The organism is Sandaracinobacter sp. T42, from assembly GCF_059115405.1.
Map to the genome: position 1 here is coordinate 1,970,119 of NZ_CM181101.1, position 55,081 is coordinate 2,025,199.

57 protein-coding genes and 1 tRNA gene (2 of these 58 running past the window's edge) are annotated in these 55,081 nt (G+C 64.4%); 31 read left to right on the top strand and 27 right to left on the bottom strand.

Annotated features, from left to right (window positions below; all coding sequences use genetic code 11):
• Positions 1-466 carry the 3' portion of a uracil-DNA glycosylase gene (gene ung, locus ACW9TV_RS09545; RefSeq protein ID WP_494303247.1) on the top strand. 224 nt of this gene lie to the left of the window's left edge, so the window shows 466 of its 690 coding nt (coding positions 225-690); the start codon falls outside the window, past its left edge; it ends in the stop codon at positions 464-466.
• A gap of 192 nt (positions 467-658) precedes the next feature.
• Here the strand turns inward: ung and ACW9TV_RS09550 are convergent.
• From ACW9TV_RS09550 to ACW9TV_RS09560, 3 genes are all read right to left on the bottom strand, one after another.
• Positions 659-732 (bottom strand) — tRNA-Cys (locus ACW9TV_RS09550).
• A 73-nt stretch (positions 733-805) separates the two neighbouring features.
• Complete coding sequence (locus ACW9TV_RS09555; protein ID WP_494303248.1) at positions 806-1,117, bottom strand: hypothetical protein; 312 nt, start codon at positions 1,115-1,117, stop codon at positions 806-808.
• A gap of 11 nt (positions 1,118-1,128) precedes the next feature.
• On the bottom strand, positions 1,129-1,515 hold the full coding sequence (locus tag ACW9TV_RS09560; protein WP_494303249.1) for a YkvA family protein: 387 nt from the start codon (positions 1,513-1,515) through the stop codon (positions 1,129-1,131).
• 46 nt (positions 1,516-1,561) lie between these two features.
• Between ACW9TV_RS09560 and dgcA the strand changes: the two genes are divergently transcribed.
• Together dgcA and eno are read left to right on the top strand one after the other, a co-directional pair.
• The gene (gene dgcA, locus ACW9TV_RS09565) at positions 1,562-2,542 is read left to right on the top strand and encodes an N-acetyl-D-Glu racemase DgcA (RefSeq protein WP_494303250.1); all 981 of its coding nucleotides are present in this window, start codon (positions 1,562-1,564) and stop codon (positions 2,540-2,542) included.
• 61 nt (positions 2,543-2,603) lie between these two features.
• Entirely contained in the window at positions 2,604-3,878 is a 1,275-nt protein-coding gene (gene eno, locus ACW9TV_RS09570; RefSeq protein ID WP_494303251.1) for a phosphopyruvate hydratase, read from the top strand.
• A gap of 129 nt (positions 3,879-4,007) precedes the next feature.
• On the opposite strand, the gene ACW9TV_RS09575 is transcribed toward eno, so the two are convergent.
• Positions 4,008-4,307, bottom strand: a complete 300-nt coding sequence (locus tag ACW9TV_RS09575; RefSeq protein ID WP_494303252.1) for a hypothetical protein — start codon at positions 4,305-4,307, stop codon at positions 4,008-4,010.
• A 558-nt stretch (positions 4,308-4,865) separates the two neighbouring features.
• Between ACW9TV_RS09575 and ACW9TV_RS09580 the strand changes: the two genes are divergently transcribed.
• From ACW9TV_RS09580 to ACW9TV_RS09605, 6 genes are all read left to right on the top strand, one after another.
• Entirely contained in the window at positions 4,866-5,177 is a 312-nt protein-coding gene (locus tag ACW9TV_RS09580) for an FtsB family cell division protein (RefSeq protein ID WP_494303253.1), read from the top strand.
• Between the two features lie 220 nt (positions 5,178-5,397).
• Positions 5,398-6,414, top strand: coding sequence for a pyruvate dehydrogenase (acetyl-transferring) E1 component subunit alpha (pdhA, locus tag ACW9TV_RS09585; RefSeq protein ID WP_494305075.1), 1,017 nt, complete (start codon positions 5,398-5,400; stop codon positions 6,412-6,414).
• Positions 6,414-7,760 carry a pyruvate dehydrogenase complex E1 component subunit beta gene (locus ACW9TV_RS09590; RefSeq protein WP_494303254.1) on the top strand — a complete coding sequence of 449 codons (1,347 nt, stop codon included), beginning with the start codon at positions 6,414-6,416 and terminating at the stop codon, positions 7,758-7,760. Before pdhA ends, ACW9TV_RS09590 begins: the two co-directional genes overlap by 1 nt.
• 12 nt (positions 7,761-7,772) lie before the next feature.
• Positions 7,773-9,053, top strand: coding sequence for a pyruvate dehydrogenase complex dihydrolipoamide acetyltransferase (locus tag ACW9TV_RS09595; protein ID WP_494303255.1), 1,281 nt, complete (start codon positions 7,773-7,775; stop codon positions 9,051-9,053).
• Positions 9,050-10,423 carry a dihydrolipoyl dehydrogenase gene (gene lpdA / locus ACW9TV_RS09600; RefSeq protein ID WP_494303256.1) on the top strand — a complete coding sequence of 458 codons (1,374 nt, stop codon included), beginning with the start codon at positions 9,050-9,052 and terminating at the stop codon, positions 10,421-10,423. The genes ACW9TV_RS09595 and lpdA overlap by 4 nt, the downstream gene beginning before the upstream one ends.
• A 13-nt stretch (positions 10,424-10,436) precedes the next feature.
• Positions 10,437-10,943: a GNAT family N-acetyltransferase gene (locus ACW9TV_RS09605; RefSeq protein WP_494303257.1), complete on the top strand. Its 507-nt coding sequence runs from the start codon at positions 10,437-10,439 to the stop codon at positions 10,941-10,943.
• On the opposite strand, the gene ACW9TV_RS09610 is transcribed toward ACW9TV_RS09605, so the two are convergent.
• The 4 genes from ACW9TV_RS09610 to ACW9TV_RS09625 form a co-directional block, all read right to left on the bottom strand.
• Positions 10,919-11,563, bottom strand: coding sequence for a carbonic anhydrase (locus tag ACW9TV_RS09610; protein ID WP_494303258.1), 645 nt, complete (start codon positions 11,561-11,563; stop codon positions 10,919-10,921). The two genes, ACW9TV_RS09605 and ACW9TV_RS09610, sit on opposite strands and share 25 nt — an antisense overlap.
• Positions 11,564-11,739: 176 nt before the next feature.
• Positions 11,740-12,294, bottom strand: a complete 555-nt coding sequence (locus ACW9TV_RS09615) for a J domain-containing protein (protein ID WP_494303259.1) — start codon at positions 12,292-12,294, stop codon at positions 11,740-11,742.
• Positions 12,269-12,760 (bottom strand): hypothetical protein, encoded by a 492-nt coding sequence (locus tag ACW9TV_RS09620; RefSeq protein WP_494303260.1) that lies wholly within the window; start codon positions 12,758-12,760, stop codon positions 12,269-12,271. The genes ACW9TV_RS09615 and ACW9TV_RS09620 overlap by 26 nt, the downstream gene beginning before the upstream one ends.
• 1 nt (position 12,761) lies before the next feature.
• Positions 12,762-14,366: a phosphoenolpyruvate carboxykinase gene (locus tag ACW9TV_RS09625; RefSeq protein ID WP_494303261.1), complete on the bottom strand. Its 1,605-nt coding sequence runs from the start codon at positions 14,364-14,366 to the stop codon at positions 12,762-12,764.
• Between the two features lie 270 nt (positions 14,367-14,636).
• On the opposite strand from ACW9TV_RS09625, the gene ACW9TV_RS09630 reads away from it, so the two are divergent.
• From ACW9TV_RS09630 to ACW9TV_RS09655, 6 genes are read left to right on the top strand one after another with little or no spacing between them, the layout of a single operon-like run.
• Complete coding sequence (locus ACW9TV_RS09630) at positions 14,637-15,344, top strand: response regulator transcription factor (protein ID WP_494305076.1); 708 nt, start codon at positions 14,637-14,639, stop codon at positions 15,342-15,344.
• A 3-nt stretch (positions 15,345-15,347) separates the two neighbouring features.
• Positions 15,348-16,949: a sensor histidine kinase gene (locus tag ACW9TV_RS09635; protein WP_494303262.1), complete on the top strand. Its 1,602-nt coding sequence runs from the start codon at positions 15,348-15,350 to the stop codon at positions 16,947-16,949.
• Positions 16,946-17,362 (top strand): HPr kinase/phosphorylase, encoded by a 417-nt coding sequence (locus ACW9TV_RS09640; RefSeq protein WP_494303263.1) that lies wholly within the window; start codon positions 16,946-16,948, stop codon positions 17,360-17,362. Before ACW9TV_RS09635 ends, ACW9TV_RS09640 begins: the two co-directional genes overlap by 4 nt.
• Positions 17,363-17,371: 9 nt before the next feature.
• Positions 17,372-18,307 carry an RNase adapter RapZ gene (rapZ, locus tag ACW9TV_RS09645; RefSeq protein ID WP_494303264.1) on the top strand — a complete coding sequence of 312 codons (936 nt, stop codon included), beginning with the start codon at positions 17,372-17,374 and terminating at the stop codon, positions 18,305-18,307.
• Positions 18,304-18,708 carry a PTS sugar transporter subunit IIA gene (locus tag ACW9TV_RS09650; protein ID WP_494303265.1) on the top strand — a complete coding sequence of 135 codons (405 nt, stop codon included), beginning with the start codon at positions 18,304-18,306 and terminating at the stop codon, positions 18,706-18,708. Before rapZ ends, ACW9TV_RS09650 begins: the two co-directional genes overlap by 4 nt.
• A 12-nt stretch (positions 18,709-18,720) precedes the next feature.
• A complete protein-coding gene (locus ACW9TV_RS09655) occupies positions 18,721-18,993 on the top strand; it encodes an HPr family phosphocarrier protein (protein ID WP_494303266.1) in 273 nt (90 codons plus the stop codon).
• Between the two features lie 96 nt (positions 18,994-19,089).
• Here ACW9TV_RS09655 and bfr read toward each other — a convergent pair whose 3' ends face one another.
• The gene (bfr, locus tag ACW9TV_RS09660) at positions 19,090-19,569 is read right to left on the bottom strand and encodes a bacterioferritin (RefSeq protein ID WP_494303267.1); all 480 of its coding nucleotides are present in this window, start codon (positions 19,567-19,569) and stop codon (positions 19,090-19,092) included.
• 158 nt (positions 19,570-19,727) lie between these two features.
• Between bfr and ileS the strand changes: the two genes are divergently transcribed.
• The 3 genes from ileS to ACW9TV_RS09675 are packed head-to-tail and all read left to right on the top strand — an operon-like array spanning position 19,728 to position 23,483.
• Complete coding sequence (gene ileS, locus ACW9TV_RS09665) at positions 19,728-22,565, top strand: isoleucine--tRNA ligase (RefSeq protein WP_494303268.1); 2,838 nt, start codon at positions 19,728-19,730, stop codon at positions 22,563-22,565.
• Complete coding sequence (lspA, locus tag ACW9TV_RS09670) at positions 22,562-23,053, top strand: signal peptidase II (RefSeq protein WP_494303269.1); 492 nt, start codon at positions 22,562-22,564, stop codon at positions 23,051-23,053. Before ileS ends, lspA begins: the two co-directional genes overlap by 4 nt.
• Entirely contained in the window at positions 23,046-23,483 is a 438-nt protein-coding gene (locus tag ACW9TV_RS09675; RefSeq protein WP_494303270.1) for a DUF3035 domain-containing protein, read from the top strand. The genes lspA and ACW9TV_RS09675 overlap by 8 nt, the downstream gene beginning before the upstream one ends.
• 32 nt (positions 23,484-23,515) lie before the next feature.
• Here ACW9TV_RS09675 and ACW9TV_RS09680 read toward each other — a convergent pair whose 3' ends face one another.
• The 5 genes from ACW9TV_RS09680 to hflK form a co-directional block, all read right to left on the bottom strand.
• Positions 23,516-25,027: a helicase HerA-like domain-containing protein gene (locus ACW9TV_RS09680; protein WP_494303271.1), complete on the bottom strand. Its 1,512-nt coding sequence runs from the start codon at positions 25,025-25,027 to the stop codon at positions 23,516-23,518.
• A 90-nt stretch (positions 25,028-25,117) separates the two neighbouring features.
• Entirely contained in the window at positions 25,118-25,897 is a 780-nt protein-coding gene (locus ACW9TV_RS09685; protein ID WP_494303272.1) for a PEPxxWA-CTERM sorting domain-containing protein, read from the bottom strand.
• Positions 25,898-26,041: 144 nt separating this feature from the next.
• Entirely contained in the window at positions 26,042-27,625 is a 1,584-nt protein-coding gene (locus ACW9TV_RS09690; protein WP_494303273.1) for a Do family serine endopeptidase, read from the bottom strand.
• Between the two features lie 93 nt (positions 27,626-27,718).
• On the bottom strand, positions 27,719-28,561 hold the full coding sequence (gene hflC / locus ACW9TV_RS09695) for a protease modulator HflC (protein WP_494303274.1): 843 nt from the start codon (positions 28,559-28,561) through the stop codon (positions 27,719-27,721).
• Positions 28,558-29,679, bottom strand: a complete 1,122-nt coding sequence (hflK, locus tag ACW9TV_RS09700; RefSeq protein WP_494303275.1) for an FtsH protease activity modulator HflK — start codon at positions 29,677-29,679, stop codon at positions 28,558-28,560. Before hflK ends, hflC begins: the two co-directional genes overlap by 4 nt.
• Positions 29,680-29,792: 113 nt before the next feature.
• Between hflK and ACW9TV_RS09705 the strand changes: the two genes are divergently transcribed.
• Complete coding sequence (locus ACW9TV_RS09705; RefSeq protein WP_494303276.1) at positions 29,793-30,800, top strand: P-loop NTPase; 1,008 nt, start codon at positions 29,793-29,795, stop codon at positions 30,798-30,800.
• Positions 30,801-30,810: 10 nt separating this feature from the next.
• Here the strand turns inward: ACW9TV_RS09705 and ACW9TV_RS09710 are convergent, their stop codons facing one another.
• From ACW9TV_RS09710 to ACW9TV_RS09720, 3 genes are all read right to left on the bottom strand, one after another.
• Positions 30,811-32,163, bottom strand: coding sequence for a TldD/PmbA family protein (locus tag ACW9TV_RS09710; protein WP_494303277.1), 1,353 nt, complete (start codon positions 32,161-32,163; stop codon positions 30,811-30,813).
• A gap of 9 nt (positions 32,164-32,172) precedes the next feature.
• The gene (gene ubiA / locus ACW9TV_RS09715; protein ID WP_494303278.1) at positions 32,173-33,078 is read right to left on the bottom strand and encodes a 4-hydroxybenzoate octaprenyltransferase; all 906 of its coding nucleotides are present in this window, start codon (positions 33,076-33,078) and stop codon (positions 32,173-32,175) included.
• 86 nt (positions 33,079-33,164) lie between these two features.
• Positions 33,165-34,940 carry a fatty acyl-AMP ligase gene (locus tag ACW9TV_RS09720; RefSeq protein ID WP_494303279.1) on the bottom strand — a complete coding sequence of 592 codons (1,776 nt, stop codon included), beginning with the start codon at positions 34,938-34,940 and terminating at the stop codon, positions 33,165-33,167.
• Between the two features lie 140 nt (positions 34,941-35,080).
• Between ACW9TV_RS09720 and ACW9TV_RS09725 the strand changes: the two genes are divergently transcribed.
• The gene (locus ACW9TV_RS09725; RefSeq protein WP_494303280.1) at positions 35,081-35,617 is read left to right on the top strand and encodes a regulatory protein RecX; all 537 of its coding nucleotides are present in this window, start codon (positions 35,081-35,083) and stop codon (positions 35,615-35,617) included.
• 82 nt (positions 35,618-35,699) lie between these two features.
• Here ACW9TV_RS09725 and ACW9TV_RS09730 read toward each other — a convergent pair whose 3' ends face one another.
• Positions 35,700-36,608: a prephenate/arogenate dehydrogenase family protein gene (locus ACW9TV_RS09730; RefSeq protein WP_494303281.1), complete on the bottom strand. Its 909-nt coding sequence runs from the start codon at positions 36,606-36,608 to the stop codon at positions 35,700-35,702.
• Positions 36,608-37,711 carry a histidinol-phosphate transaminase gene (gene hisC, locus ACW9TV_RS09735; RefSeq protein ID WP_494303282.1) on the bottom strand — a complete coding sequence of 368 codons (1,104 nt, stop codon included), beginning with the start codon at positions 37,709-37,711 and terminating at the stop codon, positions 36,608-36,610. Before hisC ends, ACW9TV_RS09730 begins: the two co-directional genes overlap by 1 nt.
• 87 nt (positions 37,712-37,798) lie before the next feature.
• Here hisC and metX point away from each other — a divergent pair, with 87 nt between their 5' ends.
• Both metX and metW read left to right on the top strand, forming a co-directional pair.
• Positions 37,799-38,914 carry a homoserine O-acetyltransferase MetX gene (metX, locus tag ACW9TV_RS09740; protein ID WP_494303283.1) on the top strand — a complete coding sequence of 372 codons (1,116 nt, stop codon included), beginning with the start codon at positions 37,799-37,801 and terminating at the stop codon, positions 38,912-38,914.
• The gene (gene metW, locus ACW9TV_RS09745; RefSeq protein WP_494303284.1) at positions 38,911-39,498 is read left to right on the top strand and encodes a methionine biosynthesis protein MetW; all 588 of its coding nucleotides are present in this window, start codon (positions 38,911-38,913) and stop codon (positions 39,496-39,498) included. The genes metX and metW overlap by 4 nt, the downstream gene beginning before the upstream one ends.
• A gap of 4 nt (positions 39,499-39,502) precedes the next feature.
• Here the strand turns inward: metW and ACW9TV_RS09750 are convergent, their stop codons facing one another.
• The 3 genes from ACW9TV_RS09750 to ACW9TV_RS09760 form a co-directional block, all read right to left on the bottom strand.
• On the bottom strand, positions 39,503-39,856 hold the full coding sequence (locus ACW9TV_RS09750; RefSeq protein ID WP_494303285.1) for a DUF3597 domain-containing protein: 354 nt from the start codon (positions 39,854-39,856) through the stop codon (positions 39,503-39,505).
• 198 nt (positions 39,857-40,054) lie between these two features.
• Positions 40,055-41,236: a vWA domain-containing protein gene (locus ACW9TV_RS09755; protein ID WP_494303286.1), complete on the bottom strand. Its 1,182-nt coding sequence runs from the start codon at positions 41,234-41,236 to the stop codon at positions 40,055-40,057.
• Between the two features lie 65 nt (positions 41,237-41,301).
• Positions 41,302-41,871: a hypothetical protein gene (locus tag ACW9TV_RS09760; RefSeq protein WP_494303287.1), complete on the bottom strand. Its 570-nt coding sequence runs from the start codon at positions 41,869-41,871 to the stop codon at positions 41,302-41,304.
• A 184-nt stretch (positions 41,872-42,055) separates the two neighbouring features.
• Between ACW9TV_RS09760 and ACW9TV_RS09765 the strand changes: the two genes are divergently transcribed.
• Complete coding sequence (locus ACW9TV_RS09765; RefSeq protein ID WP_494303288.1) at positions 42,056-42,781, top strand: SDR family NAD(P)-dependent oxidoreductase; 726 nt, start codon at positions 42,056-42,058, stop codon at positions 42,779-42,781.
• Here the strand turns inward: ACW9TV_RS09765 and ACW9TV_RS09770 are convergent.
• The gene (locus ACW9TV_RS09770) at positions 42,778-43,092 is read right to left on the bottom strand and encodes a hypothetical protein (RefSeq protein ID WP_494303289.1); all 315 of its coding nucleotides are present in this window, start codon (positions 43,090-43,092) and stop codon (positions 42,778-42,780) included. The genes ACW9TV_RS09765 and ACW9TV_RS09770 overlap by 4 nt on opposite strands.
• A 44-nt stretch (positions 43,093-43,136) precedes the next feature.
• Here ACW9TV_RS09770 and ACW9TV_RS09775 point away from each other — a divergent pair, with 44 nt between their 5' ends.
• Positions 43,137-44,411: an NADH:flavin oxidoreductase/NADH oxidase family protein gene (locus ACW9TV_RS09775; RefSeq protein WP_494303290.1), complete on the top strand. Its 1,275-nt coding sequence runs from the start codon at positions 43,137-43,139 to the stop codon at positions 44,409-44,411.
• Here ACW9TV_RS09775 and ACW9TV_RS09780 read toward each other — a convergent pair.
• Complete coding sequence (locus tag ACW9TV_RS09780; RefSeq protein WP_494303291.1) at positions 44,305-45,201, bottom strand: MlaA family lipoprotein; 897 nt, start codon at positions 45,199-45,201, stop codon at positions 44,305-44,307. The genes ACW9TV_RS09775 and ACW9TV_RS09780 overlap by 107 nt on opposite strands.
• A gap of 95 nt (positions 45,202-45,296) precedes the next feature.
• On the opposite strand from ACW9TV_RS09780, the gene ACW9TV_RS09785 reads away from it, so the two are divergent.
• Genes ACW9TV_RS09785 through metH form a run of 4 tightly spaced genes read left to right on the top strand, consistent with a single transcriptional unit; the run spans position 45,297 to position 50,795 of the window.
• A complete protein-coding gene (locus ACW9TV_RS09785; protein ID WP_494303292.1) occupies positions 45,297-46,244 on the top strand; it encodes an ArsR/SmtB family transcription factor in 948 nt (315 codons plus the stop codon).
• The gene (gene metF, locus ACW9TV_RS09790; protein ID WP_494303293.1) at positions 46,241-47,140 is read left to right on the top strand and encodes a methylenetetrahydrofolate reductase [NAD(P)H]; all 900 of its coding nucleotides are present in this window, start codon (positions 46,241-46,243) and stop codon (positions 47,138-47,140) included. Before ACW9TV_RS09785 ends, metF begins: the two co-directional genes overlap by 4 nt.
• On the top strand, positions 47,137-48,195 hold the full coding sequence (locus ACW9TV_RS09795) for a homocysteine S-methyltransferase family protein (protein WP_494303294.1): 1,059 nt from the start codon (positions 47,137-47,139) through the stop codon (positions 48,193-48,195). The genes metF and ACW9TV_RS09795 overlap by 4 nt, the downstream gene beginning before the upstream one ends.
• On the top strand, positions 48,192-50,795 hold the full coding sequence (gene metH / locus ACW9TV_RS09800; RefSeq protein ID WP_494303295.1) for a methionine synthase: 2,604 nt from the start codon (positions 48,192-48,194) through the stop codon (positions 50,793-50,795). Before ACW9TV_RS09795 ends, metH begins: the two co-directional genes overlap by 4 nt.
• A gap of 409 nt (positions 50,796-51,204) precedes the next feature.
• Here the strand turns inward: metH and ACW9TV_RS09805 are convergent, their stop codons facing one another.
• Positions 51,205-51,828: an NUDIX hydrolase gene (locus ACW9TV_RS09805; RefSeq protein WP_494303296.1), complete on the bottom strand. Its 624-nt coding sequence runs from the start codon at positions 51,826-51,828 to the stop codon at positions 51,205-51,207.
• 425 nt (positions 51,829-52,253) lie between these two features.
• Between ACW9TV_RS09805 and ACW9TV_RS09810 the strand changes: the two genes are divergently transcribed.
• Genes ACW9TV_RS09810 through ACW9TV_RS09820 form a run of 3 tightly spaced genes read left to right on the top strand, consistent with a single transcriptional unit; the run spans position 52,254 to position 54,029 of the window.
• A complete protein-coding gene (locus ACW9TV_RS09810) occupies positions 52,254-52,865 on the top strand; it encodes a ribonuclease D (RefSeq protein WP_494303297.1) in 612 nt (203 codons plus the stop codon).
• Positions 52,858-53,499, top strand: a complete 642-nt coding sequence (lptC, locus tag ACW9TV_RS09815; protein WP_494303298.1) for an LPS export ABC transporter periplasmic protein LptC — start codon at positions 52,858-52,860, stop codon at positions 53,497-53,499. The genes ACW9TV_RS09810 and lptC overlap by 8 nt, the downstream gene beginning before the upstream one ends.
• Positions 53,496-54,029, top strand: coding sequence for an LptA/OstA family protein (locus ACW9TV_RS09820; protein ID WP_494303299.1), 534 nt, complete (start codon positions 53,496-53,498; stop codon positions 54,027-54,029). The genes lptC and ACW9TV_RS09820 overlap by 4 nt, the downstream gene beginning before the upstream one ends.
• Before the next feature lie 7 nt (positions 54,030-54,036).
• Here the strand turns inward: ACW9TV_RS09820 and ACW9TV_RS09825 are convergent, their stop codons facing one another.
• Together ACW9TV_RS09825 and ubiG are read right to left on the bottom strand one after the other, a co-directional pair.
• Positions 54,037-54,561 carry a VOC family protein gene (locus ACW9TV_RS09825; protein ID WP_494303300.1) on the bottom strand — a complete coding sequence of 175 codons (525 nt, stop codon included), beginning with the start codon at positions 54,559-54,561 and terminating at the stop codon, positions 54,037-54,039.
• A 75-nt stretch (positions 54,562-54,636) separates the two neighbouring features.
• Positions 54,637-55,081 carry the 3' portion of a bifunctional 2-polyprenyl-6-hydroxyphenol methylase/3-demethylubiquinol 3-O-methyltransferase UbiG gene (gene ubiG / locus ACW9TV_RS09830; protein ID WP_494303301.1) on the bottom strand. It continues 290 nt past the right edge of the window, so only the last 445 of its 735 coding nucleotides appear in the window; its start codon lies off the right edge, out of view; the stop codon is at positions 54,637-54,639.

The window sequence follows — 55,081 nt, forward strand, 5'->3', positions numbered from 1 at the left end:
GGCGCACGGGCTTTGCTTTTCGGTGCAGCCGGGCGTGAAGATCCCGCCTTCGCTGTTGAACATCTACAAGGAACTGGCCGGCGATCTGCAGATTCCGCCGGCCCGCCATGGCTATCTGGAAAGCTGGGCCGGGCAGGGGGTGCTGTTGCTGAACAGCGTGCTGACGGTGGAGGAAGGACGGGCGGCCTCCCATGCGGGGCGTGGGTGGGAACGGTTCACGGACGCCATCATCCGCCTAGTAGCCGCACGGCCCGAGCCAACCGTTTTCATGCTGTGGGGCGCCCATGCCCAGCGAAAGGCCGGATTTGTCGAAGGCGGGCGGCATCTCGTGCTGAAATCCGTTCACCCCTCTCCGCTGTCGGCGCATGGCGGATTTTTCGGCTGCCGTCACTTCTCACGCGCGAACAGTTTTCTGGAAGCGGCAGGCCGCGGGGCGGTTGACTGGCGACTGCCTGAACTCGGCTGAACAACCCCTTGGCCAAAAATTCGGGAGGCTTGTAAAAATTCCGATAAAATAAAATAATAAATGAAAAACAATATGTTATTTCAATTTACTTGTTGAAGTAAAAAATCAACACAACGTCCTGGTGGACGTGAATCGGCCTTCAGGTGATGCCTGTTTCGCAGCGGTCAATGAAGGTGGGGGTGTGCGCGAGAATGGAGGCCCGAGCCGGAATCGAACCGGCGTGCAAGGATTTGCAGTCCTCTGCGTAACCACTCCGCCATCGGGCCCCGAAGCGCGGAGGCGCCGTCTAGCAGGGGCTTTGCCGGAAGGAAACCCTTTTGGACCCCCTTGCGGGATCGATCACGGGTTTGCCTTCAGATGGGCGCCGATTTCGTCGAAAAAGCGTTCCAGCTGATGCAGCACATTCAGCTTGAAGGCGTAGTTCACATCGGCCGAATTGCTTTCGATGATCGTCGATTCGTCCACCTTTTCCGCATAGGCGTTGGCCAGATTCTGGATGTAGGCGGGGGTCAGTTCGATATGACCACCTTCGGCCAGCAGCCGCAGCTGAACGACCATCATCTGGCGGACGAGCATTTCCAGCGTGGTGATGCGCGCGACGACGACGACCGGATCCAGTTCGATCTGCTCCTGCGGCGGTTCGTCGGACATCGGCCTTCCTCCTACCAGTATCTGAGCGCCCAGAGCTGGAGCGCCAGAAAGACGGCGATCGTGACCCACAGGCCCAGGATCAGGATGGCCCCGAGCCGGCTGACCGGGCGTTCGACGGCACGATCCGCCTGTTCGCGGAATTCCGCCAGAAGATCCGCCGGAACCAGCCGGATCGCGACCGCAAGCCCCAGGGGAACGATCACCAGTTCATCCAGCATGCCGAAAATGGGCACGAAATCAGGAATCAGATCAATCGGGGAAAGCGCATAGGCCGCGACAAGGCCGGCAATCGCCTTTGCAACGAATGGCGTGCGCGAATCCCGGGCTGCGATCCACAGCATGTGCGCATCACGCCGCAGCCGGTGGGAGGCTTCCCTGGCCTTGTTCATCAATCCCATGCCGGCCAGCCTAGCCGTGCCACGCCTGCGGCGCTAGGCGGCTGATATGCGAAACCTGACTGCACGCATTGAACGCTGGGAAACCGCCCGCCCATTCGTGATCGCCCGCGGCGAAAAACATCATGTGGACGTCGTGGCTGTGGAAATCGGAGACGCCGGCCTGACGGGTCGCGGGGAGGGGACGCCCATCTACTACAAGGGTGACAGTCCGGAACTGGCGCTGGCCGCGATCGAATCGCTGGTCCCGGCGATTGCCGGCGGCGCAACGCGGGCTGATCTGCTGGATCTGATGCCGCCCGGCGCCGCGCGCAACGCGATCGATTCGGCTCTGTGGGATCTTGAGGCGAAGATGTCGGGCCGGCGAGTATGGACGATGGCGGGCCTTTCCCCGCCAAAGCCGATGCTCACGGCGTTCACCATCAGCCTGGGCGATCCGGATGCGATGGCGGCACAGGCCGCCCAAGCCGCGGGGCGCGAGCTGTTGAAGTTGAAGCTGGGCGGGGAGGGGGACCTGGAGAGAGTTGCGGCCGTGCGGAGGGCCGCCCCCCATGCGCGCCTGATTGCCGATGCCAATGAAAGCTGGCAAAATATTGATATTGAAAAATTATGTTTTGAACTTCACGCCCTCAGGGTGGAACTTGTCGAACAACCCCTTCCGGCTGGGAAGGATGCCGATCTTGTTCATGTGAAGTCTCCGCTTCCCTTGTGTGCGGACGAAAGCCTGCAAAGCCGAGCTGAACTGGGCGATCTGATCGGTCGATACCGCTTCCTGAATGTGAAGCTGGACAAGTGCGGGGGCCTCACGGAGGCGCTGGCCCTGATCCATGCCGCCCGTCAGCGGGGGCTGGGGGTGATGACCGGGTGCATGCTGTGCACGTCGTTGGGAATCGCGCCGACGTTCGTGGCCGCGATGCAGGCGGGTTATGCGGATCTGGACGGGCCACTGCTGCTGGCGAAGGATCGCCCGCATGGCATGATGTTTAACGCCAGTGACGTGTGGCCGCCGGAGGTTGAACTTTGGGGCTGAGCCCCTGTAAGCGACGCCCGACCGAATGAGCATGACAAGCTGAGCAGAGCAGGGAGCCCCCATGACAGCGATCGCCGACCTCATCGCCCGCGAGATCCTCGACAGCCGCGGCAATCCCACGGTGGAAGTGGACTGCATCCTTGAAGATGGCAGTTTTGGCCGCGCGGCCGTGCCGTCGGGCGCGTCGACCGGCGCCCATGAGGCGGTTGAGAAGCGTGACGGCGACAAGTCGCGCTATCTGGGCAAGGGCGTGCGCGAAGCGGTGGCGGCCGTGCAGGGCGAGATTTCCGATGCGCTGATCGGTCTGGATGCCGAGGAGCAGGAACATATCGATTCGGTGATGCAGCAGCTGGATGGCACGCCGAACAAGGCACGCCTGGGCGCGAACGCGATCCTTGGCGTGAGCCTGGCGGTTGCGAAGGCGGCAGCGGATGCGCGCGGGTTACCGCTGTACCGCTATGTCGGCGGCACCGCCGCGCGGGTGCTGCCGGTGCCGATGATGAACATCATCAACGGCGGGGCCCATGCGGACAACCCGATCGACTTCCAGGAATTCATGATCATGCCGACAGGGGCCGCCAGCTTTTCCGAAGGGCTGCGCTGGGGGGCGGAAATCTTCCATACGCTGAAGAAGATCCTGCATGATCGCGGGCTTTCGACGGCAGTTGGCGACGAGGGCGGCTTCGCGCCGAATCTTTCCAGTGCAACCGAGGCGCTGGAAGTGATCCTGCAATCGATCGAGAAGGCCGGCTACAAGCCGGGAACGGATGTGAAGCTTGCGCTGGATTGCGCATCCACAGAATTCTTCAAGAACGGTAGTTATCTTATGGAAGGAGAAGGGAAAACCCTTTCTTCAGACGAAATGTCAGCATTCCTTTCCGACCTTGTGGCCCGTTATCCGATCGTGTCGATCGAGGACGGCATGGCGGAAGATGACTGGGCGGGCTGGAAGGCGCTGACCGAGCGGGTGGGCGCGAAGGTACAGCTGGTGGGCGACGATCTGTTCGTGACCAACGCCGTGCGTCTGCGGGAAGGTATTGCCAGAGGGGTCGCGAATTCGATCCTGGTGAAGGTGAACCAGATCGGATCCCTTTCGGAGACGCTGGAGGCTGTGAATACGGCGCATCGCGCGCGCTATACGGCGGTCATGAGCCATCGCTCTGGCGAGACGGAGGATTCGACGATTGCGGATCTGGCCGTCGCCACCAACTGCGGGCAGATCAAGACGGGTTCGCTGAGCCGATCGGACCGGCTGGCGAAATACAACCAGCTTCTTCGCATCGAAGGCGAACTGGGCGATTGCGCGATTTACGCGGGCAGCACTCTAACCCTCTGATTTCAGGGCACAGGGGGCGGCGAAGCGCCCTCTTTCACGACAGTCAGTTGATGGAATGAGAAAGGGGCCCGGCTTCGTTAGAAGCCGGGCCCTCAGGGTTGCTTGTTTCTCTAGGGTTGGAAGTTGCGATCAGGCTGCGACCTTACGCCTGCTCGCTGCAACACCGGCCAGGCAGATGCCTGTGATCAGCATTGCAAGATTGCCGGTATCCGGCAGTGGCGGCATTTGTTTGCCGCTCGGTTGTTTGAAAGCGACTCGATCTGGTTGAACAAAAGCGACTTTTTCTGGTGTCGTCTTGACGGTGACGATCGTTGTTGCGGCCGTTGCATTCGCTCCCGGGACTTCTGCCTGGGTTTGCGCAAATGCCGGATTTCCTCCGGCCGAGAGGAAAACGAGCGCGGCGCCTGCCTTTATATGATGGCTTATCATGGCGTTACTCCGACTTTTTATCTGGGCGACCCTTGTTATCGTTTTCACCCGTTAACGCTGCGATATCCGGTTACGACGGAACGTTAAAGATATGAAATTCGCTGTTTACATTCGTTCACGTTGGATGCGATTGCGGTGCGGCATATTTGCAACAGTCGTGTCAGCATCCGGATATCTTCATATTGTGTGTTAAGATGTGGCTCGCACAACGTGTGAACAAAAATGGCCACAACATATTGGGTTCTGATAAAAATTCCGTGATTGCCCTAGCTTCACACATGGTTTCAGTTGCGCGGCGATTTTCTGAGCGTGTCGGGGCCGGATTGCGTCCGCGTTGGTGTCAATTTGTGATTCGGATCCTGGCTTCCCGTGCGTTGTTTGCTGGCCCGGTGCGCCAGTGTGTGCGATTCGCTGGCAGGTGGGAGCTGCGCAATCCATGCATCTTCAAGCTTGTCGTGTTTCCGCTGCGGCGCGGCATGTATGGGCATCCCCCGGCCTTGACTGACTCACGCGCGCGTGATTCTGTGAATCATGCATCCTGCCTCTCTCGTCGATCTCATGAAGCGTGCCGCGCTCCCGGCGCTATGCCTCCTTGTGATGCTCTATTTCGGGATTCACGCGCTGTTTGGGTCGTCCGGGCTGTTCGCGCTGGATGACATCCGCCGGTCGAAGCAGGCGCTTTCCGCCGAGCAGGCCACCTTGGCTGCGCGGAAGGAGATGCTGGGCCGCAAGATCCAATTGCTGGATCCCAAGGGCGCCGACCCCGATTTCGCGGACGAGCTGGTGCGTCGGCACCTGGGCGTGATTCGGCCTGACGAAGTGATCGTGCCGCTCGATCAGGGGCGTTCGGATCGCGCCGGGACGCGCTGAAGGCCGAGCCTCGGCGCTGAAATTCCTGTTCGGATCATGGGTATCTGCCCGGTGCGATGGTTGAAACTTGGGACGCCCCCGGTAAGAACGGCCGCATGAGGGCTTGAGGCCCAAGAGGCGGTCCGCGAGGGGCCGCGCGAATGAATTGAGGGGATGGCCAGTGGCAAAGGCAAAGGGTGCAGCGGCCGGCGGGGCTCGCACGCCGGCTGCGAAAGGGCGGTTGGAGCAACTGCCCAACGTGAGCAGGCATGCGCCGACCGCGGAGGAATATCGCGACTTCTATCGCATGATGCTGCTGATCCGCCGGTTCGAGGAAAAGGCCGGCCAGCTGTATGGCATGGGCCTGATCGGCGGTTTCTGCCACCTGTATATCGGGCAGGAGGCGGTGGTGACCGGCCTGCAGGCCGCGATCACCCCCGGGCATGACAGCGTGGTGACCGGCTATCGGGATCATGGCCACATGCTGGCCTGCCATATCGACCCGAAGGCGATCATGGCCGAACTGACAGGCCGCGCCGCCGGAATCAGCCGGGGGAAGGGCGGTTCCATGCACATGTTCTCTGTCGAGCAGGGATTCTTCGGCGGGCATGGCATCGTCGGTGCGCAGGTGCCGATCGGGGCAGGGCTGGCCTTTGCCCACAAATATCGTTCTGACGTGCTGGGCGGGGAGGGCGGTGTTGCACTGGCCTATTTCGGCGATGGCGCGGCCAATCAGGGCCAGGTCTATGAAGCCTTCAACATGGCCGAACTTTGGAAGCTGCCGGTGATCTTCGTGATCGAGAACAACCAATATGCCATGGGCACATCGGTTAACCGGGCTTCTGCCGAGGATCAGCTGTATCGCCGGGGCGAGAGCTTCCGGATCGAGGGGATCCAGGTGGATGGCATGGATGTGCTGGCCGTGCGTGGTGCCGCGACCGTGGCGCTGGACTGGGTGCGAAGCGGGCGCGGGCCGATCCTGATGGAAATGAAGACCTACCGCTATCGCGGCCATTCCATGTCGGACCCCGCCAAGTACCGCAGCCGGGAAGAGGTGCAGAGCGTACGGGAGAATCGCGATCCGCTGGATCATGCGAAGCGTGAGATGCTGGAACGTGGGGATGCCGACGAAGCCTGGTTCAAGTCGGTGGAACAGGAGATCAAGAAGATCGTCGCGGAATCGGCCGACTTCGCGGAACAGGCGCCGGAGCCTGAACTTTCCGAGCTTTATACGGACGTTCTGGTGGGGACTTACTGATGGAACTGAAGCTGCCTGCGATGTCCCCCACGATGGAGGAAGGGACGCTTGCGGCCTGGCATGTGAAGCCGGGCGACGTGGTGAAGCCTGGACAGGTGATCGCCGAGATCGAGACCGACAAGGCCACCATGGAACTGGAAGCCGATGAAGGCGGCACGGTGGTGTCGCTGGACGTGCCGGCCGGAACCGACGGCGTGAAGGTGGGCACGATCATCGCGGTGATTGCGCTGGAGGGGGAGGATGCCGCCCCGAAGGCGCCTGCGCCTGCGCCTGTTGCAGCGCCTGCTGCCCCTGTTCCGGTTCCCGAGGCCCCAAAGCCCGCGTCGGCTGCACCTGCGCCCGTGCCGGCGGCGCTGGCGGCTTTCGACGGGCCGACCCGCAAACAGACCGTGCGCGAGGCGCTGCGCGACGCAATGGCCGAGGAAATGCGCGCGGACCAGACGGTGTTCGTGATGGGCGAGGAAGTCGCCCAGTATCAGGGCGCCTACAAGGTGACGCAGGGGTTGCTGGACGAGTTCGGCGAGAAGCGCGTGGTGGATACGCCGATCACCGAATATGGCTTTGCTGGCCTTGGCGTGGGCGCGGCGATGGGCGGGCTGAAGCCGATCGTGGAGTTCATGACTTTTAACTTCGCGATGCAGGCTATTGATCATATTATCAATTCTGCCGCGAAGACCAATTACATGTCGGGCGGGCAGATGCGTTGCCCCATCGTGTTCCGCGGCCCGAACGGCGCGGCTTCCCGCGTGGCGGCGCAGCACAGCCAGAATTTCGGGCCCTGGTATGCCAGCGTTCCCGGGCTTGTGGTTCTGTCGCCCTATGATGCGGCGGATGCAAAGGGGCTGCTGAAATCGGCCATTCGTTCGCCGGACCCGGTCGTGTTCCTGGAGAATGAGCTTCTTTACGGGCAGAGCTTCGAGGTGCCGGAAGGCGAACATCTGGTGCCCATCGGCAAGGCGCGGCTGTATCGTGAGGGCAGCCATGTGACACTGGTATCCTATTCCATCGGCGTGGGAATCGCGCTGGAGGCAGCGGACATGCTGGCCGCGGACGGGATCGAGGCCGAGGTTCTGGATCTGAGGTCGCTGCGGCCGCTGGACGAGGCGGCGGTGCTGGCCAGCCTGAAGAAGACGAACCGGATGGTGGTTGTGGAGGAAGGCTGGCCGGTGTGCAGTATTTCCTCTGAGATCATCGCCATCGCGATGGAAAAGGGCTTCGATGATCTGGATGCGCCAGTTCTGCGGGTGACGAACCGGGATGTGCCGCTGCCCTATGCGAACAATCTGGAAAAGGCGGCACTTGTGAAGGCGGCGGATGTGGTCTCCGCTGTGAAATCCATCCTGTAAGGGGCTTAAAACATGGCAATCGATATCACCATGCCGGCCCTTTCGCCCACGATGGAATCGGGCACGCTGGCGAAATGGCATGTGAAGCCGGGCGACAGAGTTAAGCCCGGCGACGTGATCGCGGAAATCGAGACGGACAAGGCGACCATGGAAGTGGAAGCCGTGGACGAAGGCACCGTGACGGAGATCCTGGTGCCCGAAGGCGCTGAGGAGGTGAAGGTTAACGCGGTGATCGCGCGGCTTGCGGGGGAGGGTGAAACCGCCGCCCCCCCGGCTGCACCGAAACCCGCACCCGCGCCAGTGGCCGCGCCGAAGGTGGCCGAGCCTCTGGCCGCGCAACCGGTTGCCGCCCATATTGCCGCACCGATCGCCGCCAGTGGGGCGCGACATATCGCAAGTCCGCTCGCGCGGCGGATCGCCCATTTGCTTGCCGTGGATCTTGCCGGGGTGAAGGGCAGTGGGCCGCATGGCCGGATCGTGAAGGCGGATGTGGAAGCGGCGGCTGCAAAGGCGCCGGTTCTTGCCGCCACGGCTGCTGCGGCACCGGCGCCGGCCCCTGCATCCCCGCCGCTGGCCGTCACGGCCGCGCTGCCGCCGACGGACGTGCCGTTCGAGACAGTTAAGCTGAGCAACATGCGCAAGACGATCGCGCGGCGGCTGACCGAATCGAAGACGCAGGTGCCCCACTTCTATCTGACGGTGGATGTGCAGCTGGATGCCTTGCTGAAGATGCGAGCGGATCTGAACAAGTCTTTGGAATCGCGTGGTATCAAGCTGTCCGTTAACGATCTTCTGGTGAAGGCGCAGGGGCTGGCGCTGATGGAAGTGCCGGATGCGAACGTCAGCTTCGCGGGTGACAGCCTGCGGAAGTTCAGCCGGGCGGACATTTCCGTGGCGGTCGCCATTCCGGGCGGACTGATCACGCCGGTGATTCGCGATGCCGGAAACAAGCGCCTGAGCGTGATCGCCGCCGAGATGAAGGATCTGGCGGCCCGCGCGCGCGAAGGTAAGTTGCAGCCCACCGAATATACCGGCGGCACGGCCAGCATTTCCAACCTGGGCATGTATGGAATCAAGCAGTTCGATGCGGTTATCAATCCGCCCGAGGGCCTGATCCTGGCGGTGGGGGCGGGCGAAAAGCGGCCCTATGTGGTGAACGATGCACTGGCCATCGCAACGGTGATGAGCGCGACCGGCAGCTTCGATCATCGGGCCATCGATGGCGCGGTGGCGGCCGAGTTCATGGCGGCGTTCAAGCGCCTGGTCGAAAGCCCGATGGGGATGCTGGCATGAGCGTGGAGCAGTTTGATCTGGTGATCATCGGATCCGGCCCCGGCGGCTATGTCGCGGCGATCCGGGCCACGCAGCTGGGCCTGAAGACCGCCATCGTGGAGCGGGAGCGGCTGGGCGGCATCTGCCTGAACTGGGGCTGCATCCCGACGAAGGCGCTGCTGCGTTCAGCAGAAATCAAGCATTATCTGGACCATGCGAGTGATTATGGACTGATCGCCGGAACGACGGGCTTCGATCTGGCGAAGGTGACGGAGCGCAGCCGCAAGGTTGCGAACCAGCTGAACGCGGGCGTGAAGGGCCTGATGAAGAAGAACAGGGTGACGGTGGTGGAAGGCACCGCCACTCTGGCCACCGCCACCAGCGTGAAGGTGGGCGAACGGACGTTGCAGGCGAAGAATGTGATTGTCGCCACAGGTGCGCGGGCGCGGGAGCTGCCGCATCTGAAGGCCGATGGCAACCGGGTTTGGACCTATCGCCACGCCATGGTGCCGCCCGCGATGCCGACGGACCTGCTGGTGATCGGTTCGGGGGCCATCGGTGTGGAATTCGCCAGCTTCTACAAGGATATGGGATCGAACGTGACCATCGTGGAGATGGTGGACCGGATTCTGCCCGTGGAAGATGCCGACATTTCCGCCTTCGTGCACAAGGCGTTGACGAAGCAGGGCATGACGATCCGCACCAAGGCTTCCGTCGACAAACTGGAGGTGAAGCCAGACGGCGTGGTGGCGACCATCAGCGGCACGGCACAGACGTTCAGCCATGTGATCGTGGCCATCGGCATTTCGCCCAACACGGAAAATCTGGGGCTGGAAGCACTGGGCGTGGCGCTGGATCGCGGCCACATCGTCACCGACGAATGGGGACAGACGAACGTGCCCGGTCTGTGGGCGATCGGCGATGTGGCGGGCGCGCCCTGGCTGGCGCACAAGGCGAGCCACGAGGGCGTCGTGGCGGTGGAGAAGATCGCGGGCATCGCGCATGCGCACCCGATGGACAAGTCCAACATCCCCGGCTGCACATATGCGCGGCCGCAGGTGGCGAGCGTGGGGCTGACGGAGGCGAAGGCGAAGGAAGCCGGATATGAGGTGAAGGTGGGCAAATTCCCCTTTATCGGCAACGGCAAGGCCATCGCGCTGGGCGAAGCGGAAGGCCTGGTGAAGACCGTGTTCGACGCGAAGACGGGCGCCCTGCTGGGCGCGCACATGGTGGGCGCGGAAGTGACCGAGCTGATCCAGGGCTATGTGATCGCGCGCCAGTGCGAGGCGACGGAAGCCGAACTGATGCAGACGATCTTCCCGCATCCCACGCTGAGCGAAACCATGCACGAGAGCGTGCTGGACGCCTATGGGCGCGTCCTCCACATCTGAGGCGATCCGCGCCGTGACGCGGGCGGACGCAGCCGCCGTCGCCGCGATCTACGGGCCGGAGGTGGCGCATGGCACTGCGAGCTTCGAGACGGAGCCGCCGGACGCGGACGAGATGGCGCGCCGCATCGGACGCTGCATCGAAAGGGGCTGGCCCTGGCTGGTGCTGGAAGGCGGGGACGGGCAGATTCTGGGCTATGCCTATCTGAACCAGTTCCGCGACCGCGCAGCCTATGCCCACACGGCGGAAACCAGTGTCTATGTCCGTTCCGGTATGCGGGGGATGGGTGTTGGCCGCCGGTTGATGGAGGCCCTGATTGCCGCCGGGCGGGCCGCCGGCTTCCGGCAGTTCGTGGCGGTGATCGGCGACAGCGGCAACCGTGCCTCCATCGCGCTGCATGCGGCCGTTGGGTTCCGCCATGTCGGCACGCTGACGGAGGTGGGCGAGAAGTTCGGGCGGCTGCTGGACGTGGTTTACATGCAGCGTGGCGAGGACGACTACAGGTCGATCGGGACAGCCTGATACTGGCCTGACTTGGAATCGAGCACCCGCAGCGATCCTTCGGCGATATCGAAGATGACGCCGTGCAATTGCAGCGTACCGGCCTTCAACGCCTCTGCCACAAAGGGGTAACCGGCGAGATTTTCGATACTGAGGCGGACGCTGGCCTGTTCCAGCGCGCGCTGGGCATCGATATCGGGCGAGAGGGCGGCGGCTGCCTTCACCGAATCCCGCGCCGGGGCGATGAATTCCATCCAGGCATGGACATGCTTGCCCGCCACCGGATTGTCGAAATCGCCGGCCAGCGCGGCCTGGATGCCGCCGCAGCGGGCATGGCCGAACACCACGATGTGCCGCACCTTCAGCCCGGTGACGGCATATTCCACGGCCGCAGCGACCGAGGACTGACCCGAGATGGCAGAAACGGGCGGCACCAGATTGGCGATATTCCTGAGAACGAACAGCTCGCCTGGGCCGGAATCGAAGACGCGCGTGGGATCCACCCGGCTGTCGGAGCAGGCAATCACCATCACGGCAGGGGCCTGGCCCTGAGCAAGATGATCATAACGTTCGCGCTGTTCGCGATAGGCACCCAGCCGGAATCGGCGGTAGCCATCAATAAGGGCTTTGAAATCAGACATCAGGAGCGCATCTGCACGGCCCGGCTACATAATGGAATACCCAGAATCAGGCGGAATGGAATGCGATGGCCGGTCGCCATGCCGAGGCCGGGCATCCTGCTCTGCCAGATGCGTGGATCACCTGGCCCGCCACTGCTAGCCTCCTCAAGCCGATCGTGGGCAGGCAGGAGGGGCGTTCAAGCGGCCGATTGTCCTCTGGCCTTGTTATCGGCCCGGCGTTCGGCTGCTGCTTTCAGCACTTCGTACGCGGCCTGGGCGGCCTGGAAGCGTTTTGCGGCTTCGCTGTCCCCGCCGGTCACGTCCGGGTGGTTTTCCTTGGCCCAGCGGCGATGCGCGGCCTTGATCGCGGCCTCGTCCGCGTCGGGCGGCAGATCGAACAGGCGCAGCGCGTCCAGCTCTGCGCGGGATCTGGAGCCGTCGCCTTCGCCCCAATCCCAGTGGCGCGAGCGCTGGTAGCTGCGCTGGCCCTGCTGTTCCCGCGCTTCCTGTTCGGCGGCTTCCTCGTCCGTCAGGGCTTCGAAATAGTTCCAGCCCTTGTTGTATTCGGCGGCATGGGCTTCACAGAAATACCAGCGGTCCGGCCGGTTCGGGGCCTTGGGGGCAGGGCAGTTGCCGGGATTGGTGCAGCCGGCCCTGTCGCACAGGCGCTGCGCTTCGGGCGCCTTGCCGGCACCTTCATAGGCCCGCCACCGGGGAAAGCCCCAGTCAGAGTTTCGACGCTGGCGCGGCATCGGCAGTGGCCCATTCGAATCGCATCAGGTCCGGTTCCACCAGATGGCGGCGGGCTTCAACCGAAAACAGCCTCTCAGGGCTGTAATGACGCAGCGGGGCATCGCGCCGGCCATCCGGCGACGCGATGAACCGGTTCACCCGATCGAGTAGCCTGCCATCCGGGTTGGCGGCCAGATGGGCCCGCGCATTGGCGATCCAGTATTGCGTGATGGTTTCATGATAGCCCTGCGTATCGTCGTTCACGCCGCCTACACTTTCATTGAAGCGTGAAATAATCCCCGGAAGCTCTTCTTCCAGATGGATTTCCGGATATTCCAGAATCAACGTAACAACGGCCGCAACATGCGCCTCGTGCGTCCAGGCAGCACGCGGAAGGGTGCAGGTAATCAGGCCGGCGGCAATCCGCCGGATCCGTTCCTCCGCCTCGAAAAGCCGGGGCGGAAATGAATCCGCCCCGTCTTTCACGTCAGGCGGCCTTTGGGGCGGCTTCGCGCACGCCCTGTTCGACATGATCTTCGAACTGAGCGAAATTCTCGACGAACATCTTCACGAGCGCGCGGGCCTTCTCATCGTAATCCGCCGGGTTCGGCCAGGTGCTGCGCGGATCGAGAATCCTGGAATCCACACCCGGTACGCTGACGGGCACATCGAAGCCGAAGAAGGGATCCTTGCGGAATTCAACCGTCTTCAGGCTGCCATCCAGCGCGGCGTTCAGCAGCGCGCGGGTGACCTTGATGGGCATCCGGCTGCCGGTGCCGCCAGTACCGGCGCCGCCACCCGTCCAGCCGGTGTTGACCAGCCAGCAATCGACGCCGCCCTTTGCAATCCGCTCCTTCAGCAGATTGCCATAGACCGACGGGTGACGCGGCATGAAAGGCGCACCAAAGCAGGTGGAGAAGGTGGCATCCGGTTCGGTCACGCCGATTTCCGTGCCGGCGACCCGCGCAGTGTAGCCGGACAGGAAGTGATACATCGCCTGATCCGGCGTCAGCCGGGCGATCGGGGGAAGGATCCCGAAGGCATCGGCCGTCAGCATGATGATGTTGCGCGGAACCGGGCCGAGATTGTCCTTCGAGGCGTTCGGAATGAAATCGATCGGGTAGGAGCCGCGGCTGTTTTCGGCCAGGCTGTTGTCGTCCAGATCGATTTCCCGCGTGTTGGGATCGATCACCACATTCTCAAGCACTGTGCCGAAGCGCTTGGTCGTGGCGTAGATCTCCGGCTCGGCCGCTTCGGAAAGCCGGATCATCTTCGCATAGCAGCCGCCTTCGAAGTTGAAGACGGCCGTATCCGACCAGCCATGCTCGTCATCCCCGATCAGGGTGCGGCTTGCATCGGCCGAAAGGGTTGTCTTGCCGGTGCCGGACAGGCCGAAGAACACGGCCGTGTCGCCGTTCGCGCCGATGTTGGCGGAACAGTGCATCGGCATGACGCCCTTCGTGGGCAGCAGATAGTTCAGGATGCCGAACACGGACTTCTTCATTTCGCCGGCATATTTGGTGCCGCCGATCAGGATCAGCTTTTCCGTGAAGTTGACGGCAACGACAGTTTCCGACCGGCAGCCATGACGGGCGGGATCGGCGCGGAAGCTGGGCAGATCGATGATCGTGTATTCCGCCGCGAAGCTTTCGAGTTCGGCGGCCGTCGGCCGAACGAGCAGGGTGCGGATGAACAGCGAGTGCCAGGCGAGTTCGGTAACGACGCGGACGTTGACGCGATATTCCGGCTGGGAGCCGCCGAAGAGGTCCTGCACGAACAGCGTGTCCTTTTCGCCCACGGCCTTCAGGAAATCGGCCTTGAGCGCAGCGAAGTGGGCCGGATCCATCGGCTTGTTGGACTTGCCCCACCAGACGCTGTTTTCGGTTTCCGAATCCTTGACCGTGAACTTGTCGTTCGCGGAACGGCCGGTGTGCTGGCCGGTTTCGACCACGAACGCCCCATCCTTCGACAGGAGGCCCTCGGCGCGGTTGACGGCGAGTTCAATCAGCGGCGCGGTTCCGAGGTTCCTGTGGACGGTTGCACCGGCCTTGATGCCAAGCGTTTCCAGTCCATTACCGGTCGATGTGCCCACCAGATTAGTCCCTTCATCCCGATACCGGTCTTGGCCGGTGTTTTCCTGGGCCGGCTGATATGTGCCGGCTTGGCGCCGCTTCCTCTTCAGCACCGAATTTCGCGCAGGGCAGCCATGCGACGCCCGCATACGTATGCAACTCCCTACACGAAGCGCGCATTGGATGTGAAGCTATTGAAGCATCAAGCTCTGGCGGAAGCAGCGTTAGCAGCTATACACCATCCGCATGACGAAGCGTGCAGCAGACCGGACAGGCGCATGGTCGCCGAGGTGAGCCCGACGATCGCGCTGGTCGACGACGACCGGAACATCCTGACATCGGTGAGTCTTGCCCTTCAGGCGGAGGGATTCGCCACCCGTATCTATGTCGATGGCGCGGCCGGCCTGAAAGGCGTGCTGGAAAACCCGCCCGACCTTGCCGTGGTGGACATCAAGATGCCGCGGATGGACGGCATGGAAATGCTTCGGCGTCTGCGCGAGAAATCCGATGTGCCGGTGATCTTCCTGACATCCAAGGACACCGAGATCGATGAGGCGCTGGGCCTGGCGATGGGGGCGGACGACTATATCGGCAAGCCCTTCAGCCAGAGGTTGCTGATCGAACGGATCCGCGCCGTGCTGCGCCGGACCGCGAACCGGCGCGCGTCTGCCGAAGCCGACGAACCGCCATCCGATCCGATCGTGCGGGGCAAGCTGGAGATGGATCCGGCAAGGCACCGGGTCCGCTGGGGCGGGCGGGACGTTCCGCTGACCGTGACGGAGTTCCTGATCCTGGATGCGCTGGCGCAGCGGCCCGGGTTCGTGAAATCCCGCGACCAGCTGATGGACGTTGCCTATGCCCATGACAGCTATGTCGATGATCGAACAATTGACAGTCATATCAAAAGGCTGCGGAAGAAGTTTCGGACAGTGGATCCGGAATTCAAGGCGATCGAGACCCTTTACGGCGTTGGTTACCGTTTCGACGAGGAAGACTGACAGGTGAGCGAGCAGGCGAGCTTTCGCGACGCCCAGCTGGCCGCTCGGCGGGCAGGCACCGCCCCGCGCTTCGCGGGATGGTCTTCGCTCGTCACGCGGATCCTTGTGGTGAACCTGGTGGCGCTGCTCGCGCTTGCCGGTGCGCTTCTCTATATCGAAAGCTTCCGGACCCGCCTTCTGGAAACGCGCGAACAGGAACTGCTTCGGCAGGGCGAGATCATGGCTCAGTTCCTGGAAGCGCAGGGCGTGGAAAAGGGCGGCGGTGCGATACTGGACATCTCCAGCCCGCGCGGCACCCGCGTTCGTCTGTTCAACCGTGACGGGCAGCTGATCGCCGACAACTGGCGCAATCCGGCCGTCACCCGGTTCCAGCTGGTCGATCCCACGACGGAGGGCTTCCGCCGGGAAAGCGCCATCCTGATCGACCGGATGATCGACTTCCTGACGGGGCAGGCGGAACTGCCGTCGATGCATCAGCCCTCGAACGACACAAGGGCGGCCTGGCAAGAGGCTGAGTCCGCCGCTCGAACCGGAAGCCCGGTGACGCAGGCGCGGCAGACGGATGACAGGCTGGTGGTGCTGCAGGCGGCGGTGCCGGTGCGCCCCCCCGGGGCCAGTGCCCCATGGCCGGTGGTGCTGCTGACCGTGGATACGCCGGATGTGATCGATCTCGTCCGCCGGGAGCGGATGACGTCCTTCCTTGTTTTCCTCGTCGTGCTGGCGTTCAGCCTTGCTTTGAGCCTGTATCTGGGCCGCACCATCGTGGTGCCGCTGCGGCAACTGGCGCTGGCCGCGCACAGGGTGCGGCTGGGGCGGCAGCGCGATGTGGTCGTGCCGCGCCTGCCGCATCGGCGCGACGAGGTGGGCGGGCTGGCGCGCGCACTGGCCGACATGACGGCAGCGCTGCGGCAGCGGATGGATGCGACCGAGGCGTTCGCGGCCGATGTCGCGCATGAGCTGAAGAATCCGCTCGCCAGCCTGCGAAGTGCCGTGGAAACACTGGGCAATGTGCGCGACGAGACGGCCCGCGCACGGCTGTTCGCCGTGATCGAGGAGGATGTGCGGCGGATCGACCGGCTGATCACCGACATTTCCGCGGCATCGCGGCTGGATGCCGAACTTTCGCGGACGCGGCTTCAGCCGCTCGATGTGGCCCAGCTGGCTGAGGCAATCGTTTCCACCCAGACGGCCGGGGGCCCGACGCGACGGGGCGTGCGGTTCCGCCTGGATCTGCCGGGGCCGGGAAAGGCCATGGTCATGGCCAGCGCCGATCGCCTGGCCCAAGTGCTGAACAACCTTGTCGACAATGCCATCAGCTTCTCTCCGAAAGGGGGGGAGATCATAATCTCCGCCTGGCGACAGGGGCCGGTCGTGAACATCGCCGTGACGGACGAAGGGCCCGGCGTCCCGCCCGAGGCGCGGCAGTCCATCTTCGAGCGCTTTTATTCGGAACGAACCGATGGAGAGGAATATGGCAAGCACAGCGGGCTTGGCCTTTCCATTGCAAAGGCTATCGTGGAGGCGATGGAGGGCCAGATCCGGGTGGAGGACAGGGCCGACGGAAAGCCCGGCGCGCTGTTCCGCGTGAGCCTGCCAGCCCTGTGAGCGGAACCATCCATGCAACGGCGGTCGCGATCCATGGGCAGGGTGTGCTGCTGCTGGGGCCGCCCGGGATCGGAAAATCGGATCTTGCGCTGCGCCTGATCGACCGCGGCGCCGTGCTGATCGCGGACGACAGGGTCGTCATCGGCCCTGGGGATCCTGCCATTCTGTCGGCGCCGGCCACCATTGCCGGGCGGATCGAGGTGCGCGGGGTGGGAATCGTGACGATGCCGCATGTCGATGCCGTGCCGGCCCGGCTGGTGGTGGATCTTTCGGCAGCGCCGGATCGGCTTCCGCTGGCGGCGGCGTGGCCTGTGGGCCAGGCCATGGTGCCCGCGATCGCGCTGAGGCCGTTCGAGGCCTCTGCGCCGATCAAGATCGAACTGGCGGTGGCGCATGGGCTGCCGAGCGACTAGATGGGACAGATGCCGAATGATCTGCAGGTGAAGGATGAGCCACCGGCGCCGGTTCTGTTGGTGACCGGCCTTTCGGGGGCAGGCAAATCCACGGCGCTGAAGGTGCTGGAGGATCTAGGCTATGAGGCGGTCGACAACCTGCCGCTTTCGCTGCTGGGGCCATTGCTGGCAGTGCCGGATGGCCACCGGCTTGCCATCGGGATCGACGCGCGGACGCGGGCGTTCAGCCCGCAGCTGGTGCTTCAGGCAATCGCCCAGCATTCGACGCCTGGTCGGCCCATCCGCATGCTCTACCTGGACTGCGCGGGGCACGAACTGGTGCGCCGCTTTTCCGAAACACGGCGTCGGCACCCGATGGCGCAGGATCGGCCGGCCGGGGATGGAATCTCGATGGAACGGGAACTCCTCTCCGATCTGCGGCGTGTGGCCGATGTGGTGATCGACACGACGGACATTTCGACGAATGACCTGCGACGTGCCGTTTCCACGCGGTTCGGGGCGCCCGGGCACAAATCGCTGACGCTGACGCTGATGAGCTTCGGCTATTCGCGCGGTGTTCCGCGCGATGCAGATCTGGTGTTCGACATGCGCTTCCTGAAGAATCCGCACTGGGTGCCGGAACTTCGTCCACTGACCGGGCTGGACAAGGCTGTCAGCGATCATGTGAAATCGGATCCGGCCTTTGCCTCAGCCTTCGAGACAATCGTGGGGCTTCTAACCCTGCTGCTGCCCGGCTATGCGAAGGAGGGTCGGGCCTATCTGACGGTGGCGTTCGGCTGCACCGGCGGGCGGCACAGATCCGTTGCGGTTGCAGAAGCGGCTGCTGCGGCACTGGCTGACGCCGGATGGCCGAATGCGGTTGTCCACCGCGACAGGGCCATAGGCGCGGACGAGGATTTGCCCGAGGCGGAACTGGCCGACGGCGAAGGGAAAGGTCTGGAATGATCGGGTTGGTTCTGGTGACGCATGGCCGGCTGGCTGCCGAATTCGTGGCCGCCATGGAACATGTCGTCGGTCCGCAGGCACAGTGCCTGTCGGTCTGCATCGAGGCCAATGACGACATGGAAGAGCGGCGGGCCGACATCGCAAGGGCCGCGGCCGAGGTGGACAAGGGCGACGGCGTGATCCTGCTGACAGACATGTTCGGCGGCACGCCATCCAACCTGGCCATTTCCCTGCTGGGGCGGCCCAATCTGGAGGTGATCGCCGGCGTGAACCTGCCCATGCTGATCAAGCTTGCCAGCGTGCGCAAGGCCAGGACCGTGGGTGAGGCGGTGGATCTGGCGCAAGAGGCCGGGCGAAAATATATCAGCGTTGCCAGTCGGTTGCTTGGCGAAGCTGCCTGAAGGATTTAACGGGTGAGCGCAGGGCCGGTTCTGCTTCAGATCACCAACAGGCGCGGCCTGCACGCGCGGGCCAGCGCGAAATTCGTGACGCTGGCGAGCCAGTATGATGCGACCGTCACGGTTTCCAAGGATGGGTCCGACGTGCTTGGAACGTCCATCATGGGATTGATGATGCTGGCCGCCGGCATGGGCGAAAGCATCGAGGTGCGCGCCGAAGGCCCTCAGGCGGACGAGGCGCTGTCGGCGCTCGTCGAACTGGTGAGGGGCAAGTTCGGCGAGGATTGAGGCATCAGCCCGGCCAGGCTGGCGATCAGGATCGCCGGTTCGGCCGGGCGGTTTCGGCTTGTCCGTTCGCCAAAGCTGCGCCCGGATTGCGGCTGCCTATGACCCGGCCGCTTCCGACTGGAGCTGGATGTAGTTCTGCAGCCCCTGATCGCGGATCATCTGCTGCTGCTTCTCGATGAAGTCGACATGCTCTTCCTCGGCCTCCAGGATCTCGACCAGCAGTTCGCGCGTGCCGAAATCGCGGACGCTTTCACAATAGGGGATGGCTTCCTTCAAAAGGGCCAGCGCTTCATATTCGAGGTCAAGATCGGCCTGCAGGATTTCAGTCACGTTTTCGCCGATGCGCAGTCGGTTCAGCGTCTGCAGATTGGGCAGGCCATCCAGGAACAGGATGCGTTCCACCAGCTTGTCGGCATGCTTCATCTCGTCGATCGACTCGTGATATTCATAATCGGCGAGTTTCTTCACGCCCCAGTTATCCAGCATGCGATAGTGCAGGAAATACTGGTTGATGGCCGTCAGTTCGCCCTTCAGCACCTGGTTCAGATAGTCGATGACCTTCTTGTCGCCCTTCATGGCCGCCTCATCCTGTTTGGGAAATGTGGTCGCTTTAGATGGATCAATGATAAAAGTCAAATAAATCCAGATATTTAGTTGCAAACGAATTTGCCCAGCATTCGCAATGCCGTGAAGGGTTGCGCGGGCCGCGCGATGCTCTAAAGCCTTCGCCCGCCATGACAGAGCAATTGAGGGCGGCAGATTACCGCCAGACCGTGTTCCTGCCCGAAACGGGCTTCCCCATGAAGGCGGGCCTTGCCCAGACCGAGCCGCGCCTGCTGGCGCGCTGGGCAGAGGAGGGCACGCACGACAAGTTGCGCGCGCTTCGCACCGGCGCCGTGCGCTGGATCCTGCATGATGGGCCCCCTTACGCCAACGGGGACATGCACCTGGGTCATGCACTGAACCACATCCTGAAGGATTTCGTGGTCCGCAGCCGCACGCAGATGGGCTTCGACAGCCCCTATATCCCCGGCTGGGATTGCCACGGCCTGCCCATCGAATGGCGGGTGGAGGAACTGAACCGCGAAAAGGGTATCAAGAAGGGCGAGATGGATTTCATCGCCTTCCGCCAGCAGTGCCGGGATTATGCCGCGCATTGGGTGGGGGTGCAGCGCGAGCAGCTGAAGCGACTGGGGATCTGGGGGGATTGGGAAAATCCTTATCTTACCATGAACTTCTCGTCTGAGGCTGTGATTGCATCCGAACTGATGAAGTTCGCGGAGACGGGCCAGCTCTATCGTGGCGCCAAGCCGGTGATGTGGTCCCCGGTGGAGCAGACTGCGCTCGCCGAGGCGGAAGTGGAATATGAGGACATCACCTCCACCCAGGTGGATGTGGCGTTCGAGATCGTGGAAGCGCCGAACGCGCCGGAACTGGTCGGCGCGCATGCGGTGATCTGGACGACGACGCCGTGGACGCTGCCGGTGAACCGGGCTTTGGCGTATGGGGCGGATGTCGTCTATTCGATTATTTCGATCGACGATTCTCGCTATGTTGTAGCTACAGATCTAGTAAGGCAATTCTTGTATAGAATTGGTAATCTAGAATTGGGTCGCGAACTTCCCGATTGTTATATTTCATCTAATTATTCTGGTCAGGGCGATGGAGAGATTCTGACAGTAGAAGGGCCAGGATTTTTGGGCGCGATCGCCCGCCATCCTTGGCACAAGCTCGGCGGCTTCTTCGCAGAACCGCGCCCTCTGCTGCCGGGCGATTTCGTCACCACCGATGCGGGCACCGGCCTTGTTCATATGGCGCCGGACCATGGCGAGGACGATTTCTACCTGTGCAAGGCGCACGGCATCGATCCGAAGTTCGTGGTCGGCCCCGATGGCACCTATCAGGCGGACTGGCCTGTCGTGGGCGGTCAGCATGTCTACAAGGTCAACTCGCCCGATGGCCCGGTCTGCACCGCGCTGCGTGAGGCGGGGGCGCTGCTGGCGGCATCGGCCGACTACAGGCACAGCTATCCGCACTCGTGGCGGTCCAAGGCGAAGCTGATCTATCGCTGCACGCCGCAATGGTTCGTGGCGATGGACCGTGACCTGGGCGATGGCACCACCCTGCGCGGCCGCGCGCTGAAGGCGATTTCCGACACCCGCTGGTTCCCGGCGCAGGGCGAAAACCGTATCCGCGCCATGGTGGAAGGCCGGCCGGACTGGGTGCTTTCCCGCCAGCGCGCCTGGGGCGTGCCTATCACGCTGTTCGTGAAGAAGGGCACGGGCGACTATCTGGTCGATGCCGATGTCAACGCCCGTATCGCTTCGGCCATCGCGGAGGACGGCGCCGACGCCTGGTGGACGCGCGATCCGCAATGGTTCCTGGGTGAAGCCCACAGGGCGGATGAGTATGAGCAGGTGACCGACATCCTCGATGTCTGGTTCGATAGCGGTTCCACCCACGCCTTTGTGACGGAAGCGCGGCTGCACGCCGAACAGGCCGACCTCTATCTGGAAGGCTCTGACCAGCATCGGGGCTGGTTCCAGTCCTCCCTGCTTGAATCCTGCGGCACGCGGGGCAGGGCGCCCTACAAGGGGGTGCTGACGCATGGCTTCACCCTGGACGACAAGGGCCGGAAAATGTCCAAGTCGCTGGGCAATGTCGTCGATCCGCAGAAGATCATCGGCGAGAGCGGGGTGGACGTGCTGCGGCTGTGGGTCGCCTCCACCGACACCTCGGAAGACCAGCGCTTCGGCAAGCTTTCCATGCAGACCAGCGTGGACAATTACCGTAAAGTTCGGAACACGCTGCGCTATCTGCTGGGCGCGCTGAAGGGTTACAGCGCGGAGGAAGCGGTTCCGGTGGCCGACATGCCGGAACTGGAACGCTACATCCTGTCCCGCCTGGCCGCGCTGGACGCCGAAATCCGCGCCGCGCTGGAACAACATGCCTATGCCCGGATGATGGCGGCGATCTTCAGTTTCGTGAATGTCGACCTGTCCGCCTTCTTCTTCGATGTGCGCAAGGACAGCCTGTACTGCGATGCGGCGTTCGCGCCGAAGCGCCGTGCCTATCGCACGGTGCTGGCGACCTTGTTCGACGCGCTGAACCACTGGCTCGCCCCCGTGCTGGTGTTCACGGCGGAGGAAGCGCATGAGCATCGCTGGGGCGACGGCAGTTCCGTCCACCACGGCACCTATGCGGAGATTCCCGCCATCTGGCGTGACGAGGCGCTGGAAGCGCGGTTCGACCGGCTGAGGGATCTGCGCGCGCTGGTAACGCAGGCGATCGAGCCGATGCGGCGCGAGAAGGTGGTGGGATCGTCCAACGAAGTGGCGGTCACGATCCATGCGCCCGCCGAAGACAAGGCGCTGATCGATTCCGTGAACTTCGCCGAGCTGTGCATCGTTTCATCGGTGGACGCCATCGTGGCGGATGGGGCCCCCCGCGTGGAGGCGGCCGCGAGCGACGCGGCGCGCTGCGCTCGCTGCTGGCGGCACCTGCCCGATGTGGCGGCCGAAACCGATCTCTGCGGCCGCTGTGACGAGGTTGTGGCGGAGATGGACGAATGAAGCGCTTCGCCTATGCGCTGGCGGCCTTCGTGTTCCTGGCCGACCAGCTGGTGAAATACTGGATCATGCATGTGGTGGAGCTGGAACAGCGCATCACCGTGCCCGTGCTGCCGTTCCTTTCCCTGACCTGGGTGGAAAACCGCGGCGTTTCCATGGGGATGCTGACGGCGGATACCGATGTGGGCCGCTGGATGCTGGTGGGTCTGACGGGCCTGATCGCAACCGTCGTCGCCGTGTGGATCCGCAAGGAGGCGCACTGGCCGGAATCACTGGCTCTGGGCCTGATCCTGGGCGGGGCGCTGGGCAATATCGTGGATCGGGTGCGCTTCGGCTATGTAGTGGACTTTGTGCATTTGCACTGGGGGCCCTGGTCCTTCTATGTGTTCAACATTGCCGATGCGGCGATCACGGCGGGGGTCATCATCCTGCTGTTCCGCGCGCTCATCGGCCGTTCAGACGCCAGCTCGGAAAGACTTCCCAATGCGTAGCCTGATCCTCATCGCCGCTTCTTCGATGCTGCTTACGGCCTGTGGCGGCAACGACATTGCCGACCGCAAGCGGCCCGATGAATTCGCCATCGGCAAGCAGGCCCCGCTGGTGATTCCGCCCGATTACAACATGGCCCCGCCGCGCCCCGGTGCGCCGCGCCCGATCGGTGCGGACAGCCAGCAGCAGGCGCTGGAAGCCCTGTTCGGCCCCGGCGTGCAGTTGCCACCCAAATCCCAGATCGAAAACCAGTTGCTGTCTGACGCAAAGGCCGCCCGCGTGGATTCCTCGATCCGTAGCACGGTCACCGACATGCCGGGGCAGCCCGGCACGCAGACGGTGGACAAGGGCACCTTCCTGCGTGAACTGCTGGATGCGCCCGCCGGAACCCGGAACGCGGATATCGCGAAGGTGACGGTGCCGGGCGCCTGACCGGGTCAGACTGACGGCGGCTGCTGGCCGCCTCAGCGCTTCTTGAACAATCCACCCAGGATCCCGCGCACCAGGCTGCGGCCGGCCTGCACGGCGACAGCCGTTGCGGTGGCGACGGCGACCTTCTCCATCTTGCCCATGGTGGAGTTGCGATAGGCGCGCTCGGCTGCGGCTTTTTCCTTTGCCTCCTGCGCGGCGGCCTTCTTTGCCGCGGCGGCCTCCTTCTCGGCGGATTGCGCATCGGCCTGCGCGGCGACCTTGGCCGACAGAATCTCGAAGGCGGACTCCCGGTCCACGGTGTCCTCATATTTGCCGGCGACAGGGGAGGTGCTGACGATCACCTTGCGCTCGCCGGGTTCCAGCGGGCCCACGCGCGAGGCCGGCGGACGGATGAAGATGCGTTCGACAGGGGAGGGCGCCCCATCGGGTTGCAGCACGGAGACCAGCGCTTCGCCTGTCTTCAGCTCGATGATGGCGGTTTCCACATTGATCGCCGGGTTCTGGCGGAAGGTCGTGGCGGCTGCCTTCACCGCCTTCTGGTCGCGCGGGGTGAAGGCACGCAGTGCGTGCTGAACCCGGTTGCCCAGCTGGCCGGCGATGCTTTCCGGCACGTCGATCGGGTTCTGGGTGATGAAATAGACGCCCACGCCCTTGGACCGGATCAAGCGGACCACCTGTTCCACCTTGTCCAGCAGGGCCTTGGGGGCTTCATCGAACAGTAGATGCGCCTCATCGAAGAAGAAGACGAGCTTCGGCTTGTCCGGGTCGCCCACTTCGGGAAGCTCCTCGAACAGTTCGGAGAGCATCCACAGAAGGAAGGTGGCATAGAGCTTGGGGCTGGAAATCAGCTTGTCTGCGGCCAGGATGTTCACCTGGCCCCGGCCATCTTCCGCGACCCGGATCATGTCCGTCATCACCAGCGCCGGCTCCCCGAAGAAACGGTCCCCGCCCTGTGATTCGAGGGAGAGAAGCTGCCGCTGGATAGCGCCGACGGAGGCGGAGGTGACATTGCCGTAGCGGGTTGAGAGTTCCTTCGCGTTGTCGGCGCACCAGGCCAGCATCTGCTTCAGATCCTTGAGATCGAGCAGCAGCATCCCCTGATCGTCGGCGACCTTGAAGGCGATGGCGAGTACGCCTTCCTGCGTTTCATTGAGGCCCAGCAAACGCGCGAGCAGCAGCGGCCCCATTTCGGTAACGGTGGTGCGGACAGGGTGGCCCTGTTCCCCGAACAGATCCCAGAAGACGGTGGGCGTGTCGGCATAGGCATAGGCGCCAAGGCCGATGTCGGCCGCGCGGGTCTGGAAGGGCTCGTGCAGTTTCGAAGTGGCGGAGCCAGGCAGGGCCATGCCGGCGAGATCGCCCTTCACGTCGGACAGGAAAACCGGAACCCCGGCGTTGCTGAAACCTTCGGCCAGCACTTGAAGCGTGATGGTCTTTCCGGTGCCGGTGGCGCCCGCGATCAGGCCGTGGCGGTTTGCGCGCTTCAGAACCAGCATCTGCTGGTTCGTTCCGCCCGATTGCGCGCCGATGAAGATGTCAGCCATTTCCCGATAGCCCCTGATTCCCGGATGTTATCCTATCGGTAGAGCAAATCGCGCAACCAGTGAAATGGCTGAATCCTTGAACCGCCCGGTTCAGCAGGCGATGGGACGCCTCCGGCGGGTTGCTGCCCCGACAAGCCCGAAGCCGGCGATCATCAGCGCCCAGGTGGCCGGTTCCGGTACGCCTGAAACACCGCCGCCCAAGACCGCGCTTGAACCGATCAGCCCGATTTCCGGGCCGCCGAAGAATGTGCCGCGCACATAGGATTGGCTGGAGGATTGGGGGGTAAGCTTCTCGATGGACTGGCCATAACCCCAGAGCAGCGAATCCGATGGCCCGACGGTTACATCTGCCTTCGCGAAGCCAGCGACCGGGAACCATTCGTTGCCGGCAACCAGACCAAACTGCGCGAGCACAGGGTTCCACACCGCAGCCTCCGCGGCCGCTGTACCCCACCAGCCCGCACCGAGCGAGACATAGGCGTTACCGCCGCCACTCACATAGGCCGCGAAGTCTGCCGTGTTCACGCTCTGCCCGAAATGGAAAACGGCATCATAGGCCGATGCGCTGGCCAAATCAAAAGTGGTTGCGTAGCTCACGGTCTTGCCAAGAGACTGGAACTGCGCCGTAGCCAAGCTTAGCATCGACTGGGAAACATTCCCGTTGCCAGTCAGAAGCAGATAGTTGGACCCGCCGAAAGTTGCGGCAAGGCTGTTCACGAACTGCATGGTGCCGGCGGCGTATGGTGCCTCATAGGCGTGGTTCGACAGCTGCCATTCATCGCCCGATGCGACCAGTGTTCCCGCAAAGCTGGCAGATGCAAGGCTGGCTGCGGCAGCCACAGCCGCGAAACGCGCGGACGAACCAATCATGTAATTATCCCCCAATAATGAACTTATGCAGCCTAAAAGCCCATTGACTGGAGGGCAAGGAAATTCACGAATTTTTCCGGACTGTTAACTACTTCAGTGCGAGGCACCTGCCCGGATAATGGCCCGGCAGGTGCCTCATATCGCTTACTGGACCTTCACGCCAACGAAGCGGCCCGGCGTGTTGCCGCGCTGCACGAACAGCAGCACGGTGTCGCGCCCGGCCTTGCGCGCGGCTGCCACGGCGTTTGCGGCTTCCTGCGGCGTCTTCACCGGTTGCTGGTTCACCGAAACGATGATGTCTCCGCGTTGCAGGCCTTCCTCCGCCGCGTTGGACGACGGGCTCACCTTCGCGACCACGACGCCTTGCACCGTATCCGGCAGGCGAAGCTGCTGGCGGATTTCCGGGGAGAGGGCCTGGAGCGTGAGGCCGAGCGACTTGCGCGCGGCTTCGGCACCGGGCTGGTCGCCACCGGCGCTGTCTTCCGGTTCGGTCTGTTCGGTCTGGCCCAGAAGCGAGGCTTCCGAGGGACGTTCGCTGATGGTGGCCGTCAGCGTCAGGCGCTTGCCGCCGCGAATCACCTCGATCGGCACGCGGGAACCGATGGGCGTGTTGGCGACAATGTAGGACAGGCTGGTGTCAGGCGAGACATCCTGGCCGGCCACCTTCACCACGACATCGCCCTGCTGGACGCCGGCGGCGCGCGCCGGGCCGGAGGGTTCGACCGAGGCGACGATCTCGCCCCGATCCTTGGGAAGGCCAAGCGAAGAGGCGATCGCGGGCGTCATGTTCTGGATCTGAACGCCCAGATAGCCGCGCCTCACCTTTCCGGAGGACCGCAACTGATCGATCACCGGCTTCGCCAGTTCGGACGGAATCGCGAAGCCGACGCCGACATTGCCGCCTGTGGGCGAGAAGATGGCCGTGTTCACCCCGATGACATTGCCGTTCAGATCGAACAGCGGGCCGCCGGAATTGCCCTGATTGATGGACGCATCCGTCTGGATGTAGCGATCATAGGCCCCGCCGCCTTGGATGCCGCGATGCAGGGCCGAAACGATGCCGGCCGTGACCGTGCCGCCAAGGCCGAAGGGGTTGCCGATGGCAATTGCCCAGTCGCCCACGCGCGTGCCTTCGGAATTCCCGAATTGCACATAGGGAAGATTCTGCCCGTCCACCTTCAGCAGCGCCAGATCCGACAGCGGATCACGCCCAACGACGCGGGCTGTGTATTCGCGCCGGTCCGAGAGGGTGACGGTGATGGTGTCGACCAGTTTCTGGCCGTCGCGGCCGGAAATCACATGGTTGTTGGTGACGATATAGCCATCGGGCGAGATGATGAAGCCCGAGCCGAGCGACGTGGCCTCTCGCGTGACGGGCTGTCCGTCGTCGGTCTGCTGCTCCTGGAAGCGGCGGAAGAGATCCTCGAGGTTGGTGCCGGGGCCGAATCGCGGGAAGCGGCCCACCTCGACACGCTGGGTGGTGGAGATGTTCACCACAGCGGGTTGCAGGCGGGCGGTCAGGTCCGCGAAGCTGACGGGCGCGCCGCGCGGGGGCAGGGCCTGCACCGGGCCGGTGGAAGCCGGAGCCTGCGGTGCAGGGACCTGGGCAGCAGGCGCCTGTGTGGCGGGGGCCTGAGCCAGCACGGGAATGGCGGTTGCGACGACAGCGGCAATACCGGCCGAAAGACCGGCGGTCAGGAAGCGGCTCTTGTTCGAGCTGTCTTGCACGTGTGTTACTCCAAATGTGCCTCTCACGTCCGGTTCTAGCGGTGCGGCGATTGAATGGTGGCTGAACTGTTCAATTTTGCCGCCGAACCGCGATCAACCGCCGCGCCGGCCCTGGAATTCCCGAAGGAATTCGTTGCTGGGGCTGAGGACGACATTGCTGTTTCCTTGCGCGAAACTCTTCCGGTAGGCCTCCATCGAACGGTAGAAGGCATAGAAGTCAGGGTCCTTGCCGAAGCTTTCGGCATAGACGCGCGCGGCATCGGCATCGGCTTCGGCGCGGATGATCTGCGCATTCTTCGCGCCCTGCGCGCGGATCGTCAGAGCTTCCTGCTGGCGCGCCGTGCGCATCCGTTCGAATGCGGCTTCCAGCGGGCTGCCCGGCGGAAGATCCGCGCGCTTGATGCGCACGTCGATGATTTCCGCACCATAGGCCAGCGCCGATCGGTTCACGGCAAGCTGGATCGCATCCATCGACTGGCCGCGTTCAGGCGACAGCATGGCGTCGAAGCGCTGCTTGCCCAGTTCGTTGCGAATGCGCGAGGACAGGATTCGCGACAGTTCCTGCTGAAGCCGTTCCTCGGACCCGACGGTCTGGTACATGCGCACCGGGTTCACGATGCGGAAGCGGGCGAATGCGTCCACCACAAGCCGGAGCTGGTCTGTGGACAGCACCGTCTGCGGCGGAATGTCCAGCGACATGATCCGCTTGTCCACGAAGACGGTGTTCTGGACGAACGGCGTCTTGAGGACGAGGCCGGCACCCGTCTGCCCGAACTTCTGGTTCGGCTGATAGGTATTCACCGTCGAGATGGGGCGGCCAAGCTGCAGGATGATCGCCTGCTGGTCTTCGGGCACGCGGATCACGGATACGGCCGCAAGAACGGCGAGAGCAGCGGCACCGATGCCGCCTGCGATGAGGGCGCGCTGGCTGATCATTGCTGCGCCTCCTGCGCCTGGCGGTTGCGGCGCTGCACTTCGGGCAGCGGCAGGTAGGCCTGCACGCCCGGCGATTCGATCACGGTGGTGTCCACCTTGCCGAGCACGGATTCCATCGTTTCAAGATACATGCGCTTGCGCGTCACCTCTGGTGCCAGACGATATTGTTCATAGACCTTGTCGAAGGCGGCCGTGGCGCCGGCGGCCTGTGCTTGCACCTGCTGGGCATAGGCGCGTGCCTGGTTCAGGAACTGCTGCGCATCCTGCTGAGCGGCCGACACGTCCTTGAAGGCCTCGTCGACAGCGGCGGGCGGATCCGCCTTGTTGATGTCAACGCCCTGGATCAGCACGCCCGAACCATAGGAATCCAGAATTTCCTGCACCCGTTCCCGAACCTGTTCCGCGATCGCCGCGCGTTCCGGGCCGATGGCGTTGTTCAGGGTGGAACGACCGACGATTTCGCGCATGGCGCTTTCGGTCGCGTCCCGCACGGTCGCATTCGGATCGGCGATCTGGAACAGGAAATCTTCCGCGTTCTTCACGCGCCAGCGCACGGCATAGGCGATGTTGATCACATTGCCGTCACCCGTGATCATCAGATTTTCGGTATCTCCGTCGGTCGCGCCGATCAGGTCTGTCCGGATGTCCTCGAACTCGACCTTCGTGACCTGGTCGATCGGGGCGGGCAGCTTCAGATGGAAGCCGGGGCCGCTGGTGGAGGCATATTGGCCGAAGCGGGTAACGACGGCTCGTTCCCCGGCATCGACACGATAGGCCGAGGTGCTGGCGATCAGCACCAGGGCAAGGCCACCGGCCACAAGGCCCCAGGGAATGTCGGGCATGCCGCGGCCGGTGCCGCGATTGCCGCCGCCGCCCTGGCCGCCGCCAAGGCCGCGCAGCCGTTCCTGGCTGCGGCGGATGAACTCATCGAAATCAGGGTTGCCGTTTCCGCGCGGGCGCTCTTCCGGGCCACGCGGACGGGGCGGGTCCCCCCATGGACTGCGCGGCCCGTCTCCACCCTGATTGCCGGATCCGCCAGAGGCGCCACCCCAGGGATTGCGGCGACCGCCGCCCTTGCCGCCTGAACCTTCACCGTCCTCGTTGTTCTGCCAGGGCATGTAGGCCTTTCCGTCCCCATGTTCTGTTCACATTGCTGCACCAATTTCCATCGGATTGCAGCACGTCCTGAACGGGATATAGGGGCAGGTTGAATGGAAAGCGAGGGGCGAGGATGCCAGGCCGGGACGCTGCGGAACGCGCATTGCAGGCAATCGAGGATCCGGTACGGCCCGGCAACCTGCTGGAAAGCGGCCGGGTAAGCGGGCTGGTTGTTCGCGATGAGGCAAATGCTGGCTTGGTAATGGCGGTGGGTGATCTCGCGAAGGCCGCCGCGCAGGCATTGGAATCGCGCATCGATCGCGCCCTCAAGCTGGCCGGTTTTACCTCTGTGCGCGTGATCCAGACAGCCGAACGCGGCGAAGCGCCGCGCCCTGAGGGCGGTGCCGTGCCGGGCGTTCGCCACATCATCGGTGTTGGCGCGGGCAAGGGCGGGGTGGGCAAATCCACTGTCGCCGTCGGGTTGGCGCTGGCGTTGAAACGGCGGGGGCTGAAAGCCGGGATCCTGGATGCGGACATCCAGGGACCTTCCGTGCATATCCTGCTGGGCGTGACGGACAGGGCCCGGGCGACGGCGGACAAGCGGCTGATCCCGATTGAGGCGCACGGCCTGAAGATGCTGGGCATGGGGGTGATGGCGGATCCGGACAAGGCCGTCGCATGGCGGGGCCCGATGGTTGCGGGCGCCATGGTGCAAATGGCGACTGTCGCCGATTGGGGCCAACTGGATGTGCTGGTGGTGGATCTGCCGCCCGGCACGGGCGACATCCACCTGTCTCTGGCGCAGAAGCTCGCCCCTTCGGGCGCGCTGGTCGTCACCACGCCTCAGGCGCTGGCCCGCGCCGATGCCCGCCGGGCCGTGGCCTTCTTCGAACAGCTGAAGGTGCCCGTGCTTGGCGTGGTGATGAACATGGCGGGCATGGCCATGCCGGACGGGCAGGTGGTGCACCCCTTCGGTCAGGTCCCGGCGGATGCGGGGCTTGGCGCCGAGGTGATCGCCAGCCTTCCTCTGGATCCGGCGGTCGTTACCGCATCAGATGCCGGAACGCCGATCGGGGAGGGCGCCGTGGCGAGCGGGCTGGATGCCGTCGCCGCGCGGATCGCGGCACAGCTGGGCCTGTGAACGCGTCGGCCTACTGACCGGCCACCGTCATGCCGTCGACGCGGATGGCGGGCGCGTCGGTCGCATGGCGGAATTCCAGATCATTTGCCGGGATCAGCGCCTTGAACATGTCGCGCAGGTGGCCGGCGATGGTGGCCTCGGTCACCGGTTCGGCAAGCTGGCCGTTGCGGATGCGGAAGCCGCCTGCGCCCCGGCTATAATCCCCGGTCAGCAGATTGACGCCCATGCCAATCAATTCATTGACATAAAGGCCGTCCTTTATATCCGACATAAGCTCTTCCGGGGTGTGTCGGCCCGGTTCCAGCCAGAGGTTCGAGGTGGAGACGCCCGGCGGGCCGCTGCTGCCCCGGCTAGCATGGCCAGTCGGGGCAAGGCGCAGCTGGCGGCCGGACGCGCTATCCACCAGCCATCCCGTCAGCATTCCCTTGTCCACGATGGCGCGTGGCGCGGTGGGCAGACCTTCGGCATCGAATGCGCGGGACCGCAGGCCCCGCAGACGGTGCGGATCGTCTCTGACCATGATGTCGGGGCCGAAAAGCGGCTCCTTTTCGTGCCCCAGCACGAAGCTCGTCTTGCGGGCGATGGAACTGCCGCTGATCGCACCCAGAAGATGCCCGATCAGGCTGGCGGAAACCCGGCGGTCGAAGATCACCGGCATCTGGCCGGTCGGCGCCTTGGCGGGGTTCAGCCGGGCCAGAGTGCGCTCGGCGGCGCGGCGCCCCACGGCGGCCGGCGATTCGAGATCGGTGAGATGGCGGGCCTGATGCCACTCATAGTCGCGCTGCTTGTCCGCCCCCTCTCCGGCGATCACCACCGCCGAGGTGGAGACGGAGGTGCCGCGCGCCGCGCCGCGGAAACCATGCGAAGTGGCGAGTGCCGAGACGCTGAGGCCCGCGCTGGCGGAGCCGCCCTCGCTGTTGGTGATGCCCGGCACCGCGCGGGCTGTGTCTTCGGCTTCCAGCGCCATGGCTTTCAGCTGCTCGGGGCCAAGTGCCTCTGCCGTGGGATCGAACAGATCGAAATCCGCGAAGGGGCCGCTGGCCAGAAGTTCGGCCGGGGCAAGGCCCGCGAATCTATCCTCAGTCGCTTCGCGGGCCATGGCGATGGCGCGTTCAACCGCTTCGGAAAGGGCGGCCTTCGAGAGATCCGAGACGGAAACCTGCGCCGACCGTGCGCCAACGAACAGGCGCAGGCCGATCTCCTCGCCTTCGGAGCGGCCGATATCTTCCAGTTGGCCGAGCCGGACGCCGATCCCCAGCGAGGATTCGCCGAAGTAGACGGCGTCGGCGGTATCCGCGCCGGCCTTCCGGGCGAGGGAAAGCAGGAAATCAAGGCGTTCAAGCGCCGCTTCTGGACTGAGCATGACGTCGATTTAGGCGGCGCGGAGGATGGCGGCAAGCAGGATGGGCAACAGCAGCAGCCCGCCCGCAAGCTGGTTGGCGCGGAAACGGCGCAGGGATGAGCCGACATCGGCAGGATCGAGCGTGAGCGCCTGCCAGCCCAGATGAAAGGCCGCCGGCAGTAGGCCTGCGAGTGGCAGGAGGCTTCCTGTCCAGCGCCACAGCCCCGCCGAGAGCAGGCCGATCGTGAGGGCGTAGAACACAGCGATCCCGGCCTTGAGGCGCGGCCCGAGCGCCCGGGCCGAAGATTTGACGCCGGCGAGCGCGTCATCCTCCACATCCTGGGCGGCGTAGATGCTGTCATAGCCGAGCGTCCAGGCAACGGCCGCCGCATAGGTGAGCAGCATCACAGGCATTTCCGCCCTGAGCGCCGGTTCGGCCGCCGCCCAGCCGACGGGCACGCCCCAGTTGAATGTGAGCCCGAGCCAGGCCTGCGGCCACCAGGTGATGCGCTTCATGAACGGGTAGGCCGCCACCAGCAGCAGCGAGCCGAGCGCGACCAGTTGGGCTGCGAAGGGCAGAGCGAGAAGAACCAAAAGGCCGATAAGGGACAGGAGGATCAGGAAGGTCCAGGCGGATGACAGCGGGATCGCGCCGCTGGCGACGGGCCGGCCCGCGGTGCGGACGACCTTCGCATCCAGATCGCGGTCCACGATGTCATTGTAGACGCATCCGGCGGCGCGCATGGCGATACTGCCGATCAGGAACAACGGCCACCAGCGCCACCACCCAGCCGGAGGGCTGAGGAAGGCGCCGAACAGGCAGGGCCAGAACAGCAGCCAGATGCCGGCCGGCCGGTCGAACCGGGCTAGGCGCGCATAGAGCGCCGCGCGCGGCGGCAGGCGATCGACCCAGTTGGGAAGGGCATCGGGCGTCATGCGACCCGCCATAGGCCAAGGGGACCGCCCTTGTCAGCAAGACCCGGGAAAGGAGAACCGCGAAAGACGAGCGCCCGCTGCTGCCGCTAGGCGGCGACGTCGAACGGGACGATTTCGCCCGACAGATAGAGCTGGCGGGCCTTAACCCGGCTGAGCTTGCCGGACGAGGTGCGGGGGAGCGTGCGCGGCGGCACCAGTTCCACCACGCAGTTCATGCCGGTGATGGCGCGAACCTTGGTGCGGATCGCCTCCTTCAGGCGGGCGCGCTCGTCCGTATCGGTGGTGCGGCACTGCACGAGCACGGCGGGCGCTTCTTCCCCCTGGGGGGTGGTGATGGAAAAGGCGGCGATGTCGCCGGCCTTGAAGCCTTCGAGCTGTTCGATCGCCCACTCGATATCCTGCGGCCAGTGATTCTTGCCGTTCAGGATGATCATGTCCTTGGCGCGGCCCACGATGAAGATGTGACCATCCACCAGATAGCCCATGTCGCCGGTGTCCAGCCAGCCATCGGGGGACAGGCAGGCGGCGGTCGCTTCGGGATCGCGGAAATAGCCCTGCATGATCCCTTCGCCCTTCACCAGCACGCGGCCGATCTGCCGGTCGGGGAGGGGGTTGCCGTCTGAATCGCGGATTTCGATGGTGAGGCCATGGACGGCCACGCCGCAATCGACGATCGCTCGGTAGCGGACGGGTTTGGAAGGATCTGAAGGACCATTTGCAAGTCCTTCTCCAGCAAGTTTTTTCTCGTCAACAAGATCGCAGACGATGCCTTGCCCCACTGGCGAGACCGAGACGGCGAGCGTGGCCTCTGCAAGGCCATAGCTGGGTGTGAAGGCTTCGGCGCGGAACCCGGCCGGCGCGAAGGCATCCACGAAGGCCTGGCAGATATCCGGACGGATCATGTCCGCGCCGTTGCCGGCGATGCGCCAGCGGGAAAGATCGAAGCGGCCTTCCACGTCTGTCTGGGTGGAAACGCGACGGGCGCAGATGTCGTAGCCGAAGGTCGGCGAATAGGAGAGGCTGTTGCCCGGATTGCGGCTGATGAGCGTGAGCCAGCTGAGCGGGCGGCGGGCGAAATCATCGGTCGCGATGAAATCGACCGACAGCTGCACTGCCATGGGCGAGAGGAAGGTGCCGACAAGCCCCATGTCGTGATACCAGGGCAGCCAGCTGATGCCGCGATCCCCGACGGCGAGCTTCATGCTGAGGGCGTGGCCCGTCAGGTTCGTCATGACGGCGCGGTGCGTGACGGCGACACCGTGCGGGAAGCGGGTGGAGCCGCTGGAATATTGCAGATAGGCAATGGCGTCGGGGTTGGCGGGCGGAAGCTCTGCCGCCGGGGCGGGCAGGGCTTCGAACTCGCGCCAGCCCAGTGCGGTTGAAAGCCCTTCGGCCGCTTCGGCGAACATGGGCTTCAGGCTGTCTGGCCCCAGCACCAGAATCGGATCGCAGCTGGAAAGCTGGACACGGATCTGTTCCACATAGGCCTGGCGGCCGCCGAAGCTGGTCGGCAGCGGCAGCGGCACAGGCAGCACGCCGGCATAGAGGGCGCCATAGAAGGCGGCGGCAAATTCCGCGCCCGTTTCCGCGATCAGCGCCACGCGTTCGCCCGGCTTAACACCATGGGCGATCAGGCGCAGCGCATTCGCACGGGCGTCTTCCCTGAGTTGCGAATAGGGGTAGGCCCGCTGGAGATTGGCACGCGCATCGTAGAAGTTATATCCGGTCGCGCCCGTGGCGGCATAATCCAGCGCTTCTGTCAGCGTGGTGTATCGGCCGGTCACGAAGGGGATTCCGGACAGCAGCGGGGTCGGCGTCAGTCCGGCAGGGGCCGGCGATCGGTTGGCGTCGTCCACAGTCATTACAGCTCGGGCCTCTTCCAGGGCAGCAGGCGTGCGACTTACCGAATTCGCGCATAGCACGGTTAACGGCAGCCTGCACTTGCGCAGATGAACCCCAGACTGGTTCAAAACAGGCCCGAACTGTGGCAGCAAGGTGGCAAATGGGCCCCGACAGACGCGCCAAAGGGCCACGCAAGCCCCCGCCCCCGCTGGATCAGCCGGCGCTGGAGGCGATTGCGCTGCGTTATCTGGAGCGATTCCAGACCAGCCGCGCCCGGCTGCTGCGACTTCTGAACCAGAAAATCCGCCAGCGGGGCTGGAAAGAGGATGTCGCGCCGCCCGATCCGGACGCGATTGCGGACCGGATGGTGGCACTGGGCTATGTGAATGATGCGGCCTTTGCCGAGGCGCGGGTACGCGGGCTTTCCCGGCGCGGCATGGGGGCAGGGCGGCTTCGGGCGGCGCTGAGCGCCCACGGAATCGATGCCGGCACGCGGAGCGCCGTGCTGGAAGGCCATGATCCATGGGCGGCCGCTGTTGATTTTGCCCGGCGCAGGCGGCTTGGCCCGTTTGGCCCGCCCCACGACGATCCGAAGCTGAAGGCGCGGCAACTGGGGGCCTTTGCGCGGGCGGGGCATCCGCATGGACTGGCGCAGCGAATCCTGGCCGCCGGAAGCGAGGAGGAGCTGGAGGCCTGAGAGCCGTTCAGCTTTGCACATGTTTCCCACTGCCTTCGCTAAAGGGGTGACTGCCGATCCAGCCCCCTTGATAGGCGAAGCCTCAGTGCTGGCGGCCGAAATCCGGGTCCGGTGTATCCTGCCCGGCATCGATGATCGCACGGCGGATGTCCCGGCTGCTGGCGAAGCGCTGGAACAGGGCATCGCCTTCGCCCCAGCGGATGGCGCGTTGCAGCACGGCCAGATCCTCGCTCACGCGGCCCAGCACTTCCAGCACGGCGTCCCGGTTGGTCAGGAACACGTCTCGCCACATGGTCGGATCGGAGGCGGCGATGCGGGTGAAATCGCGGAAGCCGCCGGCGGAATATTTGATCACTTCACCCCTTGTGACACCTTCCAGATCGGCGGCGGTGCCCACGATCGAATAGGCGATCAGGTGCGGAATATGGCTGGTCACGGCCAGCACCAGATCATGGTGGCGCGGTTCCATCCGATCGACCTTCGAGCCCAGCCGCGCCCAGAATTCGGACAGGCGGGCGACGGCCGCTTCATCGGCGCCGGGCGGCGGTGTGATGATGCACCAGCGGCCTTCGAACAGCGTGGGGAAGCCGGCATCGGGGCCGGATCGTTCGGTGCCAGCCACAGGGTGGGCGGGGATCAGATGCACGTCGGCCGGCATCAGCGGGGCCAGCGAATCGAGCACGATCTGCTTGGCGGACCCGACATCCGAGACGACCGCGCCGGCGGAAAGATCCGCAGCGATTTCCGCACCAACGGCTGCAAAGGCCCCCAGCGGGACAGCCAGGACCACCAGATCGGCATCGACGACCGCGGCACCGGGCGTATCCGTCACATCATCCACAAGGCCCAGTTCCCGCACGCGTTCGCGCACGCCTGCATCGGCATCGGTGCCGGTGATCCGCACTGTCGGCATGTGCAGACGGATGGCGCGCGCCAGGCTAGAGCCGATCAGGCCCATGCCGATGATCGAGACACGCGCGAACGGCAGCATCAGGCGCTGGCCGCGATATCGTTCAGGGCTCCGATCACGCCGCCGGTTTCATCCGCCGTGCCGACGGAAATGCGAACCGCGTGCGGCAGGCCCTGACCGGGCAGCCAGCGGGTGAGGAACCCGCGTTCGGCCAGGCCTTTGTGCACCAGTTCGGCTGTCAGCGGGCCGGTTTCGGGGCAGATCATCAGCACGAAATTGCCTTCGGACGGTATGGCGCGAAAGCCCTTGTTGCCCAGCCGCTCGATCGCATCGGACAGGCGCGTGCGCTGTTCCCGGTTCCAGGCGCGGCAGCGGGCGACGAAATCCTGATCGTCCAGCGCGGCTTCCGCCGCCGCCAGCGCGGGGACGGAGATGGGGAAGGGCGCACGAACCCGATTCAGTTCCCGGATGATGGCCGCAGGGCCGGTGGCCCAGCCCACGCGCAGGCCGCCCAGGCCATAGATCTTCGAGAAGGTGCGGGTGACGAGGACATTGTTCGTCGTCTGTGCAAGGGCGAGCCCGCCATCCGGATCCGCCTGATCCAGATATTCGGCATAGGCCTGGTCCACCACCAGCAGCACGTCGCGGCGAAGGCCAGCGTGCAGGCGGGCGACTTCGCTGGCCGGGATCATCGTGCCGGTCGGGTTGTTCGGGTTCGCCAGAAAGACGATGCGGGTGTCTTCGCGGACAGTCCCGAGGATGGCGTCCACGTCGGCGGCATAGTCCGCATCCGGGGCGGCCAGCGGTTCCGCGCCGGCGCGCCGGGCGGCGATTGGATAGACCATGAAGCCATGGTTCACATGCACCACGCTGTCGCCCGGCTTGCAGTAGATCATCGGCAGCAGCTGAAGAATCTCGTCCGAGCCGGTGCCGCAGACGACGAGATCCGGGTTGAGACCGTGCAGTTTCGCGATCTTCCGGCGCAGCACCTCGGCCGAGCCGTCCGGATAGCGGTGGCTGCCGGCGGCTGCCTCCTTCACGGCCTCGATCGCGAGCGGGCTGGCGCCCCAGGGGTTCTCATTGGAGGAGAGCTTCACCGGGCTGGCGTGGCCGCCGCCCTTCGCCGAGCCGGGAACATAGGCCTGGATCGCGGAGATCCACGGATTGGGAACGGGTGCAATCATGGGCGAAGCCGTTAGGCGCGTGGGCTGCGGGGGGCAAGTGCAGGGCGGCTTTGCCAGCGGCGGGCCGCGCTGCTACGCGCGGCATCCGTGTCGTCCAAAGTCGCCCATACCCATGTCCGCCTGCCGCAGGATCTGCCGCTCGTTTCCGGGCAGGTGCTGCCGCGCCCTGCTGTCGCCTATGAAACGCTGGGTGAGCTGAACGCCGACAGGTCCAACGCGATCCTGATCTGCCACGCGCTGACGGGCGACCAGTATGTGGCGAGCCGCCATCCGCTGACGGCAAAGCCCGGCTGGTGGACCCGCATGGTGGGGCCGGGGCTGCCGATCGACCCTGAGCGGCACTTCATCATCTGCTCCAACGTGATCGGCGGCTGCATGGGCAGCGAAGGGCCCGCCAGCCCGCATCCGGAAGATGGCGCCCCATGGGGACTGCGATTCCCGGTGATCACGATTGCGGACATGGTCCGCGCGCAGGCCGGGCTGCTCGATTCGCTTGGGGTGGGCACCCTGCTTGCGGTGGTGGGCGGCTCAATGGGCGGGATGCAGGCGCTGCAATGGGCGGCCAGCTATCCGCACCGGGTGCGATCCGTGGTGGTCATCGCCAGCGCCGCGCGGCACAGCGCGCAGAACATCGCCTTCCACGAAGTGGGGCGGCAGGCCATCATGGCCGATCCGAAGTGGAAGGGCGGGGCCTATGGCGCGGGCGAGGGGCCGACGAAGGGCCTGGCCGTCGCGCGGATGGCGGCCCATATCACCTATCTGTCGGAAGCGGGGCTGACGGCGAAGTTCGGCCGCCACCTGCAGCAGGGCACGGCGAAAAGCTTCGGCTTCGATGCGGATTTCCAGATCGAATCCTATCTGCGTCACCAGGGAATGAGCTTCGTCGACCGGTTCGATGCCAACGCCTATCTCTACATCACCCGGGCGCTCGATTACTTCGACCTGGCCGAGGATTATGGCGGGCAACTGGCGCAGGCATTCGCCCAGACCCAGGCGCGCTTCTGCGTGATCTCGTTCGATACCGACTGGCTGTATCCTACCGCCGAATCGAAACGCATCGTGCAGGCGCTGGTGGCGGCCGGGCGGCATGCGAGCTTCGTGGAGCTGACAAGCCCGTTCGGCCATGACGCCTTCCTTCTGGATACGCCCGGGCTGAACGACGTGGTGGACGGGTTCCTGAAAGCGGTGGAGCAGACGGCATGAACGGGCTGACCGTGAGGCTTCGCCAGGTGGCGGAGCAGATTCCGGCCGGCGCATCTGTGCTTGATGTGGGCTGTTCCGATGGCCGGCTGCTGGCCTGGCTGCGCGATGTGAAGCAGGTGGACGGTCGCGGAATCGAGCTGGACCCCGTGCGAGTGGCGGCGGCCGTGGGGCGCGGGCTATCGGTGGTGCAGGGGGATGCGACAAGCGACCTTGCGGTTTTTCCGGATCAGTCCGTCGACTATGCGATCCTGTCCGAAACGTTGCAGGCGATGGAAGCGCCGCACCGGGTGCTGGCGGAACTGGTGCGGATCGGGCGGCGCGCCGTCGTCGCCTTCCCGAATTTCGGTTTCTGGCGGGTGCGGGCGCATCTGCTGCTGAAGGGCCGGATGCCTGTGACGCGGACGCTGCCGGTCAGCTGGTACGAAACCGAGAATATCCACTTCTGCACGATCGACGATTTTCGTGCGCTTGCCGCCGATATGGCCCTGACGATCGAGCGCGAGGCCTATCTGGCGGGGGAGAAGCGGATCGGCGCGTGGCCCAACCTGAGGGCGGACCACGCGCTGTTCGTGCTGAGACGCTGATCCGTCAGACGGTGGCGGTCGCCAGCTTTTCCATCACCTTCTTGTGCAGCCAGATGTTCATTTCCGCGCTGCCGTCGAGTGCGCCGGTATAGCCGAGATCCGTCGCCAGTTCCTTGCGGGCGGCCAGCGAGCTGTCCATCCCGACGAGCTTCATGAGATCGACAATGGAGGTCTTGTAGTTGGAGGGCTGGCCGCGCTTCTGCGCCATGTAGGCCAGCGTTTCCTCCAGATCGACAGGTTGCGGCTTGGGCGGCGGCGGCGTGGCGGCGGCGGGCGCGGGCGGCGCCTTCTTCACGGCGATTTCCTTCGCCTCGTCGCTGCCGAAGATCGCATCCTTCAAGGTCGAGAACAGCCCCATGTCTTCCTCCATTTGCGCGTGCAGGACCCAAGATTTGGCCGTCTCCGCCGCGCGGTGCAAGCGCAATTCGCGGGATCGCGGGGTTGATGCCCTATTGCTGGCGCTGCCTGTCATGTCGTTTCAGGCAGGCGGCGATGGCCTGCAGCACGGGCTGGCCGGTGCGTTCGGCGCCAGCGGGCAGGGGGGATTTCGGCTTATTCAGCGACTGCGGGAGAGTTCCCGCATCGCGCGGTCGAGTCCGTCCAGAGTCAGCGGGAACATGCGGCCTTCCATCAGCGTCCGGATCATCTGGATCGACTGGCTGTGGCCCCAATGCTGTTCGGGGATCGGATTCAGCCAGGCAGCCGAATGATAGACACCGGTGAGGCGCTTCATCCACACTTCACCCGCCTCTTCGTTCCAATGCTCCACGGAGCCGCCGGCATAGTTGATTTCATACGGGCTCATGGACGCGTCGCCGACGAACAGAAGCTTGTAATCATGCGGGAATTTGTGAAGCACATCGAAGGTGGGCGTGCGTTCCGACCAGCGGCGCTTGTTGTCTTTCCAGACCGCCTCATAGGGGCAGTTGTGGAAGTAGAAATATTCCAGATGCTTGAATTCCGTCCGCGCGGCGGAGAACAGCTCTTCCATCACCTTCACATGCGGATCCATCGAACCGCCGACATCCAGGAACAGCAGCAGTTTCACGGCATTGTGCCGTTCGGGTCGCATCACGATGTCCAGATACGCCTTGCGAGCGGTGCCCTTGATGGTTGCGTCCAGGTCCAGTTCGTCCGCAGCGCCTTCGCGGGCGAATTTCCGCAGGCGCCTGAGCGCCACCTTGATGTTGCGGGTGCCAAGCTCGACTGTTGAATCCAGATTCTTGAAGTCGCGTTTGTCCCAGACCTTCAGGGCCTTGCCCTGGCGGTTCTTGTCCTGCCCGATGCGGACCCCTTCGGGGTTGTAGCCGTTGGCGCCGTAGGGTGATTTCCCCGCCGTGCCGATCCACTTGTTGCCGCCTTCGTGGCGCTTCTGCTGCTCCTCGAGACGCTTCTTCAGCGTCTCCATGATTTCATCCCATGAGCCGAGCGACTTGATCTCGGCCATCTCCTCGGGCGTGAGGTAGAGCTCGGCGAGTTTCCGCAGCCATTCTTCGGGAATTTCCACCGTGCCCGTGTCGATGGTGGTATCAAGGCCCTTGAAAACCTTCCCGAAAACCTGATCGAACCGGTCGAGAAGGCCTTCATCCTTCACATAGATGGCGCGCGACAGATAATAGAATTCCTCGACGCGATTTTCGATGACGCCTTCCTGCATCGCCTCCAGCAGCATCAGATGCTCTTTCAGCGAGGCCGGGATCTTCGCGGCGCGCAATTCGTCCAGAAAGTGAAGGAACATGTGCGCAGCCTAAGCGTTCGGGCGCGCCGGGGCCAGCCCGCCAAATGCGGCAGGGGGCGGGCGTGCTATTGCAGGCGGATCGGGTTGGCGGATTCGCGCCAGGCGTCCTTGTCCTTCTCCATCCGACGGATATGGGCGTCCGCCATTCCCGCCGTGATGACGATTTCGGTGCCAAGGCCCTTTTCCGATTTGGAAATGGCGACCAGCGCACCGCCGGCCTTGTCCTTCCCGTCGCGTCCGGCGAAGATCCGGACAGCGCTGTCCTTCTCGTTCACCACCATGCCGGGCTTCACGCCAAGCTCTTGGGCGCGGGCATCGTAGAAGGCGGCAACCTTTTCCACCGGATCGGCAGTTTCGAACACCACCAGGCCACCACGACCGCCTGTCTTGCCGTCCGAAACCTGGGTGCGCAGGCGGGCACCCGGATAGGCCGGGGCGAAGGCCGGAAGCTCGGTGGCGAGCGCCAGGCTTTCGCCGTCTCCGGCGCTGTTGACGATGGCGTCATCCGATCCAGTCACGATGCTGGTTTCGCCATCCGTCTTCACGAAAACCTTCGGCTCGTCCTTGCAAGCTGCAAGCAGAAGGGCGGACGCGAACAGGGTGGCGAGGGACAGATGGGTGGAGGACGCGTGCATCGGCAAAAACTCCCTGCATGGCCGAATGCGAACGGCCGACGGCATTTCCCCTCGGCCCCGGGTAATGACCCAATTGCTGCAACGGGGCAAGACGGGCTGTCGGCCCCTTCTTTTGGCTGATTGCGGTTTTCCGCCGCCGCTTCATTGACTTTGCGGAACGACCGGGAACGGAAAGGGTTTCGGAATGAGCGGATCATGGCCTGAATTCAAGGGCAAGCGCGTGCTGGTTACAGGCGGCAGCCAGGGCATCGGACTAGCGACCGCAAGGGCCTTCAAGGACAATGGCGCAACCGTGCTGATCACGGGAACGCGGGCGGCGGCGACGGACTATGCCGATGATCTGTCCGGTTTCACCTACATCCAGGCTGACTTCACCAAGGCGGAAACGGCCGCCGCGACAGCGAAAGCCGCAGGCGAAATCGACATCCTGGTGAACAACGCCGGCACGGGCCGGGCGGACGAATATACCGAGGCCGGGTTCCGGGCCGTCATCGACGTGAACCTGAATTCGGTGATGGCGTTGAGCGCGGCGCTGCATCCCGCCCTGAAGGCGCGGGGCGGAGCGATCGTGAACATGGGCTCGCTTTCCAGCTTCCTCGCCCTGCGCGAGACGCCAGCCTACACGGCGTCGAAGGCGGGGCTGCTGGGGCTGACACGGGCGCTGGCCGACAAATGGGCGCCGGATGGCATCCGGGTGAACATGGTGGCGCCCGGCTTCATCCGCACCCGGATGACGGAGATCCAGCGAACCGACGCCGACTATGAGAAGCGGCTGATGAAATCCGTGCCGATGCGCCGCTGGGGCGAGCCCGAGGAAGTGGCGGAAACGGTGCTGTTCCTGGCTTCATCGCGGGCACCCTATATTACGGGGCAATCCATCGCGATCGATGGCGGCCTGATGCTGCGCTAGCGCGCGTCCGAAGGGGGCGGCGGGGCGGGGGCCGCCGCCGCCGGTTCGGGGTCCGCTTCGGCCAGCTGCGCTGGGGCTTCCTGCGCCTTGGGCGGGGTTGGGGCGTCCCGCGCGTCGCGAACGGGCTTGCCCGTCAGTTCTGCGACGGATCGATTCACGCTGACAGGGGCGCGGGTGGCTGCCTCGGCCGCGCGGATGTCGGCGTTGGCACGTTCGACCCCGGCGCGCGTCGCCTGGGCGCCATCGGCGTCCTGATTGCCGCCGCAGGCCGCAAGCAGGATGGCGGACAGCAACAGCGGAAATCCTCTCACAAGCGTTCCTTTCGCCGGGCAACCCTGTTGCCTATGCCCCGTTCATGAACAGCCTCGCAACCCCGTTGACGTTGGCATCCGGCGTCGTTCTGAAGAACAGGCTCGGCAAATCCGCGATGACCGAAGGGCTCGCGGATCCGGCAAACCGTGCAACGGCCGCGCATGCGCGCCTCTATCGCCGCTGGGCGGAAGGGGGCGCTGGGCTGTTGATCACCGGAAATGTGCAGGTCAGCCGGCGACATCTGGAACGGCCCGGAAACGTCGCGATCGAGGGGCCGCAATCCGCGGAGGCGATGGCGGCGCTGTCGGCCTATGCTGCGGCAGCATCGGCGGGCGGGGCGGCCTGTTATGTTCAGCTATCGCATGCCGGGCGGCAGACGCCGATTACGGTGAACGCGCATCCCAAGGCGCCGAGCGCGATCCCCGTGGCGCTGCCGGGCAAGCAGTTCGGCGTGCCTGAAGCGCTGAGCGAGGCGGAGATCGACGGACTGATCGTGGCCTTCGGGCACGCGGCGGCTGTGTGCCGGGCGGCGGGATTCGCCGGCGTGCAGCTGCACGGTGCGCATGGCTATCTGCTCTCATCTTTCCTGTCGCCGCTGGCGAACCAGCGGACGGACCGGTTCGGCGGCAGCCTGGAGAACCGGGCGCGGTTCCTGCTGGAAGCGGTGCGGGCCGCAAAGGCGACGGCAGGGCCCGGATTTGGCGTGGCGGTCAAGCTGAACTCTGCGGATTTCCAGCGAGGTGGCTTCGCGGTTGAGGAGTCCCGGCTTGTGGCCCAGATGCTGGAAGCGGAAGGGATTGATTTCCTGGAAATTTCCGGCGGCAATTATGAACAGCCGCGCATGATGGATTCCGACGGGCTTTCGCCCGGCGAGGCGCGATCCGCCCGACGCGAGGCCTATTTCCTGGCCGAGGCGGAGCGGCTGCGCGCGGCTGTTCGGACGCCGCTGATGGTGACGGGCGGGTTTCGCAGCGCGGCGGCGATGGCGGCCGCGATCGATGGCGGCGCCTGCGACATCGTGGGGCTGGCGCGTCCGCTGTGCACCGATCCTGATGGGCCGGCGCGGCTGCTGGCCGATCCGGTCGCGGTTCTGCCCGCATGGGAAAAGCAGCTGCGGCTGGGGCCTGGCCCGTTTTCACCCGAAGCGGGTGGCGCGTTCGTTAAGATGCTGAACGGCTTCGGCGTGCAGGCCTGGTTTTGCCTGCAGATCCTCAATCTGGCCGAGGGGCGTCCGCCGGAGCTTCGGTTGCCGGTCTGGAAGGCGCTGTGGCGGTATCAGCAGCGGGAAGGGCGGATGGCGAAGGCGCTTCTCCGCTGACGGCCGGCGTTTCGCCCGAGGTTTCCGTTGCCGGATCGGCCGGCGGAGGCGGAATATCCTCTTCCTCCTCTGCGGGCAGATTTCCGTCGAAGATTTCATAGCGCCGCAGTTGCAGCCAGGCGGAGCGGGTGGTGGCATAAGGGTCTGCCGCGCCCACCAGCAGTTGCTCGCCCTTGTCCCTGAGGTTCGAGCGCGTATCGAGCACCTGCACGGCGACATTCACCAGCCGTTCCTGCGGGGAAATGATCCGGTTCGTGACCGGATCGAATGGATCAAGCAGGAAATCGACGACGAATCCGACGCTGTCGCGCGCGGTGTTGGGGCCCAGGAAAGGCAGCATCACGAACGGGCCGGACGGCACGCCCCAGACGGCCATCGTCTGGCCGAAATCATGCGGTTGTTCAACAAGCCCCATATCGCTGGCGTGATCGGCGACGCCAAGGCCGAGGAAGCTATTGATGAGGATACGATCAAAGGCGCGAAAAGCACTCTTAACCTTGCCCTGGGCGATTGCGTTGCCCATATTCGTTGGTTCCTGCAACAGATTGTATCCGTTGGAGATTCCACGCCTGGGTGCGTCGGGGACAACCGTGCGGTAGACATTTGTGACCGGCTTCAGGGCATAGCGGTCGATCTTCATCGAAACATCGAAGATCCGCCGGTTTGTCTTTTCCCAGGGGTCGCGATGGGCGACATCGGTGATTGCCACCTTGTCGAGACGGTCGCCGCCATGGGCGCACGCGCCGAGCAGCAGCAGAGCGGAAAGGGAGACAAGAGTCGACCGCAGCATGCGCAATTGCCTAGGGGCAGACGAAGACGCGCACAAGGGTGGGCTGATGCCACCCGCCTTGACCGCATATAAAGACATGTTTAAGTCTTTCAGGAATGAAAGCCGAGGAGCTGATCAAGCCGGTTGACCGGGCGCACGAATTGTTCGCGGCGCTGGCCGATCCCACGCGTGTGCGCATCCTGCTGCTGGTGCGCGACCTGGAACTTTCGGTGGGCGAACTGGCCGAAATCCTGGATCAGAGCCAGCCTCGTGTTTCCCGCCATGTGCGCATCCTGGCGGAAGCCGGGCTGGTTCGGCGACAGAAGGAAGGCGCCTGGGTATTCGTGGGGCAGGGCGACCGCCGCATTACGGAGCCGGCGCATGGCCTGATTGCAGCGGTTGCAGGCGCTGGCGATCCGATCGCGCCGGAACGGGCGAGGCTGGGGCAGGTGCGGGCGGAACGGCAGCGGCGGATCGATGGCTGGTTCGAATCCAATGCAGGCGAATGGGATCTTCTGCGCCGGCTGGGCGGGCAGGATATCGAGGTGGAAGCTTCGCTGGCGGCGGCTGCGCGCAAGCCATCGGTGGGTCGGCTGCTGGATATCGGCACCGGTACGGGTCGGGTGCTGGAACTTCTGTCTGCCGAGGCGGAGAGCGCGACCGGGATCGACCGCTCACCCGAGATGCTGCGGCTGGCGCGGGGCAAGCTGGCCGGCGGCGGCAACCAGACGGCCGATGTGCGGCAGGCTGACATGCGGGCGCTGCCATTCACGGATGGCGCCTTCGATACGGTGACGCTGCATCAGGTGCTGCATTTCGCGGACGAGCCCGGCGCGGTGATCGCAGAGGCTGCCCGCGTGCTTGCGCCCGGCGGAAAACTGCTGGTGGCCGACTATGCGGCGCACGCGCTGGAAGAGCTGCGGACGCGGTTCCAGCACAGCAGGCTGGGGTTCGAGAACAAGACGATGTGCGATTATCTGACGTCGGCCGGGCTGACTCCGCGCCTGCATTCCACCCATCCCGGGCCGGAATTGACTGTGAATATCTGGGAGGGACGGCGATGACCGTGACGGAACCGGCCAGCGGCCCGCTGTTTGCGGATCTGCCGGGCGATATTGAAGTGTCGTTTGAATTCTTTCCGCCAAAGACTGAAAAAATGGCGGAAACCCTGTGGAACAGTGTGCAGACGCTGGCACCGCTGAAGCCGCGCTTCGTGTCTGTCACCTATGGGGCCGGCGGCACCACGCGGGAGAGGACCCACGCGACGGTTGCCCGCATCGCGAAAGAGACAGCCATTCCCGCAGCCGCACATCTGACATGTGTGGACGCCAGCCGCGACGAGATTGCAACCGTTGCCGACGCCTATTGGGCGGCGGGCATCCGGCACATCGTGGCCCTGAGGGGTGATCCCCCCTTGCGCGACGGCCAGTTCCAGCGCTTCGTGCCCCACCCGGACGGTTATCGGGATGCAGCGGAGCTTGTGGCAGGGCTGGCGGCCCGGCATCCGTTCGAGCTGAGTGTTGGCGCCTATCCGGAAACCCATCCAGAGGCGGTGAGCGCGGACGCGGACATGGCGCATCTGAAGCGCAAGCTGGAGGCCGGCGCGAGCCGGGCGATCACCCAGTTCTTCTTTGCGCCCGAAGCCTTCTTCGCCTTTCGTGACCGGGCTGCCGCTGCCGGAATTGCCGCTGATCTGGTGCCGGGGATACTGCCGGTCACGAACTTCGCCAATGTGAAACGGATGGCCGACCAGTGCGGCACAACGATCCCGACATGGATGGCGCGGCTGTTCGAAGGGCTGGATGACAAACCGGATGCACGCCAGCTGGTCGCCGCCACGATCGCGGCGGAAATGGTTCGACGGCTCTATGCCGGCGGTGTGCGCCATTTCCATTTCTACACCCTCAACCGCGCCGAACTGGCCTATGCCATCTGCCACCTTCTTGGTGTTCGCCCATGACCATCCTGCCTTCGGCGGCCGAAGCCGCCTTCCGTGTCGCCGCGAGCCAGAGAATCCTTGTGAAGGACGGCCCTTATGGCACTGCAATCCAGAAGCTTGGGTTGCAGGAGCATGATTTCCGCGGCTCGCTGGCGGTCACCCACGACCAGAAGGGCAACAACGACATCCTGAACCTGACGCGGCCGGATGCGATCGCCGCGATCGCGCGGGGATATATCGAGGCCGGCGCAGACCTGCTGGCGACCAACAGCTTCAACGCCAATGCCATCAGCCAGGCGGATTACGGCACCGAGGGACTGGTGCGGGAGATCAACCTGGCGGCCGCCCGCATCCTCAGGGCAGAGGCGGACGCTGCGACGGCCGAGGACGGCTGGCCCCGCTTCGTGGCCGGCGCGCTGGGCCCGACGAACAAGACCCTGTCGTTGAGCCCGCGCGTGGAGGATCCGGGGTTCCGCGAAGTCGATTTCGACGGGATGAAGGCGGTCTACCGCGAGCAGATCGACGCCCTGCTGGAGGGCGGGGTGGATTTCATCCTGATCGAGACGGTTTTCGACACGCTGAACGCGAAGGCTGCGGCCTTCGCCGCGATGGAAGCGGAGGAGGCGCGCGGCGTCCGCGTACCGGTGATGATCTCGTTGACGCTGACCGACATGGCCGGCCGCAACCTTTCGGGGCAGACGGTGGAGGCCTTCTGGATTTCGGTGCAGCATGTGCGGCCGCTGACCATTGGGCTGAACTGCAGCTTCGGTGCGACGGAACTTCGACCCCATGTGCAGGTCCTGGCCGCGCAGGCGGATGCGCTGGTCATGGTCTATCCCAATGCGGGCCTGCCGAATGCTTTTGGCGGCTATGACGAACTGCCAGAAACGACCGGGCAGCTGATCCGTGACTGGGCAGAGGCGGGGCTGATCAATGTGGTGGGCGGCTGCTGCGGCACCACGCCGGCCCATATTGCGGCGATTTCCCGCGCGGTGAAGGGGCTGCCGCCCCGGACGATTTTGCCCCATGTACCCGCACTGCGTCTTTCCGGCCTGGAAGCGGCGGTGTTCGCATGAGCGCGACCAGCTTCATCAACATCGGCGAGCGGACGAACGTGACCGGATCGGCGCGGTTCCGCAAACTGATCGTGGCCGGCGATTACACGGCGGCACTGGATGTCGCGCGGGATCAGGTGGCGAACGGCGCCCAGGTGATCGACGTGAACATGGACGAAGGCCTGCTGGACAGCGAGGCGGCCATGACGACCTTCCTGAAGCTGCTGGCCGCCGAACCGGACATCGCGCGTGTGCCGCTGATGATCGACAGCAGCAAATGGAGCGTGATCGAGGCGGGGCTGAAATGCGTGGCGGGCAAGGCGATCGTGAATTCGATCAGCCTGAAGGAAGGGGAGGCGCAGTTCCTGGCGCAGGCCCGCCTGGTGCGCCGCTATGGCGCGGCGGCCGTCGTGATGGCCTTCGACGAGGCTGGGCAAGCCGACACGGCCGCGCGAAAGCTTGAGATCTGCGCCCGCGCCTATGACCTGCTGACGGCCGACGGGTACGCAGCCGACGACATCATCTTCGATCCCAATATCTTCGCAGTGGCGACTGGGATCGAGGAGCATGACCGCTATGCGCTGGATTTCATCGAGGCCTGCCGCGCCATCAAGCAGCGCTGCCCTGGCGCGCGCATCTCCGGCGGGTTGTCCAACCTGAGCTTTGCCTTCCGCGGAAACGAGGCCGTCCGCCGGGCGATGCACAGTGTGTTCCTGTATCATGCCATTCCCGCCGGCCTTGACATGGCGATCGTGAATGCCGGGCAACTGGACGTATATGAAAGCCTTGACGCCGAGCTGCGCGAGGCCTGCGAGGATGTGATCCTGATGCGCCGGCCGGATGCGACGGATCGGCTCATTGCGCTATCTTCCCGTTTCAGCAATCAGGCCCAATCAATTGAAAAACAGACAGAGGAATGGCGATCCTTCTCTGTCGAGAAGCGCCTGGCCCATGCGCTTGTGAACGGGCTGGACGCACATGTGGTGGCCGATACCGAGGAGGCCCGTCTTCAGGCGGCACGCCCCATCGAGGTGATCGAGGGGCCGCTGATGGACGGCATGAATCAGGTGGGCGACCTGTTCGCCAGCGGCAAGATGTTCCTGCCGCAGGTGGTGAAATCCGCCCGCGTGATGAAGAAGGCGGTCGCGCACCTGATTCCCTACATCGAGGCGGAGAAGGACGAGGGAGCGGCGCCCAAGGCGAAGATCCTGATGGCGACGGTGAAGGGCGATGTGCACGATATCGGCAAGAACATCGTGGGGGTCGTCCTCCAGTGCAACAATTACGAGGTGATCGACCTGGGCGTGATGGTGCCCTGGCCGAAGATCCTTGAGACAGCGCGGACGGAAAAGGTGGACATCATCGGTCTGTCCGGCCTGATCACGCCCTCTCTCGACGAGATGGTGACGGTGGCGACCGAAATGGAGCGCGCGGGCTTCACCATGCCGCTGCTGATCGGCGGAGCGACGACTTCGCGGGTGCATACGGCGCTGCGCATTGCGCCGGCCTATTCGGGGCCGACCATCCATGTGCTGGATGCAAGCCGGGCAGTGGGCGTTGCGTCAAGCCTGATGTCGGATACGCAGGCCGGGCGGTTCATTGCGGACGTCGCGACCGACTATGCCGACATTCGCGCGAAGCGGAATGGCGGGCAATCCGTGCTCGTTGATCTGGCGACTGCGCGCGCGAATGGCCTGGCGATCGATTTCGCGGCCGAACCACCGGTCAGGCCGGCCGCGACAGGGCAGTGGACGATCGATGACTGGTCGCTCGAGGAACTGGTGCCTTTCATCGACTGGACACCCTTTTTCCGGGCGTGGGAGCTGCACGGCACCTATCCGCAGATCCTGGACGACAAGGTGGTGGGTGAAGCGGCCCGCGCGCTGTGGCACGATGCGCAGGCGATGCTGGGGCGGATCGTTTCGGAAAAGTGGCTGACGGCGAAGGCAACCGCCGCGATCTGGCCGGCCCGGCGGGATGGTGACGATATTCTGCTGTTCGCGGACGAAACCCGTTCCGCGCCAATCGCACGCCTGCCCATGCTGCGGCAGCAGGTGGCCAAGCGCGAGGGCAGGGCGAACGACTGTCTGGCCGATTTCGTTTCGCCGGACGCCGACTGGATCGGCGGCTTCGCGGTGACGGCGGGCCATGGGATCGAGGCGAAGCTGGCTGAGTTCAGGGCTGCGCACGATGATTATTCGGACATCCTGCTGAAGGCGCTGGCCGACCGGTTCGCGGAGGCCGCGGCCGAGGCGCTGCATTTCCGCATCCGCACCGATCACTGGGGCTATGAACGGCTGGCCGTGCCGGATTATCCGGGCCTTATCCGAGAGCAGTATCAGGGCATCCGCCCGGCGCCCGGCTATCCGGCTTGCCCGGATCACAGCCTGAAGCCGTTGCTGTTCGATCTGCTGGACGCCCCGGCCAGAACCGGGATCAGCCTGACGGAAAGCTTTGCGATGCTGCCCACGGCGGCGGTTTCGGGCTTTTACTTCGCGCATCCGCAAAGCCACTATTTCGGTGTGGCGCGGGTGGGCGAGGATCAGCTGGCCGATTATGCGAAAAGACGGGGCGTCGGCCTGGATCAGGCGCGCCAGTGGCTGCGCCCGAACCTGGACTGACGCCCCAGTACGTCAGGCTTCAGTCGCTTGAGCCTTCGGTTCAGATGATTCGGGCTTCGGCGTCTTGCCCTCTTCGGGTTTCGGATTTCCGTCTTGCGCCGGCTGTTGCGGTGCGGGGGCGGGTATCTTGGCTTCCGGCTGCTGGGCCGGTGCCTGGGCCGGTTCCTGCTGGCTGAAGGCGGGCGCGGCCAGCAGCAGGCCGGCACTGGCCGCAAGGCCAGTCCAGTATGTTTTCATTATCGTTTCCAGTCCTTTGATTGCGGTTCCTCAAAATCCGCAACAAGGATTATCAATCGTCATCGCAACGGTGTCGCCCCCCTTGTCGATGATCCGGGCAAAGTTGGGGGCGAATGATGGGGCGCATCGACGAACCGATGCCGCCATACAGACGAGCCGTTGAGCCCGGCCTTCAGAGAGCCGATTCGGGGCTTTGCCGCGTCCAGCGCCAGAAGGGGCGCGCGACAGGCTGGCCATTGAGATGTAGCTCCACGACATCCAGCACTGCACGGGTGACAGTTGGCAGGTCGAGTTCGCGGCATTGTTTCAGGTCGAACCAGGCGACTTCACCCAGTTCCCGGCTGTCGGATGGGTCCAGAGACTGAAGATGCTCGGCGTCCGCCATCAGGAAGCGGGCGTCGAAGCGCTTGTGGCGCGCCGGCGGCGTGATCGCGCGGGCGATGTAGCTGAGGCCCGACAGGTCCGCTTCGAGCCGGCCGGACAGGCGGCCGATCACCAGTCCGGTTTCCTCGAATGTCTCTCGCACGGCGGTGCTGGCGAGCGCACGGGCAAGGCGGGCGCCGTCCTGTCGGCCAAGCCGGCGCGAGGCTGCGAGATCGGCCGCGACGGCGGGCGCCAGATCCCTGAGGATTGGGGCGTGATAATCGGATCTGTCGATGCGGCCGCCCGGGAACACCCATTTGTCCGGCATGAAATCATGGCCGCCGGATCGACGCCCCATCAGGATACGGGGGGAGGGGCCGTCCCTTCGGACGAGGACCAGGGTTGCGGCATCGCGCGGTCTTGCTGTGGCCATGGATCATCGGTGGCGTGGTGCGGGGCCGCGGCCAAGCTGCGGGAAAAGAGGAGTAGTGCGGCATCCGAATCCGGAAGTACCTGGCCCTAAACCCCAATGCATATAGTGCAAATGACAATAGCATGCAATTTCATATGCTTGATATGAAATATTCACTTCACTTGACAATTTCTGTTCTGTGGATAACTTCGGGCCAACTGAAGCCTCGGAGGACTTCATGGCCATGACGGACGACGAACGCCCGCGCGGATCCGGCTGGAAGCTTCTGCTTACCAGCGCGTTGACCGGTTATCTGCTTCTGATGGGGGTATATTTCATCTTCCTGCGCTGATCCCCGCCCGCCAGAGCTCGTGCGGGCCTGATCCGGGCCACGACAGCGCCACCACTCCATTGCCCGGCATCGGTGGAGCGCCTATGGCGGTGCCATGGCCATTCATTTCCACGAAGGCGACCTTCCCGGCGATCCCTTTGCGCCGGGCCCGATCGCCGTCGATACCGAAACCATGGGGCTGAACCCCCACAGGGATCGCCTGTGCCTCGTCCAGTTGTCGGACGGGCAGGGCGACGAGCATCTCGTGCGGCTGTCCGGGGATTACAGCGCGCCGAACCTGCGCCGGGTGCTGGCTGATCCGGCGCGGCTGAAGCTCTATCACTTCGCCCGTTTCGACCTGGCGGTGATCCGGCGCTATCTGGAGGTGGTGGCGGCGCCAGTCTATTGCACGAAGACGGCAAGTCGTCTGATCCGCACCTACACGGATCGCCACGGCCTCAAGGATCTGGTGCGCGAACTTCTGGGTGCGGAGATTTCCAAGCAGCAGCAATCCAGCGACTGGGGCGCTGCCGTGCTGAGTGATGCGCAGAAGGAATATGCGGCCTCCGATGTGCGCTTCCTGCACCGGATGAAGCCCATCCTGGACGAACGGCTCGCGCGGGAGGGGCGGACAGAACTGGCACAGGCCTGTTTCGACTTCCTGCCTTACAGGGCAGACCTTGATCTTCAGGGCTGGCCCGAGATCGACATCTTCGCGCATGTCTGAACTGGCGGATCGCCAGCGGGAGGCGCGGCGGCGTTCGATGCTGCCGGGCGGGCCGCGCGATGCGCTTGTGTCTGCGGCGAAGTGGGTGCTGCCGGCTGCTTCTTTGGTGCTGGCGGCCGTTTTGGTGATCCTGCCGATGGCTGCCACCCAGGAATTCAGTTTCCTGCTGTCGAAGGACAGTGCGGCGCGTGCCGGCGAACGCATGCGGATGGAAGCCGCCACCTACCGGGGCGTAACTGCCCGTGGTGAGCCGTTCGAGATCGTTGCACAATCGGGCGTCCAGAAGACAAGCGCCGTGCCGGTGGTCGTTCTGTCCGGCCTGTCGGCCCGGATCGAGCAGGAACAGGGCCCGGCGACCGTGACGGCGCCATCCGGGGAATTCTTCATCGAGCAGAACCGGTTGCTGGTTCGCGGCCCCGTCGTCGCGCGCTCGGCATCCGGCTACAGCCTGGATGGCAACACCATCCTGATCGACATCAACGCCAACCGCGTCACGACCAGCGATCCCGTTTCGGGCACGCTACCCATGGGCCAGTTCAGCGCAAACGCCTTCACCGCCGACATCGAGGGCCGCAAGGTCAGCATGGCTGGCGGCGTGAAACTGCGCATCACTCCAAACCGGACAGTCGGATGATCAACAACACGAAAATCCTGATCCTTGCAGCCCTGCTCGCCCCTCTGGGCGCGACCACCGCGACGGCGCAGGGCATCACCACATCGGCCCTGCGCGGGCTGGACAGCAAGGCCCCCATCGATGTCGATTCCGACCGCATCGACGTGCTGGACCAGCAGAACCAGGCGATCTTCACCGGCAATGTCCGGGTGCGCCAGGGGAATCTGACGCTGGAGGCAGACCGGATCAAGGTGGCCTACAGCAGGCCGGTAAAAGGCGATCCCGTGATCCAGCGCCTGGATGCCGACGGGAATGTCCGCCTGGCGACCCCCAGCGAGCGGGCGACCAGCCGCTTCGGAATCTATGATGTCAGCAAGCGGATCCTCACGCTGATCGGCAATGTCGTGCTGACCCAGGGCACGACCAAGGTGCAGGGCAACAGGCTGACGATCGATCTTGCGTCGGGCCGTTCCACTCTGGACGGCAAGACATCGACCGGCCAGCCCGGCAGCCGGGTTTCCGGCCGGTTCGCGGTACCCGACCGGAAATAGGCGCCCATCAGGCCCTGAGGTGGGCCTTCGACCGGGATGTGCGGGCCGTCCATTCCGCCAGCACATCCCGGGCGGCGGCCTCCTCTGCCTGCAGGATCGGATCATGCTGTGGATCACGGGCGGTGATTTCCACCTGAAGTCCGTTCGGATCCCACATGTAGAGCGACTTCACGAAATGATGGTCGATGGGGCCGAAGCAGGCGACGCCGGCGGCTTCCAGCCTTGCCTTCCAGTCCGCAAGCTGGGCGACCGTGACGGCTTCGAAGGCGATGTGGCGATCAAAGCCGTGCGCGGGCCTGAAATGTTCGGGCTTTGCGCTGTCCGGCGCATCAAAGAAGGCGATGTAGTTTCCATCGGGCATACGGAAGAAGATGTGGACATAGGGATGGGCCTTGCCCGACCCCGGCTCTTCTTCGAACGCAAGGGCGGCCGCAACCGGTAGCCCCAGCACATCCTCGTAGAAGGCCCGGGTTTCCTCCGCATCGCGGCAGCGGAATGCGGAATGATGTATGCCCTTCAGATCCATGCCCATCGTCTCTCTCCCTCGGGCGGAAGATTGATCCCGGCTTGTGCGAAATGCCAGCGCGCGAAAGCGTCAGGCCGGGTGTCAGGCCTTCGTGGCGCTTCCCAGATAGTTGATCGTCAGATCGTCAGAGATGTGGAAGCCCTTCATCAGGGACCATGTCAGCCCTTTCAGAATGTCCACCTTCAGCCCGGCCTGCGCCAGGTGGCGGGTCAGTTCGTCCGGGGTCACGAACTTGCGCCAGTCATGTCCACCATCGGGGATCAGTCGGGTGATCTTCTCGGCGCCGGCTATCAGCACAGCCCAGCTGAGCGGCGTGCGGTTCGGCGTGGAAAACAGCAACAGGCCACCCGGCTTTAGCAAACTGGAAACTGCAGAAAGAAACCTATCTATCTCAGTAACATGCTCGATAACTTCAAGACATGTTATGAAGTCATATTGTGCCGCTCTGCCGGCTGCGAACTCAATGACGTCACCAACAGTATAGCAGATCGAAAGCCCCTGCGCTTCTGCATGTGCCCGGGCGGCG

Coding starts and splice junctions, on each gene's coding strand:
- ACW9TV_RS09555 (WP_494303248.1), bottom strand. CDS start 1,117: ATGTCCGACGAACCGCCGCAGGAGCAGATCGAACTGGATCCGGTCGTC.
- ACW9TV_RS09560 (WP_494303249.1), bottom strand. CDS start 1,515: ATGGGATTGATGAACAAGGCCAGGGAAGCCTCCCACCGGCTGCGGCGT.
- dgcA (WP_494303250.1), top strand. CDS start 1,562: ATGCGAAACCTGACTGCACGCATTGAACGCTGGGAAACCGCCCGCCCA.
- eno (WP_494303251.1), top strand. CDS start 2,604: ATGACAGCGATCGCCGACCTCATCGCCCGCGAGATCCTCGACAGCCGC.
- ACW9TV_RS09575 (WP_494303252.1), bottom strand. CDS start 4,307: ATGATAAGCCATCATATAAAGGCAGGCGCCGCGCTCGTTTTCCTCTCG.
- ACW9TV_RS09580 (WP_494303253.1), top strand. CDS start 4,866: ATGAAGCGTGCCGCGCTCCCGGCGCTATGCCTCCTTGTGATGCTCTAT.
- ACW9TV_RS09590 (WP_494303254.1), top strand. CDS start 6,414: ATGGAACTGAAGCTGCCTGCGATGTCCCCCACGATGGAGGAAGGGACG.
- ACW9TV_RS09595 (WP_494303255.1), top strand. CDS start 7,773: ATGGCAATCGATATCACCATGCCGGCCCTTTCGCCCACGATGGAATCG.
- lpdA (WP_494303256.1), top strand. CDS start 9,050: ATGAGCGTGGAGCAGTTTGATCTGGTGATCATCGGATCCGGCCCCGGC.
- ACW9TV_RS09610 (WP_494303258.1), bottom strand. CDS start 11,563: ATGTCTGATTTCAAAGCCCTTATTGATGGCTACCGCCGATTCCGGCTG.
- ACW9TV_RS09615 (WP_494303259.1), bottom strand. CDS start 12,294: ATGCCGCGCCAGCGTCGAAACTCTGACTGGGGCTTTCCCCGGTGGCGG.
- rapZ (WP_494303264.1), top strand. CDS start 17,372: ATGCCGAATGATCTGCAGGTGAAGGATGAGCCACCGGCGCCGGTTCTG.
- ACW9TV_RS09650 (WP_494303265.1), top strand. CDS start 18,304: ATGATCGGGTTGGTTCTGGTGACGCATGGCCGGCTGGCTGCCGAATTC.
- bfr (WP_494303267.1), bottom strand. CDS start 19,569: ATGAAGGGCGACAAGAAGGTCATCGACTATCTGAACCAGGTGCTGAAG.
- ileS (WP_494303268.1), top strand. CDS start 19,728: ATGACAGAGCAATTGAGGGCGGCAGATTACCGCCAGACCGTGTTCCTG.
- lspA (WP_494303269.1), top strand. CDS start 22,562: ATGAAGCGCTTCGCCTATGCGCTGGCGGCCTTCGTGTTCCTGGCCGAC.
- ACW9TV_RS09675 (WP_494303270.1), top strand. CDS start 23,046: ATGCGTAGCCTGATCCTCATCGCCGCTTCTTCGATGCTGCTTACGGCC.
- ACW9TV_RS09680 (WP_494303271.1), bottom strand. CDS start 25,027: ATGGCTGACATCTTCATCGGCGCGCAATCGGGCGGAACGAACCAGCAG.
- ACW9TV_RS09685 (WP_494303272.1), bottom strand. CDS start 25,897: ATGATTGGTTCGTCCGCGCGTTTCGCGGCTGTGGCTGCCGCAGCCAGC.
- hflC (WP_494303274.1), bottom strand. CDS start 28,561: ATGATCAGCCAGCGCGCCCTCATCGCAGGCGGCATCGGTGCCGCTGCT.
- hflK (WP_494303275.1), bottom strand. CDS start 29,679: ATGCCCTGGCAGAACAACGAGGACGGTGAAGGTTCAGGCGGCAAGGGC.
- ACW9TV_RS09705 (WP_494303276.1), top strand. CDS start 29,793: ATGCCAGGCCGGGACGCTGCGGAACGCGCATTGCAGGCAATCGAGGAT.
- ACW9TV_RS09710 (WP_494303277.1), bottom strand. CDS start 32,163: ATGCTCAGTCCAGAAGCGGCGCTTGAACGCCTTGATTTCCTGCTTTCC.
- ubiA (WP_494303278.1), bottom strand. CDS start 33,078: ATGACGCCCGATGCCCTTCCCAACTGGGTCGATCGCCTGCCGCCGCGC.
- ACW9TV_RS09720 (WP_494303279.1), bottom strand. CDS start 34,940: ATGACTGTGGACGACGCCAACCGATCGCCGGCCCCTGCCGGACTGACG.
- ACW9TV_RS09725 (WP_494303280.1), top strand. CDS start 35,081: ATGGGCCCCGACAGACGCGCCAAAGGGCCACGCAAGCCCCCGCCCCCG.
- ACW9TV_RS09730 (WP_494303281.1), bottom strand. CDS start 36,608: ATGCTGCCGTTCGCGCGTGTCTCGATCATCGGCATGGGCCTGATCGGC.
- hisC (WP_494303282.1), bottom strand. CDS start 37,711: ATGATTGCACCCGTTCCCAATCCGTGGATCTCCGCGATCCAGGCCTAT.
- metW (WP_494303284.1), top strand. CDS start 38,911: ATGAACGGGCTGACCGTGAGGCTTCGCCAGGTGGCGGAGCAGATTCCG.
- ACW9TV_RS09750 (WP_494303285.1), bottom strand. CDS start 39,856: ATGGGGCTGTTCTCGACCTTGAAGGATGCGATCTTCGGCAGCGACGAG.
- ACW9TV_RS09755 (WP_494303286.1), bottom strand. CDS start 41,236: ATGTTCCTTCACTTTCTGGACGAATTGCGCGCCGCGAAGATCCCGGCC.
- ACW9TV_RS09760 (WP_494303287.1), bottom strand. CDS start 41,871: ATGCACGCGTCCTCCACCCATCTGTCCCTCGCCACCCTGTTCGCGTCC.
- ACW9TV_RS09765 (WP_494303288.1), top strand. CDS start 42,056: ATGAGCGGATCATGGCCTGAATTCAAGGGCAAGCGCGTGCTGGTTACA.
- ACW9TV_RS09775 (WP_494303290.1), top strand. CDS start 43,137: ATGAACAGCCTCGCAACCCCGTTGACGTTGGCATCCGGCGTCGTTCTG.
- ACW9TV_RS09780 (WP_494303291.1), bottom strand. CDS start 45,201: ATGCTGCGGTCGACTCTTGTCTCCCTTTCCGCTCTGCTGCTGCTCGGC.
- ACW9TV_RS09785 (WP_494303292.1), top strand. CDS start 45,297: ATGAAAGCCGAGGAGCTGATCAAGCCGGTTGACCGGGCGCACGAATTG.
- metF (WP_494303293.1), top strand. CDS start 46,241: ATGACCGTGACGGAACCGGCCAGCGGCCCGCTGTTTGCGGATCTGCCG.
- ACW9TV_RS09795 (WP_494303294.1), top strand. CDS start 47,137: ATGACCATCCTGCCTTCGGCGGCCGAAGCCGCCTTCCGTGTCGCCGCG.
- metH (WP_494303295.1), top strand. CDS start 48,192: ATGAGCGCGACCAGCTTCATCAACATCGGCGAGCGGACGAACGTGACC.
- ACW9TV_RS09805 (WP_494303296.1), bottom strand. CDS start 51,828: ATGGCCACAGCAAGACCGCGCGATGCCGCAACCCTGGTCCTCGTCCGA.
- ACW9TV_RS09810 (WP_494303297.1), top strand. CDS start 52,254: ATGGCCATTCATTTCCACGAAGGCGACCTTCCCGGCGATCCCTTTGCG.
- lptC (WP_494303298.1), top strand. CDS start 52,858: ATGTCTGAACTGGCGGATCGCCAGCGGGAGGCGCGGCGGCGTTCGATG.
- ACW9TV_RS09820 (WP_494303299.1), top strand. CDS start 53,496: ATGATCAACAACACGAAAATCCTGATCCTTGCAGCCCTGCTCGCCCCT.
- ACW9TV_RS09825 (WP_494303300.1), bottom strand. CDS start 54,561: ATGGGCATGGATCTGAAGGGCATACATCATTCCGCATTCCGCTGCCGC.